This is a genomic window from Micromonospora sp. CA-263727 (assembly GCF_050942455.1).
Lineage (GTDB): Bacteria > Actinomycetota > Actinomycetes > Mycobacteriales > Micromonosporaceae > Micromonospora.
Window position 1 is genome coordinate 7,070,002 of record NZ_CP192031.1, and the last position, 51,546, is coordinate 7,121,547.

The 51,546-nt window shown below is 70.5% G+C and carries 43 protein-coding genes (1 of these 43 only partly in view); 18 read left to right on the plus strand and 25 right to left on the minus strand.

Annotated features, from left to right (window positions below):
• From ACQPYA_RS31205 to ACQPYA_RS31220, 4 genes are all read right to left on the minus strand, one after another.
• Positions 1–480, minus strand: partial view of a molybdopterin molybdotransferase MoeA gene (locus tag ACQPYA_RS31205; RefSeq protein ID WP_433530549.1) — the 5' portion only. It extends 780 nt beyond the left edge of the window; only the first 480 of its 1,260 coding nucleotides appear in the window; the start codon lies at positions 478–480; the stop codon falls past the left edge of the window.
• 81 nt (positions 481–561) lie between these two features.
• Positions 562–1,032 carry a MogA/MoaB family molybdenum cofactor biosynthesis protein gene (locus tag ACQPYA_RS31210; protein ID WP_433530550.1) on the minus strand — a complete coding sequence of 157 codons (471 nt, stop codon included), beginning with the start codon at positions 1,030–1,032 and terminating at the stop codon, positions 562–564.
• The gene (moaC, locus tag ACQPYA_RS31215; protein ID WP_433530551.1) at positions 1,029–1,520 is read right to left on the minus strand and encodes a cyclic pyranopterin monophosphate synthase MoaC; all 492 of its coding nucleotides are present in this window, start codon (positions 1,518–1,520) and stop codon (positions 1,029–1,031) included. Before moaC ends, ACQPYA_RS31210 begins: the two co-directional genes overlap by 4 nt.
• Positions 1,521–1,792: 272 nt before the next feature.
• Entirely contained in the window at positions 1,793–4,765 is a 2,973-nt protein-coding gene (locus ACQPYA_RS31220) for a BTAD domain-containing putative transcriptional regulator (protein ID WP_433530552.1), read from the minus strand.
• A gap of 567 nt (positions 4,766–5,332) precedes the next feature.
• Between ACQPYA_RS31220 and ACQPYA_RS31225 the strand changes: the two genes are divergently transcribed.
• The 4 genes from ACQPYA_RS31225 to ACQPYA_RS31240 all read left to right on the plus strand — a co-directional run bounded on the left by ACQPYA_RS31225 (position 5,333) and on the right by ACQPYA_RS31240 (position 10,270).
• Entirely contained in the window at positions 5,333–7,843 is a 2,511-nt protein-coding gene (locus tag ACQPYA_RS31225; protein WP_433530553.1) for a putative bifunctional diguanylate cyclase/phosphodiesterase, read from the plus strand.
• 81 nt (positions 7,844–7,924) lie between these two features.
• Entirely contained in the window at positions 7,925–9,250 is a 1,326-nt protein-coding gene (locus tag ACQPYA_RS31230; RefSeq protein WP_433530554.1) for a glycosyltransferase family 87 protein, read from the plus strand.
• Entirely contained in the window at positions 9,247–9,879 is a 633-nt protein-coding gene (locus ACQPYA_RS31235; protein WP_433530555.1) for a phosphoribosyltransferase, read from the plus strand. The genes ACQPYA_RS31230 and ACQPYA_RS31235 overlap by 4 nt, the downstream gene beginning before the upstream one ends.
• A 19-nt stretch (positions 9,880–9,898) precedes the next feature.
• Positions 9,899–10,270, plus strand: coding sequence for a zf-TFIIB domain-containing protein (locus tag ACQPYA_RS31240; protein WP_433530556.1), 372 nt, complete (start codon positions 9,899–9,901; stop codon positions 10,268–10,270).
• A 91-nt stretch (positions 10,271–10,361) separates the two neighbouring features.
• On the opposite strand, the gene dnaB is transcribed toward ACQPYA_RS31240, so the two are convergent.
• Entirely contained in the window at positions 10,362–11,753 is a 1,392-nt protein-coding gene (gene dnaB / locus ACQPYA_RS31245; protein ID WP_433533707.1) for a replicative DNA helicase, read from the minus strand.
• 413 nt (positions 11,754–12,166) lie between these two features.
• Between dnaB and ACQPYA_RS31250 the strand changes: the two genes are divergently transcribed.
• Positions 12,167–13,870 (plus strand): hypothetical protein, encoded by a 1,704-nt coding sequence (locus ACQPYA_RS31250; RefSeq protein WP_433530557.1) that lies wholly within the window; start codon positions 12,167–12,169, stop codon positions 13,868–13,870.
• Between the two features lie 167 nt (positions 13,871–14,037).
• Here the strand turns inward: ACQPYA_RS31250 and rplI are convergent, their stop codons facing one another.
• The 4 genes from rplI to rpsF form a co-directional block, all read right to left on the minus strand.
• Positions 14,038–14,484: a 50S ribosomal protein L9 gene (gene rplI / locus ACQPYA_RS31255; RefSeq protein WP_433530558.1), complete on the minus strand. Its 447-nt coding sequence runs from the start codon at positions 14,482–14,484 to the stop codon at positions 14,038–14,040.
• Between the two features lie 14 nt (positions 14,485–14,498).
• Positions 14,499–14,738, minus strand: a complete 240-nt coding sequence (gene rpsR / locus ACQPYA_RS31260) for a 30S ribosomal protein S18 (protein WP_007073789.1) — start codon at positions 14,736–14,738, stop codon at positions 14,499–14,501.
• 41 nt (positions 14,739–14,779) lie between these two features.
• On the minus strand, positions 14,780–15,316 hold the full coding sequence (locus ACQPYA_RS31265; protein WP_433530559.1) for a single-stranded DNA-binding protein: 537 nt from the start codon (positions 15,314–15,316) through the stop codon (positions 14,780–14,782).
• Positions 15,317–15,397: 81 nt separating this feature from the next.
• Positions 15,398–15,688 (minus strand): 30S ribosomal protein S6, encoded by a 291-nt coding sequence (rpsF, locus tag ACQPYA_RS31270; RefSeq protein WP_013736576.1) that lies wholly within the window; start codon positions 15,686–15,688, stop codon positions 15,398–15,400.
• Positions 15,689–16,192: 504 nt separating this feature from the next.
• On the opposite strand from rpsF, the gene ACQPYA_RS31275 reads away from it, so the two are divergent.
• Positions 16,193–16,984 (plus strand): deoxyribonuclease IV, encoded by a 792-nt coding sequence (locus ACQPYA_RS31275; RefSeq protein ID WP_433530560.1) that lies wholly within the window; start codon positions 16,193–16,195, stop codon positions 16,982–16,984.
• On the plus strand, positions 16,981–18,909 hold the full coding sequence (locus ACQPYA_RS31280) for a hypothetical protein (protein ID WP_433530561.1): 1,929 nt from the start codon (positions 16,981–16,983) through the stop codon (positions 18,907–18,909). The genes ACQPYA_RS31275 and ACQPYA_RS31280 overlap by 4 nt, the downstream gene beginning before the upstream one ends.
• A 15-nt stretch (positions 18,910–18,924) precedes the next feature.
• Here the strand turns inward: ACQPYA_RS31280 and ACQPYA_RS31285 are convergent, their stop codons facing one another.
• The 3 genes from ACQPYA_RS31285 to ACQPYA_RS31295 form a co-directional block, all read right to left on the minus strand.
• The gene (locus ACQPYA_RS31285; RefSeq protein ID WP_433530562.1) at positions 18,925–20,433 is read right to left on the minus strand and encodes a glycosyltransferase family 87 protein; all 1,509 of its coding nucleotides are present in this window, start codon (positions 20,431–20,433) and stop codon (positions 18,925–18,927) included.
• 114 nt (positions 20,434–20,547) lie between these two features.
• Positions 20,548–23,367 carry a transglycosylase domain-containing protein gene (locus ACQPYA_RS31290; RefSeq protein ID WP_433530563.1) on the minus strand — a complete coding sequence of 940 codons (2,820 nt, stop codon included), beginning with the start codon at positions 23,365–23,367 and terminating at the stop codon, positions 20,548–20,550.
• Positions 23,368–23,564: 197 nt separating this feature from the next.
• Entirely contained in the window at positions 23,565–24,029 is a 465-nt protein-coding gene (locus ACQPYA_RS31295) for a DUF5318 domain-containing protein (RefSeq protein WP_433530564.1), read from the minus strand.
• 178 nt (positions 24,030–24,207) lie between these two features.
• On the opposite strand from ACQPYA_RS31295, the gene ACQPYA_RS31300 reads away from it, so the two are divergent.
• Positions 24,208–24,846 (plus strand): PadR family transcriptional regulator, encoded by a 639-nt coding sequence (locus ACQPYA_RS31300; protein ID WP_433530565.1) that lies wholly within the window; start codon positions 24,208–24,210, stop codon positions 24,844–24,846.
• A gap of 23 nt (positions 24,847–24,869) precedes the next feature.
• Positions 24,870–25,949: an inositol-3-phosphate synthase gene (locus ACQPYA_RS31305; RefSeq protein WP_433533708.1), complete on the plus strand. Its 1,080-nt coding sequence runs from the start codon at positions 24,870–24,872 to the stop codon at positions 25,947–25,949.
• A 208-nt stretch (positions 25,950–26,157) separates the two neighbouring features.
• Here ACQPYA_RS31305 and ACQPYA_RS31310 read toward each other — a convergent pair whose 3' ends face one another.
• The 3 genes from ACQPYA_RS31310 to ACQPYA_RS31320 all read right to left on the minus strand — a co-directional run bounded on the left by ACQPYA_RS31310 (position 26,158) and on the right by ACQPYA_RS31320 (position 30,716).
• Positions 26,158–26,637, minus strand: a complete 480-nt coding sequence (locus ACQPYA_RS31310) for a methylated-DNA--[protein]-cysteine S-methyltransferase (protein ID WP_433530566.1) — start codon at positions 26,635–26,637, stop codon at positions 26,158–26,160.
• Between the two features lie 199 nt (positions 26,638–26,836).
• Complete coding sequence (locus ACQPYA_RS31315; RefSeq protein WP_433530567.1) at positions 26,837–29,038, minus strand: S8 family serine peptidase; 2,202 nt, start codon at positions 29,036–29,038, stop codon at positions 26,837–26,839.
• A 217-nt stretch (positions 29,039–29,255) separates the two neighbouring features.
• Positions 29,256–30,716: a CCA tRNA nucleotidyltransferase gene (locus tag ACQPYA_RS31320; RefSeq protein WP_433530568.1), complete on the minus strand. Its 1,461-nt coding sequence runs from the start codon at positions 30,714–30,716 to the stop codon at positions 29,256–29,258.
• Between the two features lie 125 nt (positions 30,717–30,841).
• Between ACQPYA_RS31320 and murJ the strand changes: the two genes are divergently transcribed.
• From murJ to ACQPYA_RS31355, 7 genes are all read left to right on the plus strand, one after another.
• A complete protein-coding gene (gene murJ, locus ACQPYA_RS31325) occupies positions 30,842–32,587 on the plus strand; it encodes a murein biosynthesis integral membrane protein MurJ (RefSeq protein WP_433530569.1) in 1,746 nt (581 codons plus the stop codon).
• Positions 32,588–33,025: 438 nt separating this feature from the next.
• Positions 33,026–34,624: a protein kinase family protein gene (locus ACQPYA_RS31330; protein ID WP_433530570.1), complete on the plus strand. Its 1,599-nt coding sequence runs from the start codon at positions 33,026–33,028 to the stop codon at positions 34,622–34,624.
• Positions 34,625–34,664: 40 nt separating this feature from the next.
• Positions 34,665–35,411 carry an RNA polymerase sigma factor SigM gene (gene sigM / locus ACQPYA_RS31335; protein ID WP_433530571.1) on the plus strand — a complete coding sequence of 249 codons (747 nt, stop codon included), beginning with the start codon at positions 34,665–34,667 and terminating at the stop codon, positions 35,409–35,411.
• A complete protein-coding gene (locus ACQPYA_RS31340) occupies positions 35,408–36,517 on the plus strand; it encodes a hypothetical protein (protein WP_433530572.1) in 1,110 nt (369 codons plus the stop codon). The genes sigM and ACQPYA_RS31340 overlap by 4 nt, the downstream gene beginning before the upstream one ends.
• A 175-nt stretch (positions 36,518–36,692) precedes the next feature.
• Positions 36,693–37,637 (plus strand): thioredoxin-disulfide reductase, encoded by a 945-nt coding sequence (gene trxB / locus ACQPYA_RS31345; RefSeq protein ID WP_433533709.1) that lies wholly within the window; start codon positions 36,693–36,695, stop codon positions 37,635–37,637.
• A gap of 35 nt (positions 37,638–37,672) precedes the next feature.
• Positions 37,673–37,996, plus strand: a complete 324-nt coding sequence (gene trxA / locus ACQPYA_RS31350) for a thioredoxin (RefSeq protein ID WP_111212458.1) — start codon at positions 37,673–37,675, stop codon at positions 37,994–37,996.
• Positions 37,997–38,201: 205 nt separating this feature from the next.
• Complete coding sequence (locus ACQPYA_RS31355) at positions 38,202–39,368, plus strand: N-acetylmuramoyl-L-alanine amidase (protein ID WP_433530573.1); 1,167 nt, start codon at positions 38,202–38,204, stop codon at positions 39,366–39,368.
• Between the two features lie 12 nt (positions 39,369–39,380).
• Here ACQPYA_RS31355 and ACQPYA_RS31360 read toward each other — a convergent pair whose 3' ends face one another.
• Complete coding sequence (locus ACQPYA_RS31360; RefSeq protein ID WP_433530574.1) at positions 39,381–40,046, minus strand: GNAT family N-acetyltransferase; 666 nt, start codon at positions 40,044–40,046, stop codon at positions 39,381–39,383.
• 292 nt (positions 40,047–40,338) lie between these two features.
• Between ACQPYA_RS31360 and ACQPYA_RS31365 the strand changes: the two genes are divergently transcribed.
• Complete coding sequence (locus ACQPYA_RS31365) at positions 40,339–41,652, plus strand: PLP-dependent aminotransferase family protein (RefSeq protein ID WP_433530575.1); 1,314 nt, start codon at positions 40,339–40,341, stop codon at positions 41,650–41,652.
• 8 nt (positions 41,653–41,660) lie between these two features.
• Complete coding sequence (locus ACQPYA_RS31370) at positions 41,661–42,650, plus strand: D-alanine--D-alanine ligase family protein (RefSeq protein ID WP_433530576.1); 990 nt, start codon at positions 41,661–41,663, stop codon at positions 42,648–42,650.
• Between the two features lie 192 nt (positions 42,651–42,842).
• Here ACQPYA_RS31370 and ACQPYA_RS31375 read toward each other — a convergent pair whose 3' ends face one another.
• The 9 genes from ACQPYA_RS31375 to rpmH all read right to left on the minus strand — a co-directional run bounded on the left by ACQPYA_RS31375 (position 42,843) and on the right by rpmH (position 50,919).
• Entirely contained in the window at positions 42,843–43,919 is a 1,077-nt protein-coding gene (locus tag ACQPYA_RS31375) for a hypothetical protein (RefSeq protein ID WP_433530577.1), read from the minus strand.
• A gap of 772 nt (positions 43,920–44,691) precedes the next feature.
• On the minus strand, positions 44,692–45,708 hold the full coding sequence (locus ACQPYA_RS31380) for a ParB/RepB/Spo0J family partition protein (RefSeq protein ID WP_433530578.1): 1,017 nt from the start codon (positions 45,706–45,708) through the stop codon (positions 44,692–44,694).
• A gap of 27 nt (positions 45,709–45,735) precedes the next feature.
• Positions 45,736–47,040: an AAA family ATPase gene (locus ACQPYA_RS31385; RefSeq protein WP_433530579.1), complete on the minus strand. Its 1,305-nt coding sequence runs from the start codon at positions 47,038–47,040 to the stop codon at positions 45,736–45,738.
• A gap of 339 nt (positions 47,041–47,379) precedes the next feature.
• Positions 47,380–48,084: a 16S rRNA (guanine(527)-N(7))-methyltransferase RsmG gene (gene rsmG, locus ACQPYA_RS31390; protein WP_433530580.1), complete on the minus strand. Its 705-nt coding sequence runs from the start codon at positions 48,082–48,084 to the stop codon at positions 47,380–47,382.
• Between the two features lie 181 nt (positions 48,085–48,265).
• Positions 48,266–48,793 (minus strand): protein jag, encoded by a 528-nt coding sequence (locus ACQPYA_RS31395; RefSeq protein ID WP_433533710.1) that lies wholly within the window; start codon positions 48,791–48,793, stop codon positions 48,266–48,268.
• Positions 48,794–49,059: 266 nt separating this feature from the next.
• A complete protein-coding gene (gene yidC / locus ACQPYA_RS31400) occupies positions 49,060–50,046 on the minus strand; it encodes a membrane protein insertase YidC (protein ID WP_433530581.1) in 987 nt (328 codons plus the stop codon).
• 3 nt (positions 50,047–50,049) lie between these two features.
• A complete protein-coding gene (yidD, locus tag ACQPYA_RS31405) occupies positions 50,050–50,289 on the minus strand; it encodes a membrane protein insertion efficiency factor YidD (protein ID WP_433530582.1) in 240 nt (79 codons plus the stop codon).
• A 44-nt stretch (positions 50,290–50,333) separates the two neighbouring features.
• The gene (gene rnpA / locus ACQPYA_RS31410) at positions 50,334–50,747 is read right to left on the minus strand and encodes a ribonuclease P protein component (RefSeq protein ID WP_433530583.1); all 414 of its coding nucleotides are present in this window, start codon (positions 50,745–50,747) and stop codon (positions 50,334–50,336) included.
• A 34-nt stretch (positions 50,748–50,781) separates the two neighbouring features.
• Complete coding sequence (gene rpmH / locus ACQPYA_RS31415; RefSeq protein ID WP_007073824.1) at positions 50,782–50,919, minus strand: 50S ribosomal protein L34; 138 nt, start codon at positions 50,917–50,919, stop codon at positions 50,782–50,784.
• Positions 50,920–51,546 lie beyond the last annotated feature (627 nt).

Below are 51,546 nucleotides of genomic sequence, written 5' to 3' on the forward strand. Positions count from 1 at the left end.
CGGCGTCCCGGCCGGGAGCAGTTCCTCACCGGCGGACGCCTCCTCGCCGGGCCGCCGCCACTCGGGCACGGTCCGCGGCACACCGTCGACCAACCCGTCCGCCGTACGCGTCGACTCCTCCACCCGGAGCACGGCCGAGGCGCCCTCCGGCACCATCGCCCCGGTGGCGATCTCGACGGTCGTCCCGTCCTCGGTCAACGGGGCTGCTGCGGCACCGGCCAGCACCCGGCCGACCACCCGCCACGGGCCGTCGCCACGCAGCGCCCAGCCGTCCACGCTGGAGGTCGGGAACGCCGGTAGGTCGGTCCGGGTGGTGAGCGCTTCGGCGAGGGTGTGCCCGTCGGCCTCGGCGAGCGGACGCTCGACGGCGGGCAGCGCGGCGGCCAGGCCGGCCGCGTACACCCGGGAGCGCGCCTCCTCCCAATCGGCCGGCGGCGGCGCGACGGCCTGATCGGCTGCGGATGCGGTTTCCGTTCTCACTCGCCGAGCCTATCGGGTTCTCTGGTGAACCTTCCTCGACCTCGCGTTACGGCCCCTGGAGCCCGGCCGCTCGGCGAGAGTTCAGTGGTCGCCGCCGCGCAGTTGGTCCACGGTGTGGGCCAGGATCGGCCCCAGCACGGCGAGCCCGTCGCGCGCCCCGCCGGTCGAGCCGGGCAGGTTCACCACCAGCGTGCGGCCGGCCACCCCGGCCACGGCCCGGGACAGCGCCGCGGTCGGCACCTTGTCGCGGCTGTGCGCGCGGATCGCCTCGGCGATGCCGGGAATCTCGTAGTCGAGCAGGGCCCTGGTCACGTCGGGAGTGCGGTCGGTCGGGGTGATCCCGGTGCCGCCGCTGGTCAACACGACGTCGACGGCGTCCGCCACGGCCGCGGCCACCGCCCGGCCGACCGGCTCGCCGTCGGGCACCACCACCGGCTCGTCCACCGCGCAGCCCAGCTCGCGCAGGCCCGCGACGAGCAGCGGGCCACTGGTGTCGGCGTAGACGCCGGCAGCGGCCCGGTTGGAGGCCACCACCACCCGGGCGCGGATCACGGTCGGTGCTCCGGGCGCTCCCAGGTGCCCGTCTTTCCGCCTTCCTTGCGCAGCACCCGGACCGCGTCGACGCTGGCCGCCGGGTCCACCGCCTTGACCATGTCGACCAGGGCCAGGCCGGCGACCGCAACCGCGGTCAACGCCTCCATCTCGACTCCGGTGCGGTCGGCCGTGCGGGCGGTCGCGGTGATCTCGACGGTGTCGGCGGTCAACGCCAGGTCGACCGTGACGCCGTGCAGGGCGATCGGATGGCAGAGCGGGATCAGGTCGGGGGTGCGCTTGGCGCCCATGATCCCGGCCAGCCGCCCGACCGCGAGCGCATCGCCCTTGGGCAGCCCGTCGCGGCGCAGCAGCTCGATCACCTCGCCGGTGGTGCGCAGCCGGCCGGCCGCGACAGCCGAGCGGCCGGTGACCTGTTTGGCGGAGACATCGACCATGCGCGCCGCGCCGGCCGTGTCGACGTGGGTGAGCTGGGCGGGTTCGGTCACGATCGCGAGCCTATCCCGCCGTTACGACCCGGCCGTCCAAGCTGCCCGTCGAGGCTGCCCGTCCAGAGTGCCCGGAAGGGGCGACGCGCTCGCGCCACCCCTTCCGCAGCGGCCTGCCGCAAGGTAGCTGGGTACCTGCCGGCAGGTGCCGCGACGAGACCCTGCCCCTGGCGGATCTCCCCCCGTCGACGAACACGGCGACGCTACCGAGCCCGGCGATAAGAAATCGATAAGAAGGTTCCCGGCTGCCGCCAGCAGGGCCGATCGCGTCATCAGGGCCGGTCGCCCGGCGCGGTCTCGGCCAGCCGGCGTTCGACCTCGAATCGTTCGGGCACACCCATCCGCCGGAAGATCGCCGACGCCCGCGCCCAGTGTCTGCGCGCCTGCTCCGGATCGGCGGCGAAAAGCTGCTCGGCCAGCCCGGCCAGTGCCCGCCCCTGCTCGTACGGGCTGTCGATCTGGATCGCCCGGTCGAGCGCTCGTTGATGTGCCTGCATCGAGGAGTTCGTGTCGCCACCGGCAGCCAGGGTCAGGCCGAGTTCGTTCAGCACGCCACATTCCGCCTGCCGTTCGGCGGAGTCGTCGATGAGTTCCAGGGCGAGTTCATGCTGCTGCCGCGCCTGCTCCAGCCGGCCGGCATTGCGGTACGCGATACCCATGACGTTGCGCGTGTCGACCTCGCCGTAGCGGTGGCCGGTCCGGTCGTACAGGACCATGGCGGATCTCAACAACCGCAGCGCGTGTTGATGCTCACCGGTACGCACCCGTACGGCGGCGATGTGACTGAACGCGTTGGCGATCTGGTAACGGTCGCCCTCCAGCCGGGCCCAGAAGAGATGGAGTCGATGTGCCCGCAACGCCTCGTGGTAACGGCCGAGCGAGGCCAGGGCGAGTCCGAGGTTCGGCAGGTTTATCCGGACTCTGCTGATGTGCTTCACCGGAAGGTCACGCAATGCCTCCGCGCCCAGCGTCGCGGCCTGCTCCAGATCTCCCTTCGCCCAGTAGACCACGCTGAGGTTCCCTTGAATTTTTGCCACTGCCAGCTTGTCGTTCGATTCCTGTGCGATAACCAGAGCCGCATCGAGGCACTTGATCGCACGGCGATATGAACCGGTCTTGGTCAGGGCGGAGGCAAGATAGTTGTTCATCGAGCACATCGCGGGCCGATTTCCGGATCGCTCTGCGGCAACGAGACCCAACTCGTGGGTCCGCAAAATGTCCTCGAAGTAACCACGGACGTAAAAGAAGCGCCACAGCACCCGGGCCATTCGCCAGGTGTACGCGTGCAGGCCGTTCTCCGCCGCCATCTCGATGAGCAGACCGAGGTTGCTCCGCTCCCGTTCCAGCCAGTCGACGTCGACCGCGTCGGGTCCGAGCACCAGATCCGGGCGCTCCGGCTCCACGGTGCCGATGTCCTCCCGGACGTCCACGATCTGATTCAGCGTCTCCGCGGCCCGGATCGAAAGGTGCAGCACGATATCGAACAGGCTGGCCAGGGCGGCCTGACGCAGCTCGAACGAGTCGGTTTCGTGGCACTTCTCCCGGGCGTACTGGCGGACCAGATCGTGCATCCGGTAGCGACCGTCCGCCGACTCCTCCACCAGGTGCCGATCGATCAGGTCGTCGAGAACCTGTCCGGCCTTCGCGTGGGACAGTCCGGCCATCGCGGCGACCATCGCCACGTCGTAGTGGCCGGTGTGCAGGCCGAGCAGTCGGAACACGCGCTTGGTCAGGTCGCTCAGCGGCTCGTAGGAGGCGCCGAAGGCCGAGGCGACGCTCTGGCCCCCCATGCCGAAGGTCGCCAGACCCGAGTCCGCCACGGCCAACCGCTGGGCCAGGTCGGCCAGCCGACGGTTGCGCCGATGGGCCAGGCGCGACCCGACCAACCGGATCGCCAGCGGCAGGTGGCCGCAGCGGCGGACGATCTCCGCCGCTGATTCGGGTTCGGCGTGTACCCGCTCCGCTCCGGCGCTGGCAGCCAGCAGCCGCAGCCCCTCCTCGGCGGAGAGCACGGAGAGCGACTCGGGCGGTCCCACGTCCAGGTCGACGAGCCGCCGCCGGGAGGTGACCAGCACGACCGAGCAGGAGGCGACCGGCAGCAGGGGGATCACCTGCCGGCTGTCTGCCGCGTTGTCGAGCACGATGACGACCCGACGGGACGACAGCTCACGTCGCCACAGCCCGCGACGTTCCTCCATGTCGATCGGGATGCGGGCGGCCGGAACCCCGAGTTGGCGCAGCAGGACCACAAGTGCGCTGGCCGGCTCGACCAGGTTGCCGTCCTCGTGTCCCCGCAGGTCGATGAAGAGCTGGCCGTCGGGATGCCGCGGCATCAGACGTCGCGCCACGTGCACGGCGAGGGTGGTCTTGCCGCTTCCGGCCATCCCGTCGATCAGGTGGACCACTGGCTGCGAGCCGTCGGCGGAGCGGGACTTGGCGATCAGCCGTTCGACCACGTCGTCCCGGCCCACGAAGTCCGCCACCGGCCGGGGTAACCAATCCCACTCCCGCCGGGCGGCAGCGGTCGCGCCGGCCGGCGGAGGCCCGGCTTCCGACCCCGGCTCCGAACCGGCGTACCGCCGGGGCAGAGTGGGTTTGTGCTCGACCATCAACCGGTACAGCTGCCGAAGGTCTCTGCTCGGTTCGACGCCGAGTTCTGCGCCGATGGCCTGGGACGCCGAGCGGTAGACGGAGATCCCGCCGGCGAAGTCACCGCGCTGGTGCAGCGCCCGCATCAGCAGGAGCAACGCCGGTTCACGGGTCGGATGGGCCGCCACGGTGCTGCGCAGCAGCGGGATCGTCTCGTCGACCCGGCCCGTCTCGATGGCGAGGCCGGCGAGCAGTTCCACGGCCAGCAACTGCTGCTCCTGGACGGCGGCCACCTGGGCGGTCAGGGATGGCCCGAGCGGCATCCCGGCCAGTGGCGGCCCGAGCCACCGGGACATCGCCTGACTCAGCATCGACCGGGCCGGCTCCAGCTGACCACCGGAAGCCAGCAGGCGGGCCTGGTCAAGCTGGTCGAGGACGCAGAACAGGTCCACCTCGGCCGCGGCGACACCCAGGCGGTAGCCGCTGCTCTGCCGGACGAGCAGGCCCTTCCCGGATTCGTGGGCCTCGAATGCTCGCCTCAGGTTGGCGGCATATGTCCGGACATTCGGCACCGCGGAGCGAGGTGGACCGTCCGGCCAGATCTCGTCGATCAGCTCGTCCATGGCCACCAACCGCCCCGGCCGCATCGCCAGCATGGCCAGAACGGTTCGCTGCTTGGGCGTCCCCAGCTCCACCCTCGATGCATCGGACGACACTCGAAGGCCGCCAAGCATCTCAATCTTCACATTCCCCGGACCCCTCGTGGCGTGAGGCATTCGCGTGGTCGCACCTTAACAGTGAGCAGCCGACCGGCCGGCCCGCAACAAGCACTCCACCGGCGGTGGCGGGACCCGGCTTTACGGTATGAGAATCCAAAGTGGCGATGAACATGCGCCACGAATTACGCAAACCGGGTTATCGCCAACAGGGAAGACATCGTGCGACCACATCTGTCGATGCGCTCCGCATAACTCTTATGACAGAACGTCATGAATGGTAACGCAATTGACTAATCTTGCATATTGTAACATTTATTCTGGCATGGCCGGTCTGCCACGACTTAGCCTCACTTTCGTCATCGAACGAGATCTCCTCGGAGATCTGGGGCATGGATCTAAGGAGGCCTGGCATGCGCGGCAATGACTGGACGTGAGCTGTTCCCCGGGACTTCGGACTGCCGACGGTAGGCTGTCACCACGGTGGAGACAGCCGTCAGGAGTGGCATGATCCATCCCCCGAGACGAGACAATGAGACCGATCGGCGGCTCCGGCTGCTAGTCGGTCTCGTCGTCGTGGGTGCCACTGTGGCGGTGGTGGCCTCGGCCCTGGCCGCATCCGCCGCCCCCCTGACCACCCCCCTCAACGACCTGTCCGCACTGACGATGTTGATCTTCATGAGTGCGGTCGGGACCCTCGTCAAGACGGACATCCGGATCAGGTCGACGGGGCACTCGATCAGCTGGAACGAGACCGCGCTGGTCATCGCCCTGGCGCTGGCGCCGACATCGTGGGTGGTGTTGTGCACCGCCGCCGGCGTGGCCCTGGCCTCCCTGCAACTGCCGCCGATCAAGCTCGCCTTCGGCGTGGGAAAGAACGTCCTGATGGCCGTCGGCGCGGGCGCCGCTCTCGACGCCGCCGGGTGGGACGGTCTCAACGGTCAGCCGTGGCAGCTGATCCCGCCACTCGCGGTGGCCTACCTGGTCGCCGTCCTGCTCGACGAGTTCCTGGCAATACCCGTGATCGCCCTGGCCTCGGGCACCCCCGTCGCCACCCGCTTCCGCAACAACCTCGACCTGAGAATCGCGGGCTACGTCGTACGCTTCTGCGTCGCCGTCGGCAGCCTGCTCATCCTTGAGGCCGACCCCCGACTCCTGCTCGCCGTGCCGCCGCTCGTGCTCAGCCTGCACCTCGCCTACTCGACCAGGGTCCGCGGTCGCACCGAACACCAGGCGTGGCAACGGCTCGCCCAGACCACCGACGCGCTCAACGTCGTCGAACTGGACGAGGTCCTCACCACCGCGGTCACCCGGGCCGCCGAACTGTTCTCCGCCGACGAGGTGGAGATCGAGCTACGCGACGCCGCTCGCCTCGTACGCGGCAACTCCGACGGCATCACCTACGACGGGCCGACCGGCGAGCCCACCACCGTGCAGGGCGCGGTGGAACCTGTCCGCCTCGAAGGGCACGACAAGTCGGTCGACGTGGGCATGCTGCGGCTGCGCTTCCAGGGGCCGGTGCGGCTCTCCGAACGGGAGCGGTACACCCTGCACACCTTCGCGTCGGCGCTCTGCACGGCCGTCCGCAACGCCCAGGCGTACGCCGAACTCGCCCGGGTGGCGCAGGCCAACGCACACGCCGCGGCGCACGACGCGCTGACCGGGCTGGCGAACCGGCGACACCTGCTCGACCAGGGCAACGAGCAACTACAGAACCGGCACGCCGACGGGGTCACCGCACTGGTGCTGATCGACCTGAACCACTTCAAGGAGGTCAACGACACCCTCGGCCACGCCGCCGGTGACCAGATGCTGGTAAAGGTCGCCGATCGGCTGCGCGCCGCCGCCCGCGCCGACGACCTGGTCGCCCGGCTCGGCGGCGACGAGTTCGCCGTACTCCTGCGGGCCCTGCCCGCCCCCGCGGTGGCCGCCCACCGGGCCGAGACACTGCTGGCCGCGCTCTACGAGCCGTTCGACCTCGACGGCATGCAGATCAGCGTCGAGGCCAGCGGCGGCATCGCCGCCGCGCCGGCCACCGGCGGCATCGCCGAACTGCTGCGCCGGGCGGATGTCGCCATGTACCAGGCCAAACGGGCCGGGCAGCGAATCGCCACGTACGCACCGACCCGGGACACCGCCGACCTCGGCCGCCTCACCCTCGGCGGCGAACTGCCCCGCGCGGTCGCCGACCAGGAGTTCACTGTCAACTTCCAGCCGATCGTCGACCTCGGCACCGGCGAGGTCATCGCCGCCGAGGCGCTGGCCCGCTGGCACCACCCCACCCACGGCATGATCGATCCGCTGCGCTTCCTGGAGGCGGTCGAGCGCTCCGGGCTGCTGCCCGCATTCGCCGAGGCGATCCTCAACCAGGCGTTGATCGCCGCCGGCACGTGGCGCGACGCCGGCTTCGACGTCCCGGTGGCGGTCAACGTCTCCCCACGCAGCCTGCTCGACGCCCGGTTCCCCGGCTCGGTGCTGGCCCGCCTGCGCGCCCACGACCTGCCCCCCGACCGGCTCGTGCTGGAGCTGACCGAAACCCTCACACTCAGCCAACTCGACGTGGTCGACCAGACGCTCACCCGACTGCGCGACTCCGGTGTCCGGCTCGCGCTGGACGACTTCGGCACCGGCTACTCCTCGCTGTCCCTGCTCTCCCGGATCCCGGTACACGAGCTGAAGATCGACCGCAGCTTCGTGACCGCCATGGAGTCCTCCGCCGAAGCCGCCGCCATCATCCGCTCCACCCTGGATCTCGGTCGCAGCCTCGACCTCGCGGTGGTGGCCGAAGGGGTCGAGCAGGAGGCCCAACGCCTCGCCCTCTGGGAACTCGGCTGCACCGCCGGCCAGGGCCATCTCTTCGCCCGCCCGCTCGCCGCCGGGGCGCTGCTCGCCACGCTCCAGCGCGGCACCGGGGGCCGACCCGGCGCCCTCGCCGTCCCGCTGCACGACGCCGGCGCAGTGGTCCGACTGCCGCAGGGCCGCCGGCAGGGGGGCCGTGGCCGGCACCAGCCAGCCTGAGCTGTCGAGAATGCCCGGAGCGAGCGAGGCGGAGCCGCAGCCGCCGCGCGGTTTCTCGACCGTCTCTGGAACACTGCCCCGATGAGCACCGCCGCCCCGACCGACCACCGCCCCCGGTGGTGGCGCCGGCTCGACCACGCCGCCGGCGGTCTCACCCTTGACCTCGGCCTCTACACCGTCTCGGCCGCCTTCGCCGCGGTCACCGCCGCCACCTCGACCCTCGTGCCGCACCGCGCCTGGGGCGGAATCGCAGCCCTGGGCTACCTCGCCGCCGCGACCCTTGCCGCAGGTCAACTCCTCGTCCGGCACAGACGACCGACGTCCCCGCTGGCCGGGACGGCCGCCCGCGGGCTGGTGACCGCCCTCGCCGTGGCCGGCACCGTCCTGCTGCCCCTGCTCTGGCAGAGCGTGCAACGCGCGTCCGGGCGGACCGACCGGGCGCAGGAGGAGGTGCTGGTCGTCGAGGGATCCGGCCGGCGCCTGCTGGAAACCGGCACGCCGTACCTGGGACCGGACGCCATCGCCGCGCTACCCCCCGATCACCAACTGCTCGGCTACACCCCGTACCAGCCGGGGATGGCCCTGTTCGGGCTGCCCCGCGCAGCCGTCGACGCCTGGTGGACCGACGCCCGGATCTGGTTCGCCGTCGGCACCGCGCTGGCCCTCGTCCTCGCCCTGCGCCTCCTGCGGCAGCCCATCGCCGGAGCCGGCTCGCCCCGCCACGACGCCGCCCTGCTGCGCGCGGTGCAGGCCGCCACCGTCCTGCCGATCTGCGCGTTGACCCTGGCCACCGGCGGAGACGACCTGCCCGTACTCGCGCTCTGCCTGCTCTCGCTCGCGTTCGCCGCGACCGGACGTCCCGGTCGGGCCGGCCTCGCCGTCGGGCTGGCCGGCGCATTGAAGCTCTTCGCCTGGCCGATCGCCGCGGTACTGATCATCTGGGGGCTCACCCGGCGGGCCGGCCGGCGGGTCACCGCGGGCGCGCTGGGGCTGCCCGCCGCCGCGCTGCTGCCCACCCTGCTGGTCGACCACGACGCACTGGTGGAGAACGTGCTGCGGTTCCCCCTCGGGCACGGGCTGGTCTCCAGCCCGGCGCAGTCACCCTTCCCCGGACAACTGATCGCCACCGCGCTGCCGGCCGGTCGAGCCGTCGCCGCCGTGCTGCTGATCGCGGCCGGGCTGGCCATCGCCCTCCGGCTCACCCGCCGCCCACCCCGCACCGCCCCGGCCGCCGCGTTGGTCTGCGCGTACGGGCTGCTCGCGGCGATCCTGCTGATGCCCACCACCCGGTTCGGCTACCTGCTGTACCCGATCGCGTTCCTGCTCTGGGTACCCGCGCTCGACGTTCCCGGGATCCGGCAACCGGCGAGCGAAGACCGCCCGCAGGGCGTAGACCTGAGGGCATGACCGCGTACCGCGACCGCACCGAGGCGGGCCGGGTGCTCGCCGACCGACTGACCGCCCTGATCGGCGAACCGGATGTCGTCGTGCTCGGCCTGGTACGCGGTGGCGTGCCGGTGGCCCGGGTCATCGCCGAACGCCTCGGCGCGCCGCTGGATGTGCTGGTCGTTCGCAAGCTCGGCATGCCGTGGGCTCCCGAGGTCGCCTTCGGGGCGCTCGGTCCCGCCGGGGTACGCGTGCTCAACGACGCGGTCGCCAGCCAGCTCGACCCGGGCGACATCGCCGGCGTCCAGCACCGGGAGCAGGAGGAGTTGGACCGGCGCGAGCAGTGCTACCGGGCCGGGCGCGCCCCGCTGGACCTGACCGGCCGCATCGCGGTGATCGTCGATGACGGGCTGGCCACCGGGGCGAGCGCCCGTGCGGCCGTCCAGGTGGCCCGCCACCTCGGTGCCCGCCGCGTCGTGGTCGCCGTCCCGGTCGGCTCGCAGGAGGCGTACGAGATGCTGGCCGTCGAGGCCGATCAGGTGATCTGCGTCCAGCGACCGCCCACCTTCGCAGCGGTCGGGGCGTACTACGACGACTTCCACGAGGTCTCCGATGACGAGGTCACGGAGGCGCTGACCGCTACCGCGTGAGCCGACCAGGTACCGTCGGGTGATGAGCCTGACCTGTCCCAAGTGCCACGGAGAAATGCGCCAGTACGAGCGCAGCGGAGTCGTCATCGACCAGTGTGGCGAGTGCCGGGGGATCTTCCTCGACCGCGGCGAGTTGGAGAAGCTGTTCGAGGCCGAGGCCAACTGGAGCGCGCGACAGGCCCCGGGTGCTCCCCAGCCCACTGCTCCTCAGGGCGGCTACCCGCCACCGCCCGCTGCTCCCGCGCCGCACCAGCCGGGCTACGGCGCGGTGCCGCCAGCGCACGGCTACCCGGCGCCGGCACCCGCCTACGGCAGCCCCCAGCACTACGGCTACCACGGGCACTACCGGCGCAAGAAGCGGAAGAGCTTCCTCGACGACATGTTCGGCTGAGCCTCCGCGACGACCGGGCCGCTCTTCGGTCCGGTCGCCCACCACACCCGTCCGTTGGATCGGGCCAGCCCGGCTCAGTCCTGCGGATAACTCATCCGATCGCCATGTCCACGAAGCGCGACAGGTGCAGTTGGGCGGCGACCGTCACAGTGTCGGTCGGGCCATTTCTGTGCTTGGCGATTATGAAATCCGCTTCCCCAGCACGAGGAGATTCCTTGTCGTAATAGTCGTCGCGATGCAGAAGTATCACAACGTCAGCATCTTGCTCAATTGACCCACTTTCCCGCAAATCAGACAGTTGGGGTCGCTTGTCGGTGCGTTGCTCCGGGCCACGGTTCAGCTGACTGACCGCGATCACCGGACACTCGACCTCCTTGGCGAGCAGCTTGAGGCCCCGGGACAGGTCCGCGACTTCCTGTTGCCGGCTCTCGGTGCGCTTTGGTGAGGTCATCAGCTGGAGGTAGTCGACCACGATCAGCTTGAGGTCGTGCCGCTGCTTGAGCCGGCGGGCCTTGGCCCGGATCTCCATCAGGTTCATGCTCGGCGTGTCGTCGACGAAGAGCGGCGCCTCGCTGATCTCACCCATGCAGCGGGCCAGCTTCGTCCAGTCGTCGTCGGAAAGCTGCCCGCTGCGCAGCACATGCAGCGGCACCCGCGCCTCGGCCGAGAGCAGCCGCATGACGATCTCGACCTTGCTCATTTCCAGCGAGAAGATCGCCGCCGCTTGGTTTGTCCGAATAGCCGCATTCCTAGCGAAGTCCATGCTTGCGGTCGATTTGCCGAGACCAGGGCGGCCGGCCACGATGATCAACTGGCCCGCGTGCAGGCCGTTGAGCAGGCGGTCCAGGTCGGTGAAGCCGGTGGGCACGCCGGTCATCACGCCGCCCTGGGCGCCGACCGCCTCGATCTCGTCCAGAGTTGGCTGGAGCATGTCGGCGAGGATGGCGAAATCCTCGCTGACCCGCCGCTCGGTCACGTCGTAGACGGCCTGCTGGGCCAGGTCGACGATGTCGTCGACGTCGCGGCTACCGCCGCTCGCGGTGCCGTACCCGAGCTGGACGATCCTGGTGCCGGCCTCGACCAGTCGTCGCAGCACCGCCCGCTCACTGACGATGCGCGCGTAGTAGGCGGCGTTCGCCGCGGTCGGCACGCTGGCGATGAGCGTGTGAAGGTACGGAGCGCCGCCCACCCGGGCCAGGTCGCCGGAGTCGGCCAGGGCCGCCGCGACGGTGATCGCGTCGGCCGGTTCGCCCCGGCCGTAGATCTCCAGGATGGTGTCGAAGATGGTGGCGTGCACCGGCCGATAGAAGTCGTTGGTCTTGAGGATCTCGACAACGTCGGCGATGGCGTCCTTGGACAGCAACATGCCACCCAGGACGCACTGCTCGGCGGCCACGTCCTGGGGTGGCGTCTTGTCGAACTGACCATCGCGCGGCGCCGGGCCGGATGGCTGCCCGCCGCCGGGAAACGACTCCGTCCGCATGTCGTCGGTGACCGACACCGGGCCCCCCTCCACTGCGTCGGATCGGTCCAGGCTTACCGCCCGGGTGCGACAAACATCGACCGTCCGCGTCGATCGGGGGCCATCGGGGCGGCTGGTCGGGGGCTAACGATACGGAACCCGAGGTCAGCCACTCAACCGCAGCGGTGGACGAGCCTCGGGACAACCTGTGGACACGGGTACGCAAGCATGTGCGCAGGGTGTGCACAGGGTTGTGGATAACAGGTGGGGATTTCTCCACAGCACGACTGTGAACTGGGCAAAAGCCATCCCCAGCCTGTGGACGAGAATTTCCGGCTAGGGCTTTGTCCCGATCGTCGGGGTAGGATCGGTGGCCTACGGCTACACCTGGACAGCGGATTGCGCTTTCGGTTGAGAAGGGTCACGCTCCGGCCGTGAGTTACCGGGACTGGGCACGCGGGGAGGACGGCCCGCGCGAGCGACGGTCGGCCGCTTCGTGGGCTGATCCCGTCGACAGCCCTCCGGCTGATCGTTACGACTCCGCCGTCGAGCGCTATCGCACCCCGAGCCGTCGACGCGCCATCGAGCGTGGGCAGGAGGAGCCGGCAGAGCCGTACCTGCCTCGTTGGGCGCTGGAGTCGGGCGTCGAGACTGTGGACGGTGGTGGCCGGCACGCCGCGCCGGACGAAGACGACGATGGCGACGGGCCGCGCTACGGCGGCAGTTGGCGCTCGTCCGCGCCCGTCCGGAGCCAGCGGGCCATCGAGTCGAGCTGGCGCGAAACCCCGCCTCCCGCCGCCGCAGAGGCCGACCACACCCGGGAGTGGACCTTCGAGCGTCCACAGGAGGAGGGATACGTCGGCAGCCGTCGGGCCGAGGAGGACGACCCGGTGTCGGGCGTGACGCCGCAGAGCCGTCCCCGCCGGGCGCAGTCCCGCCGCCGCCAGGTGACCTGGTCGGCGCTGGAGGAGGAAGACAAGCAGGCCGCCGATTCGGAGCCGGCCGCTCCGCCGGCCCAGCGACGCCGGCGGCGGGCGCTGGAATCTGCCGAACCGTCCCCGGAGCCCCGGGCGCGGTCGACCGAGCCGAGGGCACGGTCAACGGAGCCCCGGGCACGGTCGGCCGAGCCTCGGGGACGGTCGGCGGAGCCCCGGGAGCGGAGGGCGGAGTCGGCGGGTCGCCGGCCGGAGGTCGATCCGTGGGATGCCTCCGGCCTGCACGCGTGGCAGCAGCCGACCGGCACCGACCGTCGTACGGCAGAGCCGACCGATCCCTGGGACGCCGACAGCACGAGCCAGTGGCTCCAGACGGCCGCCACGGACCAGTGGCTCGAACCGGACAGCACCGGCCAGTGGCTTCAGCCCGACACCACCGGCCAGTGGGACCGCGACCCGGAGGCCGATCGGCGGGAACGGCAGCCGCCCCCCAACCGGTGGGACGGCTACTCGGACCCGGATCGTTGGGACCGTACGGCACCGCCGCGCTCGGGTGCCGCGTCCGGTGCCGAGCAGTGGTCCTCGGCTGGCCGGCCGGAGCCGGCGCAGGACGGCTTCTGGCCTGGGACCCGGTTGGCGGGCGACGATCCCCGCTGGGTCGACGCGAGTGCGGCGGCGCCGCGGTCGCCGGTAGTCGGCTACACCGCGCCCCGGCCGCGCCCGGCACCGCGACGACGTCCCTCTCCGGCCCCGGCCGCGCGGCCGGTCGGGATAGCCGCCGTACGGCGAGGGATCGAGGCGGTCAGCACCGGTAGCTGGAACCGTCGCCTGGAAGACGATCTGCTCGATCCGGATCCTGGCGGTCCATGGCTGCCACTGCTCTACACCGCCGCCTGCTATCTCCTGCCGGCGGTGGTGATCTTCATCTGGTTGCTGACGCTCGATGGCGCGCCACCGCTCGGCTGCGTGACCGACATCAGCGGCGGCGGGTGCGAATCGCCGCGGGCACGCGCCTTCGGGTCGATGGTCGCCGGCATACCGAGGTTCGGGCTGGCCCTGGCCAGCAGCCTGGCGGTCGCGATGCTGTTGCGTCGGGTAGGCACCACGTGGCGGCCGACCACTGTGGCGCTCGCCGCCGCGGTGGTCGGCGGTGGCCTGTCCACGGTGATGATCAGCGCGGTGACCGGCCAGCCCATCGGGTGACCGCCGCCGCCACAGCGCGCGGCCCGACCCGGTGCGACGGTCCCGTCACGCGGCCCACCCGGATTGACGCAGACGGGTCGGTGTCGGCGGCAGCTGGGGACGTACGGATGCGACAGGGCCCGCACCAAATAAACGGTGCGGGCCCTGTCGGATGCGTGCCGCGGGGCTCAGCCCTGCAGGACGTTGAGGTTGAACGTGGCGGTCACCTCGGGGTGCAGCTTGATCCGCACCGGGTGCGACCCGATCGACTTGATGTGACCGGAGAGCTCCAGCCGGCGGCGGTCGAGCGCGGGACCGCCGGCCGCCTTGACGGCGTCGACGATCTCGGCCGAGGTGACCGAGCCGAAGAGCCGACCACCGTCGCCGGCACGGGCCTTCAGGTTGACCTTGAGGCCCTCAAGCTGGCTCTTCACCTCGTTGGCGTGGCCGAGGTCGCGGATCTCGCGGGCCGAGCGGGCCCGCTTGATGAGCGTGACCTGCTTTTCCGCGCCCTTGGTCCAGGCGATCGCGAAGCCCTGCGGGAGCAGGTAGTTACGGCCGTAGCCGTTCTTGACCTCCACGATGTCGCCCGGGGCACCGAGCCCGGACACCTCCTGAGTCAGGATGATCTTCATGTCGGCACCTCCTCTCAGCGGGCCGTCGCGGTGTACGGCAGGAGCGCCATCTCACGGGCGTTCTTGACCGCACGGGCGATCTGCCGCTGCTGCTGCGAGGTCACGCCGGTCACCCGCCGAGCGCGGATCTTGCCGCGGTCGGAGATGAACTTGCGCAGCAGCGCGGTGTCCTTGTAATCGATGTAGGTGATCCCGTCCTTGTCGAGCGGGTTCACCTTCTTCTTCGGCTTGCGCAGTGCCGCAGCCTTCGCCATTGCTCTTGCTCCTGGTTTACGATCACGGGCGCTCGGCGCCATTAGAACGGAGGCTCCTCGTCGAAGTTGCCGCCACCCGAACGCGAGGGGGCTGGTGCGGCCGAAGCCCAGGGGTCGTCGAAGTTGCCTCCGCCGCCGCCCTGGCCACCACCACCGCCACCACCGCCACCGAAGCCGCCGCCACCGCCACCGGAGCGGGACATCTTCTGCACCTTCGCCGTGGCGTAGCGCAGCGACGGGCCGATCTCGTCGACCTCCAGTTCGATGACGGTGCGCTTCTCACCCTCGCGGGTCTCGTACGACCGCTGACGCAGCCGGCCCGAGACGATCACGCGGGCGCCGCGTTGCAGCGACTCCGCCACATGCTCCGCGGCCTGCCGCCAGACGGTGCACGAGAGGAACAGCGGCTCGCCGTCCTTCCACTCGTTGGTCTGCCGGTCCATGAACCGGGGCGTCGAAGCGACCCGGAACTTGGCGACCGCGGCACCGGAGGGGGTGAACCGCAACTCGGGGTCATCGGTCAGGTTGCCGATGACCGTGATGGTGGTGTCTCCTGCCATGACCATCTCCTCGCGCACTCATCCGTTCCCGCCGTACAGGTTCTCAGAACCCTCCGACAGCACCGATGAGGCTGATCCGGGTGGGGCTGGGTGGAATGCTCAGCGCATTTCGGGACGGATGACCTTGGTGCGCAGCACCGACTCGTTGAGTCGCAGCTGACGATCCAGCTCTGCCACCGCCTCCGGCGTTGCCTGGAGGTCGACGACGGCGTAGATGCCCTCGGCCTTCTTGTTGATCTCGTACGCGAGGCGCCGGCGGCCCCACACGTCGGTCTTCTCCACCGAGCCACCCGCGGTCCTGATCACGTTCAGGTACGTGTCGAGCGACGGGGCGACGGTGCGCTCCTCGAGGCTGGGGTCGAGGATCACCATGATCTCGTAATGACGCAAGACGTGCTCACCTCCTGTGGGCTAAGCGGCCACGGTCCTTCCGTGGCAGGAGGTCGTGCGTCGTCGCCGTCCCGATCCGGGGGAACCCGGCCCGGGAGCGGACAACCGGACCAGGATACCCGGCCCTGACGATCACCATCACCGAGGTGACGGGCACAGCGAACCGGGGGTCCGTGGCCGACGTCGCTGTCGGCACGGACCCCCGGTCACGTGACCGCGGGGCGCCTCGTCCGCATTCCTTGGGTGGGACCTGGGGAGGAACGACCACACCGATGAGGTTGGACCGGAGACGCCCCGCGGAGCTTTATCACGTTGTTACCTGACGTTATCGCGGAAGCCAGTGCTTCATGGGGCAAATCCCAGAATTACCGACAATATTCCCAACCGGCCAGATCGGCTGGTCAACGGATCCACCAGGATCAACGACCTCCGGAGTACGCGGTGACGCGACCGGCGCGGTGGGCGTCACCCCAGCTGTCAGGCGCTCGACGTAGGCTCCCCTGCATGCGTATCGGAGCCCACGTCGATCCGACCGACCCACTGGCGGAGGCGACCGCCCGAGCGGCCGACGCCGTGCAGTTCTTCCTCTCCGACCCGCAGGGTTGGAAGTCGCCACCGCCCCGAGAGGACGCGGAGCGGCTGCGGGCGGCCGGCGTCGACCTCTACGTGCACGCGCCATACGTGGTAAACGTGGCCACCGGCAACAACCGCATCCGGATCCCCAGCCGCAAGCTGCTCCTCGCCCACGCGAAGGCGGCCGCGGCGATCGGCGCCAAGGGGCTGGTGGTGCACGGCGGGCACGTCAACGCCGGCGACGATCCCGCCACCGGGTTCGACAACTGGCGCAAGGCCCTGGCCTACGCGGCGGAATCGGGCGGCTTCGGGTTGCCCGTGCTGATCGAGAACACCGCCGGCGGTGAGAACGCCTGCGCCCGACGGCTCGACGCGCTCGCCCGACTGTGGGATGCCATCGGTGACCACGAGGTCGGCTTCTGTCTCGACACCTGCCACGCACATGCCGGCGGTGAGGAGCTTCTCGGCCTGGTGGACCGGGTGAAGGCGATCACCGGACGGATCGACCTGGTGCACGCCAACAACTCCAAGGACGGGTTCGGGTCGGGACGGGACCGCCACGACAACCTGCGCGACGGCACCATCGACCCCGATCTCGTGGTGGCGGTGATCCGGGCGGCCGGCGCACCGGCCATCGTGGAGACGCCGGGCGGAGCCGAGGGGCAGAGCGGCGACATCGCCTTCCTGCGCGGGCAACTCGGTGGGGAGACGTCGGCGGCATGACCACGGAGAGGACCGACCCGGACAAGGCCAGCGGTAGCGGCGGCCACGACGAGGCGAGCGCCAAGGACGGGGACGAGGCCAGCACGAAGGACGGAGACGGGGGCGGCAGCAGCAAGGACCAGGCCGGTGCCCCGGCCAGCGCCGGTAGCAAGCCGGATCGGTGGGCCGCCTTCGGGCCGGCACCCGAGCCGGTACCCACCTGGTACGGGCGGCTCGGCCGCCGGCTCGGCCGGCTCCTGATCCACGAGTGGACCCTGGCCGCCCTCGGTTCGCTGGCGCTGGCCGTGCTGATGACCTGGCCAACGCTGTGGTACGCCCGGCACACGCTGCCGCAGGACTACTGGGACCCGAGCCTGCAAGCCTGGCAGATGGCCTGGTCCGGGCACATCCTGCTGACCGATCCGACCCAGCTGTGGCACGCCAACGCGTTCTACCCGGAACGGTGGAGCTTCGCCTTCTCCGACACGCTGCTCGGGTACGCGCCGGCCGGGATGATCGGTACCGGCCCGGAGGCCGCCCTCATCCGCTACAACATCATGTTCGTGCTGGCGCACGCGCTCGCCACCTTCGGCGCGTACGTGCTGGCCCGGCAGTTGGGCGCGGGGCGGATCGGTGCCGCGGTGGCCGGCGTCAGCTACACCTACGCGCCGTGGCTGCTGGCCCAGGCCGGGCACCTGCACGTGGTCTCCAACGGGGGTATCCCGCTGGCGCTGGCCATGCTCGCCCGGGGGCACGGCTGGTCACTGCGGCACGGCTACCGTCCCGAGCGCCGGCACGACGGCTGGGTGTACGCAGGCTGGCTGGTGGCGGCCTGGCAGCTGAGTCTCGGCTTCGGCATCGGCCTGGTGTTCGCGTACGTCCTGGCCGGCGCGGTGGTCGTGGCCGCGGTCATCTGGTACGCGAAGCGGATCTTCTGGCGGTTGAAGCGACCCTTCGGTCAGCGCCTCTTCGTCGCCGACCTGATCGGTGGGCTGATCTTCGCCGGGGTGGGTGTCCTGATGGCCATCCCGTACTTCACCGTCACGCAACTGCATCCGAACGCGGAACGGACCATCGGTGACATCGCCGTCTTCTCACCCCCGGCGAGCGGCTTCGTCACCGCCCCCGCCGAGTCCCGACTGTGGGGCGGGTTGCACGAGGGTGCCCGCGCGCTCCTGCCCTGGCACCCGGAGATGACGCTGCTGCCCGGCTTCGTGCTCTACGCGCTGGCCATCGGTGGCCTGTTCTTCTCGATCTGGACGGTTCGCCAACGCTTGCTGCTGCTCGCCGGGGTGCTGGTGACGATGGCCCTGTCGATGGGCACCGAATTTTTCGGCGGGCACTTCACCTACGCACCGCTCTTCGATCACCTGCCCGGCTGGAGCGGCATCCGTACGCCGGGCCGGCTGATGCTCTGGGCCACTTTGCTGCTCGGGCTGCTCGCGGCGGGCGCGGTCAGTGCGTTCGCCAGGCGGGTCCGGGAGATCTCCGCCGAACGGATCCCTTCCTGGCCGAGCCCGTGGCTGCGCCTGGCCACGCTGGTGCCGCTGCTCCTGGTCGTCGCCGAAGGAACGAACACCACGCCGCATCCGGTGGTGCCACCGCAGCCGGCCGCCATGCGGGCGGTCGACGGCCCACTGCTGGTGCTGCCGAGCGGGCAGAACCACGACCAGCCGATCATGCTCTGGTCGACCACCCGGTTCCAGCAGATCGTCAACGGAGGCAGCGGCTTCACCCCGCGGCAACTGGACGACGTACGCCGGGTCACGATGACCTTCCCCGACCAGACCAGCGTCGACTACCTGCGCACCCTCGGCGTACGCAACGTCCTGGTGATGCGCGACCAGATCGTCGGCACGCCGTGGGAGATCAGCGTCGACGCACCGCTGGACGGGCTGGGCGTCACCCGCGAGGAGATGGGCTCGACCGTGGTCTTCCGACTCTGAGCTTCATCCGCCGGATCACGTGACGGCAGGAACAGGGGCCGGGGAGGGGTCGGTGCCGCTCCGGCGCTGCCGTAGGCGGTCGAGCCAGGGCACGTCCGGGGCGCCGTCGAGCACGCCGCCGTCCGGGTCGTCCGGGTAGGTGCGGCGTACCGCGTCCCGCTCGGGGTGCAGGATCTCCCGCACGACCAGGACGACCAGCGCCACCACCGTGACCAGGCGCAGGCTCGCGGCCAGCACGAAGACGCCCTCCGGGAAGACGGGCCGGCCGGTCGACGCGCCGAGCAGTTCGCCGTAGAAGGCGACGAAGTAGCAGACCTCGGCCACCTGCCAGACCAGGAAGGCTCCCCACTTGGGCCGGGCGAGCACCACCAGCGGCAGCAGCCAGAGCACGAACTGCTGCGACCAGACCTTGCTGAAGATCAGGAACACGGCGACCACGAGGAAGGCGAGCTGACCGAGCCGGGGCCGGCGCGGTGCGAGCAACGCGAGCGCGCCGATGCCGAGGCAGGCCAGCCCGAAGAGCGCGTACGACAGGTAGTTGAGGGTGGGGATGTTGGCGTCGAGCCACTGGAACGGTCCCTGGCTGCCGGGGTCACCGAACTTGCCGTCCAGGTAACGCCCGATGTACCAGAAGGTCCCCCAGTCGATCGGCCGGTCGGTGTTCAGCTCGAAGAACCTGTTCCAGTTCTCCCGGTAGGGGATCGCCACCGGAAGGTTCACCGCCACCACCGCCACCACCGCGGTGCCGATCGCGGTCAGCGCGGCACGGAGGCGGCCGGCGCGCAATGCGAGCACCAGGATCGGCCCGAGGATGAACAGTGGCCACATCTTCGCCGCACCGGCGAGCCCGATCAGCACGCCGGCCAGCGCGGGACGGCTGCGGGCCCAGGCCAGCAAGCCGAGCGCGGCCAGCCCGATGGCGAGGAAGTCCCAGTTGACGGTGGCGGTGAGCAGCAACGCGGGGGCGAGCGCGAAGAGGGCGGCGTCCCAGGGCCGTCGGCGACGCAACGCCAGGAGCACCGCCACCGTGGCCACTGCCAGCGCACCGAGCACGAGTGCGTTGAGGTTGTAGAACCACTGCCCCTGGTTGATCGCGGGGTTACCCTCGCCGACCGCGTGTACCGGCAGCCCGAGCGCCCCCATGAAGTATCCGGTCAGCACCGGGTACTCGACGGGGTGGTCGCGGTACGGCACGGCGCCGTGGTTGAGGTTCTCGGCGTAGTAGAGCGCCAGCACGTCGGTGTAGCAGAACCGGGTGTACTGCTCGTTGTCCGCCCACGCGCCGTCCTGGCAGGGCGACTTCTGCACCCAGTGCAGGGCGAGCGTGAGGCAGGTCAGCGCCAGGACGATCCGGACGGCCGTCCAGAACCGACGCTCCCCGCCGCTTCGCCGGTCACGCGCCACCGCGTGGTCACCGAGTGGCCCGCCGATCAGCCCGGAGAGCCCCCGGACGAAGCCGTCGGAGCGGGACGGGTGGTCGGGGACACCGGGTTCATCGATGCCTGGCGTCGACTGGGTGCTCATGACCGTGCATCCTGCCGTATCAGTTGACCGCGTAGAAGTCGAAACTCGGCTGCTTCCCGGAATAACGCCGAGGGCGACCGGACAGCTCTCCGGTCGCCCTCGGCCTTCACGGGATCACTCCCGGTTCGTCGTTCTCGGTGGCAGCAGCCCGCCACCGCCACCGCCCTGTCCCGGATCACCGGGGAGGGGATCGGTCGGGGTGTTGCCCCCGCCGTTGTTACCTCCGCCGTTGTTACCCCGGCCGTTGCCGCGGTCACCGCCGTTGTTCCCGCCATTGATCACGCAGAAGATGTCCTGCGGCTCGCACTGGGGCTGGTCGGGCGTGGCCGGCGGGGCGGGCGGCACGCCGTTACCGGCTTCCTGGTCACCGATCCCGCTGATGTTCGGCAGCTCGGACGGGTCGTAGCCCTTGAGCGCCTCGTCCATGTACCGCTTCCACAGCTGCGCCGGCAAACTTCCACCGCCGATGTTGCTGTTGTTCCGGTCGACGATGGCCCGTTTCTTCGTATCGCGGCTACCGATCCACACCGCCGTGGCGACGTTCTTGTCGTAGCCGACCATCCAGGCGTCCTGGTTCTTGTCGGTGCCGTTGAGTTCCCAGGTACCGGTCTTGCCGGCCGCCTGCCGGCCGGCCAGGCTGGCGTTGTTCTTGCCTGGGATCTCCTTGAGCACCGCGGTCACCTCGTCGGCGACCTCTGGGCGGATCACCTGCTTCGGATCGAGCTTCTCACCCGTGCCGGCGACCTTGTCCCACTTGCCGGTGGACTTGTTCTGCCGCTCCACGGTACGCACGAAGTGCGCCTTGTTGTACCGACCGCTGTTGGCGAGCGTGGCCAGGCCGTTGGCATGGTCGAGCACGGTGATCGGGTACTGGCCGTAGGCGGCCACCCGGTCGAACTTGCTCGGCGCGAGATCCTTCGGCTTGTTCTTGATCAGGTCGTACGCCTTCACCGGTTCGACGGTCCACATGGTGCGCACGCCGGCCCGCCGGGCCATGTCGACCACCTTGTCGGTGCCAATCTCCTCGGCGATGTGGAAGAACGGCACGTTGTACGAGAGGATCGTCGACTCTTCGAGCGAACAGTAGTTGTTGCAGCGCCCCCGCAGGTCACGGCCGGCGTTGACGATTTCGTTCGCGAAGCCCTCCGGCTTGAACGGGGTCGCGTCCCAGTGCGACTTCACCGAGATGCCGGCGTCGATTGCCGCGGCGAGGGTGTAGACCTTGAACGACGATCCCGGCGGGTGTCCACCGACGAGGGCGCCATTGCTGTCGGTGTTGATGCCCGCGTAGTCGAAGTCCGCGCCGCTGTTACCGCCGTAGTAGGCCAGCACCCGACCGGTCTTCGCCTCGACGGAGACCACCGCCGGCATCAGGTTCTTCGGTTGGTCCGCCAGGAACGACCCCTTGCGGCCTACCTGAGCGATCTCCTCCAGCGCCTTCTGCATCTTGGGGTCGATGGTGGTGGTGATCCGGTAGCCGCCCTCACGCAGCTCGGTGACGCAGCTGGGCTTGTCCGCTGCGCCGGAGTTGGAGCAGAGGCCCCACTCCTCCATCTCCTTGCGGACGTAGTTGATCACGTTGCCGCGCGGGGAGGCGACGCCGAAGCCGTTGTCCTTCTTGGCCTTCTGGACCTTCGGGTACTCGGTGGGGCGCGGCTCCCGCCCCGGCGCGTCCAGCCAGCCCTCCTCGACCATGCCGCTGATCACGTATTCCCAACGGGACTTGGCGTCGGTCGGGTTGACCTCCGGGTCGTACCCCTGGTGGGTGTCGCTGGCGACCGGCTGCTTGATCAGGGCGGCGAGCACCGCGCCCTGCGCGACGGTGAGCTTGTTGGCCCTGACGCCGAAGTACGTCTGCGCCGCCGCCTCGACCCCGTACGCGCCCCGGCCGAAGTAGATCACGTTGAGGTAGTTCTCCATGATCTGGTTCTTGGTGAAGTTGTCGTTCAGCTTGGAGGCGAGGATCGCCTCCTTCACCTTCCGGGCGTAGCTGTCGTCCTGGAGGTTCTCGTAGGCGTTGCGGGCGTACTGCTGGGTGATGGTCGAGGCGCCCTGCTTGTCGCCGCCGGAGAGGTTGTTCCAGGCTGCCCGCGCGATGCCCTTGTAGTCCACGCCCGAGTGCCGGTAGAAGTTGCGGTCCTCGGCGGCGGCGACGGCGTCCTGCACATGCTGCGGGATGTCGTTGATGGTGACGAAGGTGCGGTTCTCGTTGCCGAGCTTGGCCACCAGGGTCTTGCCGTCCTTGGCGTAGACGGTGGTGGAGAGCGGCAGCGGGATTTCCTTGGGCAGCACCACGTTGGTCGAGTAGTAGGTGAACCCGACGACGCCGACGCCGGCCAGCATGATGAAGACCGCGAAGCCCGCGATGAACATGTTCATCCGCTTGCGCTTGCGGGACCGGGCCGCCGCGCCCGGGTCACGGCCGCCACGACCGGGACTGGTGGGGCCGCCCGGCCCGCCGGGACCACCTGGCCCGCCGACACTCGCCCGGGCCACCGCGGCCCGGCCGCCCACGGAGGCGGAGCCGACACTTGCCCGACCGCCCGCCGCGCCGACCGAGGCTCGGCCGGGAGCTGGCGAGACCGGCACGGACGCACGCCCGCCCTGGCCCGGGGCCGGCGAGACCGGCACCGAGGCCCGACCGGGAGCCGGGGAGACCGGCACCGAGGCGCGGCCGGGGCCGGCGCGGCCGACGGAGGCCGAGCCGGCGGCGGATCCGCCACGCGGCGGCACGCTCGCCGAGCCGCCGACCGAGGCCCGCCCGCCGACCGCGGCACGGGCCGACGGGCCGGCACCGTCCGGTCCGGCTGACCAGTTGACTCCGCGCGGATCACCACCCGGGCGGCGGTACCCGTCGTCCGCCTGCCCCGGGTCGTCCTGGCCCGGAATCCGGGCCCGGCCGCGCGAGGAGCTGGGATCACCGTACGAGTTCATTCCTCACACCCTGCCGTCGCGGTGGAGCACGGTCGCGCCGCCACCGGTTTGCCGTGAGTTTCGACACCAGCGAGCACGGCACGGGGGGTGCCGTGAAACCAGCGTCAGATCCGAATCATTCGGACTATTCAGACTTGCGAGCTGTCGGTCGCCCCGGCCGTTCACGTCGCGGCCGGGGCCGGCCGATCGAGCTCGATTCACCGTTGGGCCTCTCGCCTTCGCCGGGCACTCATCCCACCAGCAGCGGCCACGCCACTTTGCGTTTCGTGCTCCGGCGCGCTCTCCGCGCCACCGGTCAACCCGTCCCGCCCGAGCAGGTACTGCTCGACGAGATGGTTCCAGTTACAGCCGAGACACACCTCCACCACGAAAACCTGGAACTCACGCAGCGTCATCGCCAGCACGGACAACTCGGCCACCGTACGGGCCTGGCCGGCAGACTGCTTGAGCTCGTCCCCGTAAATGTAGTGGACGTGGGTCAGGTTCTCGCTCCGGCAAATCGGACACCGTTGGTCGGTGGGCTCGCCGTGGAATCGAGCGGCATTCTTCAGGTACGGAGACGCGTCACACAGGTCATAGGTGCCGACACGTCCGGCGAGGAGTTCGCGCAGCGCCACTCGCTTCCGGAGCGAGTAGTCGACGACCTGGCGCTGCGTACGCATGCGGCAAAGGGTACGCGGTCTCGTCTGGCGAGGCGACCACCGTGACGATCTGTGACCGAGGCACGCCGGAACACGGAGGGGTTTGCCGCGGCCGGAGGAAGACGCTACGGTGCGATGTATCGGTCCGATACATCGCGGCGGTTACCGCTCTGCGTACAGGGTAAAGGGAGGATGGCCGATGCTCGAACTCGCCATCCTCGGCCTGTTGCAGGAGGCCCCGATGCACGGCTACGAGCTGCGTAAGGAGCTCACCGCCAAGCTCGGGGCGATCCGGGCTGCGATCAGCTACGGCTCGCTCTACCCGACCCTGCGCCGGTTGCAGGCGGCGGGCTGGATCGCCGAGGCCGCCGAGACACCCGCGACCGCCGAGGAGATTCCCGCGCTGACCAGCCGGCGAGGACGGGTGGTCTACACCATCACCGCGGAGGGCAAGGAACGCTTCGCCCAGCTCATCGCACAGACCGGGCCGGAGACGTACGGCGACACCGGTTTCGGAGTGCACTTCGCGTTCTTTTCCCGCACCGACCAGGCGACCCGACTTCGGATCCTGGAAGGTCGCCGTCGCACGATCGAGGAACGTCGCGAGGGGCTTCGCGACATGCTGGGCCGGGCGGCCGAGCGCCTCGACGCGTACACGCTGGAGCTGCAGCGCCACGGCCTGGAGGCCTGTGAGCGTGAGGTCCGCTGGCTGGAGGAGCTCATCGCCAACGAGCGCTCCGGCCGTGCCCCGACGGTCCCGCACGACGGGACGGCCGGCGGCCGACGAGAAGACAACAGCCCGCCTCCACCTGGAGAGACCAGGAAAGAGCGGCCGTGACAAAGAAGAAGGAGGCATACGCGATGGGCTCCGTCCGCGTCGCCATCGTCGGTGTGGGTAACTGCGCCTCGTCCCTCGTGCAGGGCGTCGAGTACTACCGGAACGCCGACCCGAACGACCGCGTCCCGGGTCTCATGCACGTCACCTTCGGCGACTACCACGTCTCGGACGTGCAGTTCGTCGCGGCGTTCGACGTCGACGCCAAGAAGGTGGGCATGGACCTCGCGGAGGCGATCGTCGCCAGCGAGAACAACACCATCAAGCTCTGCGACGTACCGCCGACCGGTGTCAGCGTGCAGCGCGGTCCGACCTTCGACGGGCTCGGCCAGTACTACCGCGAGATCGTCGAGGAGTCGGACGCCGAGCCGGTCGACGTGGCCAGGGCGCTGCGTGACGCGCAGGTCGACGTCGTCGTCTCCTACCTGCCCGTGGGCTCGGAGCAGGCTGACAAGTTCTACGCCCAGGCCGCCATCGACGCCGGCTGCGCGTTCGTCAACGCCCTGCCGGTCTTCATCGCCTCCGACCCGGTCTGGGCGCAGAAGTTCACCGACGCCGGCCTGCCGATCGTCGGCGACGACATCAAGAGCCAGGTCGGCGCGACCATCGTGCACCGGGCCCTCGCCAAGCTCTTCGAGGACCGGGGCGTCGAGCTGCTGCGCACGTACCAGCTCAACTTCGGCGGCAACATGGACTTCATGAACATGCTGGAGCGCAACCGGCTGGTCTCGAAGAAGATCTCGAAGACCCAGTCGGTGACCTCCCAGGTGCCGCACGAGATGGCCAAGAGCGACGTGCACATCGGCCCCTCCGACCACGTGCCGTGGCTGGACGACCGCAAGTGGGCGTACATCCGCCTGGAGGGCCGCTCGTTCGGCGACACCCCGCTCAACGCCGAACTCAAGCTCGAAGTGTGGGACTCTCCCAACTCGGCCGGCGTCATCATCGACGCGGTCCGGGCCGCGAAGATCGCCCTGGACCGCAAGATCGGCGGCCCGATCCTGTCGGCCTCGTCGTACTTCATGAAGTCCCCGCCGGTCCAGTACGCCGACCACGACGCACACGCCGCCGTCGAGGCGTTCATCGCCGGCGAGGTCGAGCGCTGACCCGCTGACCACCAGCACCGCCGAGGGCCGGGTCCACACGGACCCGGCCCTCGCGTCGTCCTCCATCGAACGACCGACGCAGTTTCGGGGAAGTTGCCGTGTCAGCCGGTCCGTGAGGCAGCAACTTCCCCGAAACTGCGTGGACGACCCGGAAGGCTGGGGCGATGGCGGCGACCCGGCCGAGACCAGTCGCCTCGCCGCAAGCTGGTCAGGACCAGGCGCGTCGCAGGGCGACCGCGGCCTCCAACTCAAGAAGCTTCACCTTGCGGTCCAGGCCGCCGCCGAAACCGACCAGCTTGCCGCCGGCCCCGATGATGCGGTGGCACGGCACGATGACCGGGATCGGGTTGCGGTTGCACGCCACCCCGACCGCGCGGGCCGCGCCCGGATCGCCCACCCGCCGGGCCACCTCGCCGTAGGTCAAGGTCTCGCCGTACGGGATGCGGGTCATCTCCCGCCACACCGCCCGCTCGAACTCCGAGCCACGCGGCACCGTGACCGGCACGGCGAACTCGGTCAACTCCCCGGCGAAGTACGCCCGCAGCTCCGCCACGGCCCGCCGGGAGGTCTCGTCGGCAGGCTCGGTCGACCCGTTCCCGACCGGGCCGAAGTGCGTCCCACACACACTGCCGGCATCGGTGGCCACGGAGAACTCCCCGATCGGTGAGTCGAGCACCGTCCAACGCATTTCACTATTGTCGCCCGGGGCCACGACAGGCCGGCGGCGGCCCACGTGCTCGATCAATCCTGGATCAGGTGGCCCCGCAGGCCGCACAGAGCCATTCGACACCGGACCAAGCACGATCTTGCCGAACGGGCGACGCCCGCCGGAGCGTCCCGACAATGCGGGGGCTCCGGCGGGCGCCGGGTAGGTCCGTGCTGAGTTGTCAGGCGGCAGACACGGTGAACTTCTCGCCCTTGCCCAGGCCCAACTCGGGGGCCGTCCACCTGATGTTCTTGTTCGAGATGAGCTTGCTGGTGCCGGACGCCCCGGCGGAGACCGCCTGGTTGTCGCTGGCCCGAAGGAAGATCGTGCCATCGGCGTTGTAGTCAACGAAGTCGAAGGTCTCCCAGAGACCGAGACTCTTGCTGCTGGCGATCAGCGGCTTGGTGCCCTTGCTCGCCGCGATCACGTACCGGCCGTTGGAAAGCGCCTTCAGGCCGAAGAAGCCGTCGCCCCGGTTGACGATCTGGAACTTCGCCGCCGTGGTGACCGTCTTGCTGCTGGCGACCAGCGGCTTGGTGCTGCTGGCAGCCACGACGTACTTGTTGTTTGCCTTCGACCGGATGCTGATCACCGGTGCCGGAGCATCGATGGTGAACTTCTCGTTGGTGCCGATGGTGGTCTTGCTCGCCTTCAGCGTCGACTTGCCGGTCGTCGACGCCGTGACGTACTTACCGTTGATCTTGGCCTTGAGGCTGACCCGCCCGTCGGTGTGGTTCACGATCGTGAACTTGGCCGACGTGACAATCGTCTTGTGGCTGGCGATCAGTGGCTTGGTGCCCTTGCTCGGTGCCACCACGTACCGGCCGGTGCTCTTGGAACGCAGCGCGACCAGGCCGCTGCCAGCGTTGACGATGTCGAACCGCTGCGCGGTACCCAGGCTCGTACCGTTGTTGACCAGCGCTTTCTTGGTGCTGGCGGCGGTGATGAACCTGCCGTTGGAGCTGGCTTTGAAGCCGTATGAGCTGCGAGCGGGAGTCACCGAACCGACCGTCAACAGTCGGTCGATCGAGCCCTTCGGGTCGTAGACCGCGCCGGCGACGCCGGTGGTGACGATCCGGTCGCGGACCTGCTTCGGCGTCCAGGACGGGTTGCTGTGCAGCAGCAGAGCCGCAGCCCCAGCGACGTGCGGAGCGGCCATCGAGGTGCCGCTGAACCCCACGCTGCCGGTGTTGTTGTCGTGCCGCGCCGAGACGATGCTCACCCCGGGGGCGAACACGTCGAGGCACTTTCCGTAGTTGGAGAACCAGGCGCGCATGTCGACCCGGTCCGTCGCACCCACGGTGATCGCGTCCGGCACCCGTGCTGGCGACGCCTTGCAGGCGTCCATCAGGCTGTTGCCGGCGGCGATGGCGTAGGTGATGCCGGATTTGATGGACCGCTTGACCGCCTCGTCCAGTGACGGGATGGCCTTCACGTCACCCAGGCTCATGTTGACCACGGCCGGCTTCTTGGCGTTCTTGGTCACCCAGTCGACGCCGGCGATGACCTGTTCGGTAGTGCCGCTGCCGTCGCAGTCGAGCACCCGAACGCCGACCAGCTTGACCCCCTTGGCCACGCCGTACTTGGCGCCGCCGACGGTGCCGGCCACGTGCGTGCCGTGGCCGTGGCAGTCCCCGCTGGCGGCGGTGGCCTGGATGGCGCCAGGATCGCTGGGCTCAGTGGGATCGGGGTCGACCGTCGGATCCGGCGTCGGATCCACCGTGGGGTCCGGCGTCGGTGACACGGTCGGGGTGGGCGACGCAGTGGGGGTGGGCGACGCAGTCGGGGTGGGGGTGGGGGTGGGGTTCGGCGCGGGGTTGATGGCGTCGTAACCGATGCTGGCCCGACCACCGAAGTCCTGGTGCGCTGTGTTGATGCCGGTGTCCAGGATGTAGGCGGTGACCTTGCTGCCGGTGTTCGGATACTTGTAGCTACCGTTCAGCTTCGCGGATGCCTGGTCGATCCGGTCGAGCCCCCAGGACGGCGGGCTGCTCTGGGTGCCATTGACCGAGACCCGCCGGACCTGCTCGACATAGGCCACCGCCGGGTTCGACGCCAACTTCTCGGCCTGACGCTGGCTCATGGCGGCCGAGTAGCCGTTGAGCGCGTTGCCGAACACCTTTTCGACCGAACCGCCGTTCACTCTGGCCAGCGCCGCAGCGACGGTCCGGATCTTGCTCTGGCTGGCACCCTGGTCCTTGAGGACGACGATGTAGCGGTCCGGCACGGTGTCGGAGGCGTCGGTGCCACGCACCTTGGCGCGCGGCTCGTCGGCCGGAGCGGCCGTCACAGCCGCGCCGGTGGCAACCGTGAAGATGGACGAGACGGTGGCGAGGGCGAGCCCCGCCGCCGCCGAGCGGCGCAGTACGCCACGGCGTTTCACTAGATGATCTCCCCGTTTGTTCGTCGACTGTGCCCTGTGGCCGGTCGGACGGATGGTGGGACGCCCCGCTCTGGCGAAGATTCGACTGCGAGCGAAGGAACGCACCGACATTCTGAACGACGGGTGAAGCGACCCGCGTCAACCTTTCGGTCGAGACGCTAGCGTTTCGTCGTAGCGGCCTCAGTGGAGCCGGGGCTGCTGGCGCGCCGGCGCTCGATCAGTCGCGCAGGCCCTCGTCGCGCGCCCAGCGCAGCAGTTCGGCCTCGGCGGTGTCGCGGTCCAGCGGCCCGCGCTCCAGCCGTAGGTCCTTCAGGTGCTTCCAGGCCCGTCCCACGATCGGCCCCGGCGGTACGCCGAGCAGCTCCATGATCGCGTTGCCGTCGAGATCGGGCCGGACCCGGGCCAGGTCCTCCTCGGCGGCGATCCGGGCGATCCGCTCCTCCAGGGCGTCGTAGTCGGCCGCCAGCTGGGCCGCCTTGCGCCGGTTACGGGTGGTGCAGTCCGACCGGGTCAGCTTGTGCAGCCGGGGCAGCAGGTCGCCGGCGTCCGTCACGTACCGGCGCACCGCCGAGTCGGTCCACTCGCCCCGGCCGTACCCGTAGAAGCGCAGGTGCAACGCGACCAGCGTGGTGACCTTGGCGATCACGTCCTTCGGGTACCGCAGCGCCTTCATCCGCGCCTTGGTCAGCCGGGCGCCGACCACCTCGTGGTGGTGGAAGCTGACCCGCCCGTCCGGGCCGGTCGCCTTGGTGGCCGGCTTACCGATGTCGTGCATCAGGGCGGCCATCCGGAGGATGAAGTCCGGCCCGTCCTCCTCGTAGGAGATCGCGTTGCGTACCACCGTAAGGGTGTGCTCGTAGACGTCCTTGTGCTGGGCGTGCTCGTCGATCTCCAGCTTGAGCCCGGTGAGCTCGGGCAGGAAGCGTTCGGCCAGACCGGTGTCGACCAGCAGCCGGAGGCCGGTGATCGGGTCGGCGCCGGTGAGCAGCTTGGTGAACTCGTCGCGGATCCGCTCGGCGGTGATCCGGTCCAGATCGGCCGCCATCCGGGACATCGCCGTGTGCACGTCCGGATGCACCGCGAAACGCAGCTGCGCGGCGAAGCGGGCGGCCCGCAGCATCCGCAGCGGATCGTCGCCGAACGACTCGGCCGGCGTGCCCGGGGTGCGCACCATCTTCGCGGCCAGGTCGGACAGGCCGCCGTACGGGTCGGTGAACCGGTGCTCGGGCAGGCTCACCGCCATCGCGTTGATCGTGAAGTCCCGCCGCCGCAGGTCCTCGGTCAGGCTGGTGCCGTACTCGACCACCGGGTTGCGGGTGACCTGGTCGTACGACTCCGCGCGGAAGGTGGTGATCTCCAGCCGCAGCCCGTCGCGCTGGCAGCCGATGGTGCCGAACTCCCGGCCGGTCTCCCAGATCGCCTCGGCCCAGCCGCGCACGATGTCCAGCGTCTGGTCGGGATGCGCATCGGTGCAGAAGTCGAGGTCCTCGCCGAGCCGGCCGAGCAGGGCGTCGCGTACCGAACCGCCCACCAGGTGCAGTTCGTGACCGGCGGCGGCGAACCGGCGGCCCAGCTCGTCGGCGACCGGGGAGACCCGGAGCAGTTCGGCGACGGCGTTGCGTTGCGCGGCGGTGAGTTCGCGGCGTTCGGTGGCATGGGATGCGGCGGCTTCGGACATGGGATCAGCAGCCTATCGGTCCTGAACGGCATCTCCTCCGCCGGGCGCGGGTATCGGGTCGAGGTTGACTAAGGTCTGTGGCGTGCGGGCCGTTGCCGGCTCCGGCGTACCCCTTGGAGGCACAGATGAGCGGCGGGCTCTACCGCAGCGCGAACGCCCAGCCGGGCGGCGTGCCCGGCGGCGGGCTGGACGACGGCGCCACGTTCATCTCCGCCGAACCGCTGAACCAGCCGGCCGCCGAGTCGGTCGCGCCGCCTCCGGAGCAGGTCGCCGAGAGCAGCGTCGCCGCCAACAGCGCGATCATGGCGGTCGGCAGCCTGGTCAGTCGGGGTACGGGCTTCCTCCGCAACCTCATGATCGGCGCGGCCCTCGGCAACCTGATCGGCAACGTCTTCACCACCGCCATGTTCCTGCCCCAGCAGGTGTACGAGTTCCTGCTCGGCGGCATCCTGACGAGCGTGCTCATCCCGGTGCTGGTCCGCCGGAGCAAGCTGGACTCGGACCGGGGCCAGGCGTACGCGCAGCGGCTGTTGACCCTGGCGGTGGTCGCGCTCGCCGTGACTGTGCTGATCGCGGTGAGCGGGGCATCGGTGCTCACCAGCCTCTACGCCAGCGGCAAGGACCCCGAGTACACCGGCCTGGTCACCCGGCTGTCGTACCTGATGCTGCCGATGCTCTTCTTCACCGGCATCAGCGCGCTGATCGCGGCGATCCTGAACACCCGGGGCCATTTCGCGGCACCGATGTGGGCGCCCATCCTGAACAATCTGGTCGCCATCGCCACCTTCGGCACGTACATCGTCATCTTCGGCGCCCAGGCCCGGCAGCCCGCCGACGTGGGGCTGAACCAGGTCCTCCTGATCGGTGGGGGGACGCTGCTCGGCGTGGCGGTGCAGGCCGCCGGCCTGCTCCCGGCGCTGCGCAAGGTCGGCTTTCGGTGGAAGCTGCGGTTCGATTTCCGGGAACTCGGGCTACGCGAGTTGGCTCGGCTCGGCGGCTGGATGTTCTGCTACGTGGCGGTCAACCAGCTCGGCCTCTTCGTGGTGGTCAACCTCCTCACCCGCGCGGCGGGCGAGCAGAACGCCGGCCTGCTGATCTACAACAACGTCTTCCTGCTGCTGATGATGGCGCACGGCATCATCGCCGTCTCGATCATCACGGCGCTGATGCCCCGGATGAGCGCCGCCGCGGCCGACGGTCGATTCCGCGACTTCACCAGCGACCTGAGCCGCGGTACCCGGACGGTCAGCGCAGTGCTCGCACCGATCGCGGTCTGCTACGCCGTGCTGGCCGCACCGATCTCGGTGGTGGTCTTCCGCTACGGCGCCTTCACCGCGGACAACGCGCTGGCCACGTCGACCGTGCTGGTGGTCGCCGCGATCGGGCTGGTCCCGTTCGCGATCAGCCAGCTGTTCACCTTCGCCTTCTACGCGCTGCCCGACACCCGCACCCCGGCTCTGATCAACATTCCGGTGGTGGCCCTCCGGGTCGGCGTACAGGTCGCGCTCTTCCTGGCCTTCTCGGCGAGCTTCGCCGGTGCCGGGATGATGGTCGGCAACACCGTCTCGTACCTGGCCGCGGCCATCGCCTCCGCCTGGTTGCTGCGGCCCCGCGTCGGCCGGATCGGGCTGGGCGCGATCCTGCGTACCCTGGGCCGGGTGGCGGTTGCCGCGCTCGGCGCGGCGCTGGTCGGCCTGCTGGTGGTCGCCCTGCTTCCGGGCGGTGACACGCCGACGCGGGCGCAGGCGATCCTGCAGCTGGTGGTGGGCGGCGCGGTGATCGGCGGCACGTACCTCGGCCTGGCCACCGTGCTGCGGATCTCCGAGATCACCGAGGTGATCGGCATGGTGCGCCGTCGACTCGGCCGCTGATCATCGATGACGGCAAGGGTGCACCCAAAGTGACCGAGGATCACCAGGTTGGGGATTCGCCTGTGGATAACTGCGCGCGTCGCCGCTCACCTGCCGGACCGGCCTGTGGATAACCAACCGGAAGGCCGAGTATGGTCAGCCGATCGACGGGAACACCGCCGACGTCCCACCCGGTCGTCACAGCCTGCTCCGCCCCGGCGGGCGCTGGTTGTGGGCAGCCTCTAGATTGGCTAGTACATGTGCCAGCAACATGGCCGACAACGGTCGTAACCGGACGAGTCCGTCCGACGGCGGACTCCTTCGCCGGTCACGGCGGGAAGATGACATGTCGGGGAGACGGCCAACCCAGGTAAGGTCGCTCTCGAGGGGTACGGCAGGAACCGGCGCCTCGTCGGGGCCGGTCGACCGGTGCCAGACGAAGGCGGAGCGGGAAGTCACATGCCCAGCAGCGCGGGTCCATCGATCGACACGATCACCGAGGGAGGACGGGTGACCCAGGTCGGCGAGGGTCAGGACGCGGACGAGACCACTCCGCCGGTCATGACCTTCGGTGCTCCGACGGCCGGTGAGATCCTCGCCGAACGTTACGAGCTGGTCGAGCACATCAACAACGACAGCGCGGGCCGGTTGGTCTGGCGCGGGGTCGATGTCGTGCTGCGCCGGCCCGTCGCGGTGGTGATGCGCTACCCGGGCGGCGAATCCGCCACCGAGATGCTCCAGGCCGCCGTCGCGGCCAGCCGGGTCATCCACCCCAACCTGGTCGGCGTCTACGACGCTATCGACGAGGCCGAGCGGGCCTACGTGGTACGCGAGTGGGTCGACGGGCGGTCGCTGCGGGAGCTGGTCGCGGACGGGCCGATGGACGCCGGCCGGGCCACCGCGGTCGGCAACTCGGTCGCCAGCGCGCTGGCCGCCGTGCACGCCACCGGCATGGTGCACGGCAACGTGCACCCGGGCACCGTGATGATCAGTGACGACGGCCGGGTGGTGCTGGCGGACGCCCGTACCGACGGTGCCGACACCCAGGAGAGCGACGTCCGGGCGGTCGGCGGCATCCTCTACTTCGCGTTGACCGGCTACTGGCCGCACGCCGAGGCGCCGCTTCGAGGCGCGACCGCCGGGCACGGCCGGGCGGCCATCCCCGACGCGGTGCGGGACGCCAATGGCGCGGTGGCGGCTCCGCGTCAGGTCCGGGCCGGGGTGCCGGCCTATCTCGACGATCTCACGATGGACCTGCTCGACGGCGAGATCGCACCGCCGTCGTCGGACGTCCTCGCCGCGGAGCTGGCCCGGCTCGACGTGCCCGACGACGACTACCTCGACAACAGCGGTCCGTTGCGTTTTGCCGCCGAGACCGGCGAGGAGCCCTCCCCGCTGGCCGCCGCGGGTGGCCGCAAGGTCGCCCTGGGCATCGCCGGCCTGCTGGCGGTGGCCCTGATCGGCCTGATCATCGGCATCAGCACGCTCGGCGACGACGAGGATCCGCAGAAGAGCCCGGTCGCCGCGCCCAGCACCAGCACACCGACGAGCGAGGAGCCAGCGGCGCCGACCGTCCGCAACCTGAAGATCAACACGGCCCGGATCATCGACCCGGACAGCCGGGACCGGGCCGAGGTACGCGACGCCGAGAAGGTCTTCGACGGTGACCGCGACGCCGGCTGGTCGACGCAGACGTACCGCGGGAGCAGCAACTTCGGCAACCTCAAGCGGGGCATGGGTGTCTGGATCGACCTCGGTGGCGAGCACAGCGTCAGGTCGGTACAGGTGAACCTCTCCGACCAGGGTGCCTCCGCAGAGCTTCTCACCGGCACGATCGATGCCCCCTCCACCAGTGCCGGCGACGACCAGCTCCTCAAGGCGTACCAGAAGACCAGGATCGGTCAGCCTTTCGAGGAGCACGACGGCACCACGATGGCCTTCGACGGCTTCGACGCCGACCAGAAGTACCGGTACCTGCTGTTCTGGATCACCGACCTGCCCCCGAGCGGGAGCGGCTTCAAGCTCGGTGTCCAGGAGATCACGGTCCAGGGGTCATGATCTGGTCGCCACCGGAGCGGCACACCCACCGGACCTGGTGATGGAGGTACGCGGCGGACCCGCGGCCGGCCGGGACCGGGCCGCCGGAGCACCGGTTGACGACCCGGTGAGCGACCTCGACCTGCTGCACGCCCACGTGGCCGGCGACCGGGACGCGTTCGCCGTGCTGTTCCACCGGCACCGGGACCGGCTCTGGGCGGTGGCGCTGCGTACGCTCGGCGACCGCGAGGAGGCCGCCGACGCGCTCCAGGACGCGCTGCTCTCCGCCCACCGCGCCGCGGCCCGGTTCCGGGGCGACTCCGCCGTCACCACCTGGCTGCACCGGATCGTGGTGAACGCCTGCCTCGACCGGATCCGCCGCCGGCAGGCCCATCCCACGGTGCCGCTACCCGACGGGACCCACGGGCCGGGCGACGGCTCCGGCACCGGCGGGGTCGAGCCGGCCGCACCGGTGCACGACCACGACACCGCGCTGGTCGTTCGCGAGGCCCTGGCCGCGCTCCCGGTCGAGCAGCGGGCCGCTCTCATCCTCGTGGATGTGCAGGGATACCCGGTCGCGGAGGTCGCGCGGATCCTCGGCGTGGCCGAAGGCACGGTCAAGAGTCGGTGCGCCCGGGGCCGGGCCCGGCTGGCTGTCCTCCTCGGCCACCTGCGCTCCGGTGGTGAGCAGCCACCTTCCGCCGCGTCGAACGTGCCGGGGGTCACTCGGGGGAACCCGAGAGCACCGCAAAGCGTCCGATCGGGGTCGGGACGGTCCCGACCGGATGCCAACCAGGAGGACGCGTGAGTACCGGGGAGTTCAGCGGGGTCGACCACGACCTGCTCGCCGACTACCTCGGCGGCGCGCTGGACGGCACCCCGGAGGAGGCCGAGGTCGCGCGGCTCGTCGCGCAGGATCCGGCCTGGGCGCAGGCACACGCGCTGCTGGCCCCGGCCGTCGACGGCGTCCGCGCCGAGCTGGCCGCTTGGGGCAGCCCGGCACCGGAGATGCCGGCAGCGCTCGCCGACCGGATTCTCGCCGCGCTGGACGCCGGTTTCCCGACGGCCGAGAACGCCGCGTCCGCCGGGGCTGGTTCGGGCGACCACGACCTGGCCGGGGTGGGCAGTCCGGCCGTACCGGTAACCGGGTCGGCCGACGATCCGGTATCGCCCGCCGACGCTTCCGACCCGGTCCCGGTCGGCGCGGTATCGACCGTCGTGCCGGCCCAGCCTCTCGGTGGCCCCCGGCGTTCCACCGGCACGACGAGGCCGGGCCAGGAGCGCCCCGCCCCGACCCGGCCGGGACGACGCCGGCGCCGTTGGGTCCGGGTGGCCGGTCCGGTCGCGCTCGCCACCGTGGCGGTCTTCGGGCTGGGCGCCCTCCAGTTGGCCCGTCCGAACCAGGGTGCCGACACCACCGCCGGCACCGCCCTGAGCGATCCGGGCCCGGCCGCACCCCATGCGTACGGCTCCGACGAGTCCGGCGAGCGGGCAGCGACCGAGCCGGACCGAGCCATGGCGAGCGCCACGCCCTTCCGGATCGCCAGCCCGCCACAGAGCACCGGCACCGACTACACCGCGGAGACGTTGGCGGCCGCGACCGCCACCCAGCCCTTCGCCACCAAGGTGGAGCCGGAGATCAGCGTGCAGAGTGAGCGCCTCGCCGTTCCCGGTGACCTGGAACGGCTCGGCGACCAGGCGGCGTTGAGCGCCTGCCTGGCCGAGATCGGCACCGAGCACGGCTTCAGGCCCCTGGTCTTCGACGTCGTCGACTACGCCCGCTTCGAGGGACACCCGGCGCTGGTGGTCCGCTTCACGGACGGCACCGGCGCGCACTGGGCGTGGGTCAGTGGGCCCGAGTGCGGCATCCCCGGGTCCGGCTCGGACACCCGCTACCGTACGCGGGTAGGGTGAATCGACAGTCACCGTACGTTTGGCCGTCCACGTGACGTGACCCACCGGATGACCGGCTCGGGAATCCCCGGTTCGTACGATGACGTTCTGCAGATCAGTCGCCGCCGCGTCGGCACTCGGATCGGCATCGGCGGTCAACGCCGGTGGCGGCAGTCAACACGATTGGGAGATGGCAGTGGACGAGGTCCGCAACCTGGTCATCATCGGCTCCGGGCCGGCCGGCTACACCGCGGCGGTCTACGCGGCACGCGCCAACCTCAAGCCCTTGATCATCGAAGGCGTACAGTCCGGTGGCGCGCTGATGACCACCACCGAGGTGGAGAACTTTCCCGGTTTCGCGGACGGCATCCTCGGGCCCGAGCTGATGGACAACATGCGTAAGCAGGCCGAGCGGTTCGGTGCCGAGTTCCTGACCGACGACGTCACCCGGGTCGAGCTGGCCGATACCGGCCATCCCGGCGCGCTGAGCACCGTCTGGGTCGGCGAGACCGCCTACCAGGCCCGGGCGGTCATCCTGGCCACCGGCTCCGCCTGGCGTCCGCTCGGCGTCCCCGGTGAGCAGGAGTACCTCGGCCACGGCGTCTCCTCCTGTGCCACCTGCGACGGCTTCTTCTTCCGCAACCAGCGCATCGTGGTGGTCGGAGGTGGCGACTCGGCGATGGAGGAGGCCAGCTTCCTGACCCGCTTCGCCGAGTCGGTCACCATCATCCACCGCCGCGACTCGTTCCGGGCGAGCAAGATCATGGCTGAGCGGGCGCTGGGCAACGACAAGATCAAGGTCGAGTGGAACACCGTGGTCGAGGAGGTCCTCGGCGCGGACGGCAAGGTCTCCGGCGTACGGGTGCGAAACGTGCACACCGGCGAGGCCAAGGTGCTCGACGTCACCGGCGTGTTCGTGGCGATCGGCCACGACCCGCGCAGTGAGCTGTTCCGCGGGCAGGTGGAGCTGGACGACGAGGGGTACGTGAAGGTCGAGTCGCCCAGCACCCGGACCAGCATCCCCGGTGTCTTCGCCGCCGGAGACCTGGTCGACCACACGTACCGGCAGGCCATCACCGCGGCCGGCACCGGCTGTGCGGCCGCCCTGGACGCGGAACGCTTCATCGCCACGCAGCCCTAGAGCTGAACAGACACATCCCGGAGGAGGGGTCAAGAGTGGGAGCAACCAAGTCGGTCACCGACGCGAGTTTCGCCGCCGACGTGCTCAAGTCCGACAAGCCGGTCCTGGTGGATTTCTGGGCTGAATGGTGCGGGCCGTGCCGCAAGGTGTCGCCGCTGCTGGAGGAGATCGCCGGTGAGATGGGCGACCAGGTCAGCATCGTCAAGCTCAACATCGACGAGAACCCGGAGACGGCCCGCACCTACCGCGTGATGTCGGTGCCGACCCTCACCGTGTTCAAGAACGGCGAACCGGTGCAGTCGATCGCGGGTGCCAAACCCAAGGGCGAACTGGTCAAGCTGATCCAGTCGGCGCTCTGATCCCTCGGCGACCACCGACCACCGTCGACCCCGTACCGGGCCCACCGGTACGGGGTCGAGGCGTTTCTCCACCCCTGCGCATCGCCACCGCATAACCTCGAATCCAAGGGCCGCCGGACGCCGGTGACCACCTGGTCCCCGTCGCGGTGCCGACACGCGCCGCCGACGGGCCGGCCAGCCACCGAGGTTGCAGAGGGGGTCGTGCGTGCGTCCGATCCGTTCCGGTGACCGGGGGCCGGCAGTGGCCGAGATCCGCTCGGTGCTGACCGGTCTCGACCTGCTCTCCAAGGCGACCGGCCCGTACCACGACGAGTTCGACGCGGCCACGGAACGAGCCGTGCGGGCGTTCCAGCAGTCCCGGGGGCTCAGCGTCGACGGCCGGGTCGGCGCCGAGACCTGGCGCGCGCTCGACGCGGCACGCTGGCGGCTCGGTGCCCGGACCCTCTACCACGCGGTGCCGGTGCCGCTCACCGGCGAGGATGTCCGGTCGTTGCAGGAACGGCTGCTGGAAATGGGGTACGACGCCGGCCGGGCCGACGCCATCTACGGCATCCGCACCTCCCGCGCGGTGGCCCAGTTCCAGCGGGAGGTGGGGTTGACCCCGGACGGCACCTGCGGCCCGCACACCACGGGCGCGCTACGCCGGCTCGGCCGCAAGGTGGTCGGCGGCCGGCCGCAGTGGCTGCGCGAGTCCGACGCCATCCGCCAGTCCGGGCCGACGCTGGTCGGCCGGACGGTGGTCATCGACCCGGGGCACGGCGGCACCGACCCGGGCGTGGTGGTGCCCGACGGTCCGCTGCGCTGGACCGAGGCGGACCTGGTGCACGATCTGGCCAACCGGCTGGAGGGGCGACTCGCCGCGTCGGGCGTACGGGTGCAGCTCACCCGCGGGCCGGCACCGGAGACCTGCCTGCCCGACATCGACCGGGCGCAGCTGGCCAACTCGCTCGGTGCCGACGTCTTCATCTCGCTGCACACCGACGGGCACGCCAACCCCGCCGCCGAGGGGGTCGCCACGTACCACTACGGCACCGACAACGGGGTGACCTCGGCGACCGGGGAGCGGCTCGCCGGGCTGGTCCAGCGGGAGATCGTGGCGCGTACCGGGCTGCGCGACTGCCGTACCCACGCCAAGGCGTGGGACCTGCTCCGGCTCACCCGGATGCCGGCGGTACGCGTCGAAGTCGGCTACCTCACCTCGCCGGCGGACCGGCAGCGGCTGGTCGACCCGCGCTTCCGGGACAAGCTGGTCGAGGCGATCGTGGCGGCGGTGCAGCGGATGTACCTGCCGATCGAGCGCGACGTGCCGACCGGTTCGATCGACGTGAGCGAGCTGCGGGCCGCGGTGGCCGCCGGCACCGTGGTCGACTGACCGCCCGTTGCCTCAGCCGGCGGTGGAGCGGGTGGCCGGGGTGGGCCGGACCGGGCGCAGCAGCGACTCCGGGCTCATCGAGCCGAGCAACTTCTCCAGCGCGTACTCGACGTCCGATTTCCAGCTCAACGCCGTGCGCAGCTCCAGCCGTAGCCGGGGGAAGCGGGGGTGCGGTCGGACGGTCTTGAAGCCCACCGAGAGGAAGAAGTCGGCGGGCGCGACGCAGGCGCCGGCCGGATCGGCCGCGTCGCCGAACTTGGCATCGCCGAACGCCTCGATCGCCTTGATGCCACGCTTGGTCAGATCGCGGGCGACCCCCTGCACCAGCATCCGGCCGAGTCCGCCGCCGGTGAAGGCAGGCACCACGTTCGCGGTCATCAGCAGTGCCGCGTCGGCCGAGACCGGCGAGGTGGGAAACGCCATCGAGCGGGGCACGTAGGCCGGCGGGGCGTACATGACGAAGCCGGCCGGCATCCCGTCGACGTAGACCAGCTTGCCGCAGGAACCCCACTCCAGCAGGGTCTGCGAGACCCACGCCTCCTTCTCCAGCCCCGGGTCACCGGCGGCGCAGGCGCGGTCGGCGGAAACCGGATCAAGCTCCCAGTAGACGCACTGCCGGCATGGACGGGGCAGATCCTCCAGGGTGTCCAGGGTCAGGCTGACCAGGCGTCGCGACATCGGCGCATCCCCACACTAGGCTCGGCAGTGGGACCGGCCCCAGACGGCACCGCCGCATTCCTGCCCCCGACGAGCGATCGTACGCCGTTGATCCGCAGCGCGGGAGAGGACGCGCGAAAGCGCACCTCGGGTGCGCCGCCGCCGGTCCGGCATGTGGACGCGCAGGTAATTCAAGAGGCCATCAGCGCTCCACGGCGGCTACGATCGACACTCGGCGTGCCGTGCCGCCATGGTCGCCGGTGTCCCGGGTATCCGGGACGGGAGCCGCCCGAGCCGCCATCGAGGTGATGTCATGACCGGCACGACACTCGACGACTACACCGACCGGTACGCCCGCCGGGTGCGGGGGATGACCGCCTCGGAGATCCGGGCGCTCTTCGCGGTCGCCAGTCGACCGGAGGTCGTCTCGCTCGCCGGTGGCGCGCCGTACATCGCCGCCCTCCCGCTGGACGCCGTCGGCGAGATGCTCGGCCGGCTCGGCGCCGAACACGGGACCACCACCCTCCAGTACGGCATCGGCCAGGGCACCCTGGAGCTGCGGGAGCGGATCTGCGAGGTGATGTCCCTCTCCGGCATCGACGCCGCCTGCGGCGCCTCTCCCGAGGACGTGGTGGTGACCGTCGGCGGGCAACAGGCGCTCGACCTGGTGGCCCGGCTCTTCCTCGACCCGGGTGACGTGGTGCTCGCCGAGGGTCCGACCTACGTCGGCGCGCTCGGGGTGTTCCAGGCCGCCCAGGCGCAGGTCGCGCATGTGCCGATGGACGACGACGGGCTGATTCCCGAGGCGCTGGAGATCGCCATTGCCGATCAGGCCCGCGCCGGTCGGCGGGTCAAGTTCCTCTACACGATCCCGACCTACCAGAATCCGGCCGGCGTGACGCTGACCGAGGAGCGGCGGGAGCGGGTCCTCGACATCTGCGAGCGCGCCGGGCTGCTCGTGGTCGAGGACGACCCGTACGGCCAGTTGGGCTTCGAGAACGAGGCGCCGGCGCCGTTGCGGGCCCGGCGTCGCGAGGGCGTCTTCTACCTCAGCACCTTTTCCAAGACCTTCGCCCCGGGGCTGCGGGTCGGCTGGATCCTCGCGCCGCACGCCGTACGCGACAAGCTGGTGATCGCCAGCGAGGCGCAGATCCTCTGCCCCAGCGCGTACGCGCAGTCCGCCGTCACCACGTACCTCAGCACCATGCCCTGGCGCGAGCAGCTGAAGGTCTACCGGGAGGTCTACCGGGAGCGGCGGGATGCGATGCTCACCGCCCTGGAGGATCTGATGCCGGCCGGGACCAGGTGGACCTCCCCCGGCGGCGGCCTTTTCGTCTGGGCGACCCTGCCCGACGGGCTGGACTCGAAGGCGATGATGCCCCGGGCCATCGCCGCCCGGGTGGCGTATGTGCCCGGCACCGGCTTCTACGCCGACGGCACGGGCAACAGCCACATCCGGCTCAACTTCTCCTTCCCGTCACCGGAGCGGATCCGGGAGGGCGTCCGCCGGTTGGCCAGCGTCATGGAGCAGGACATCGCCATGCGGCGGGTCTTCGGCGCGGTCGGCGGGCCGGGTTCCCGGCGCGGCCAGGCCGGCTCGGACGCCCCGGGTCCCGACTTGGCATGATGCCCGGCATGGGTGCCACCGCTGCTGAAGAACCCGTCGAGTCCGGTTCCGCCACCGCCGACCTGCACGTGCTCGTGCTCGCCGGCGGCCTGTCGTACGAGCGGGACGTGTCGCTGCGTTCCGGCCGTCGGGTGCTCGACGCGCTACGTGCCGTCGGGATGGAGGCCGAGCTGCGCGACGCCGATGTCGCCCTGCTGCCGGCGCTGGCCGCCGATCCGCCGGACGCCGTGATGATCGCTCTGCACGGTGCCACCGGCGAGGACGGATCGCTACGCGGAGTCCTCGACCTCTGTGGTGTCCCGTACGTCGGGTGTGACGCGCGGGCATCGCGGCTCGCCTGGGACAAGCCGTCGGCGAAGGCGGTGCTCCGGGAGGCCGGCATCGCCACTCCCGACTGGGTCGCGCTGCCACACGACCGGTTCAGCGAACTGGGCGCGGTCGCGGTGCTGGACCGCATCGTCGACCGGCTGGGGCTGCCGCTGATGGTGAAGCCCGCCCAGGGCGGTTCCGGCCTCGGCGCCGCCGTGGTCCGGGACGCGGCGTCGCTGCCGGCCGCCATGGTCGGTTGTTTCGCGTACGACCCCACTGCGCTGGTGGAACGCTACGTGCCCGGCATGGACGTGGCGGTCTCCGTCATCGACCTGGGCGACGGACCGCAGGCGCTACCGCCGGTCGAGATCGTGCCGCGCAACGGGGTGTACGACTACGCCGCCCGCTACACCGCCGGCCGGACCACCTGGCACACGCCGGCCCGGTTGGAGCCGGCGGTGACCGAGTCGGTGGCCCAGGTCGCGTTGGCCGCCCACACCGCCCTCGGGCTCCGTGACCTCAGTCGCGTCGACCTGATCGTCGACGCGGCCGGCCAGCCGCACGTGCTGGAAGTCAACGTCTCCCCGGGGATGACCGAGACGTCGCTGCTGCCACTCGCGGTGCAGGCGGCCGGACTCGACTTCGGGCGCGTGATCAGCGGCCTGGTCGCCCGCGCCGCCGCCCGCTGACGCACCCCCTCCGGCCACCGATCGACCCTGCCCACCACCTTGGTCCCAGGACCGTCTACGGACGGTCCTGGGACAGTTGAGTGGCCCGGCGGCCCCGGTCTACGTCTCCGCCCCGTTCTCGCCAAACCTTCATCCCTGCCGCCCAGGACCTCGGCTCCTGCTCGGCCCGCCGGTCGGGACTCGGCCCTGCCTTCAGGACGTGCTCGGCCCGCCGGTCGGGGTGGCCGGGCCGCCGGGTTTTGTCTCGCCGGCTCGGTCGGCGGGCGTCGTCTCCAGACTCGTTGCCGATGCGCTCGCCTCGACTCCGTCGCCCGGCGACTCCGTGCCCGCGGCGGCGGCGGTTGTGGTTCCGGTCTCCGGGTCCGTCGCCTCGGAGGTCGCCCGCTGCCGTGACACGGGGACCGAGGCCGGACCGTCCGCCCCGGGCTCCTGCTCCGGCGTTACCCCCTCTGCTGCCGGAGCCAGCCCGGCCTCCGCCGGCCCGGCCTCCGCCGTCGCCGCGTCGCTGGCGGTTCCGTCCGGCTCGGCCGTGTCGGCTGCGGCGGGTTCCTCCTGACCACCCTGGGCCGTGAGTTCCTCGGGCGGATCGGGCGGCTCGGCCGTCTCCCCGATCACGTCCAGCAACGAGCCGCCGCCGGTCGACGTCTGCCCCTCAGACGGGGCCGACTGCGCGGCGAGGCTGGACGGAGCCTGCCATTGGATGCGGGGTGGCTCGGCCAGCGGGCGTCCGCCGAACTCGGCGAGCCACGCGGCCACGAGCGCGAGATTCTCCCGCCACTTCTCCTCGGAGATGGGCGGCAGGATCGAGTCCCAGAGGGAGAGGAAGGTCCCGCGGAGCTGGAGCCGTCCGTACGGGCGGGCAAGGAACCACATGTGGAGATGGGCCGACCCGTCACCCCAACGGTTGACGTGTACCCGGGCCACCCCGTCGAGCGAGCGGATGGCCCGTTCGAGCCGTACCGTCATCACGCCCAACTCGGCGGCGAGCAGGTTGGGCAGGTCGCCAAGATCGAGGTGCGACCGAGATTCCAGGATGAGAACCATCGGCAGACCGGTGGGGCGGTCCATCGCGCGTACGCGCCACCGCTCACCGACCCAGATGTAGGCGTCGTCGGGTGCCTGGCAGGCGGTGCATTCCCGGTGCGCCTCGCCCTTGCGGGGCGGTTCGACCGGGACCGGGTCGTCGAGTCGTTTGACCCGCAGGTCACCCTCGAAGGGGAAGGACGGCCACTGGGTGAAGTCCGGGACTGAGGGAGGGGTGTCGTGCACGACGCTGACCCTAACCGAGTCCGGGACCGCTGTCCCTACCTGAATCACCCTCCGTTTCGCGGAGGCTCGGACGGCTGGCCGTCGGCCACCCAGCCACCGTCCCCAAAGTTATCCACAGGATGCCGGGGTGCTCGATGACGGTCATCATCCCCGGCCCGACAAGGGATTTCAGCCTTCGTTTCACGTGAAACGCCGACGGCCTGTGGAAAACCGGTGTGGATAACATCGGGCACTCAATCCGCCGCTCCGGCGGACGGCGTCGACAGTTGCCCCCGGCTTCCTCGTTTCACGTGAAACAAGACCTGCGGACGCCGGCCACCCAACGCCCTGGCCGCCCGACACTGGATACGGGCAGGGGTCGGCTCCGGCGCGAACGGCAGCAGCCGATAATCAGGAGCCACGTTCGCCTCGGATGCCAGCCACGTCGCCTCCCCGAAGGGCAGCCACGTGGCGCGACCACGGCACGTACCCGTTGCGTCGGTTGAGGCAGAGCAACGGACCCGAGCGGACAACGTCACCGGTCGAAGGAAACAGCACCAGCAGTGACAGGGGTTCCACCGCCGAGCTTGGGGCCGGCCCTGCCCGGCTCCGACCAAGGCCACGGAGGACATCCCCCAGATCTCGATCCGCCCGTCCCGGGAGGCTCGAAAAGGCCGGCCCGTTTCACGTGAAACGCGGCCGGAGCGGCGGCTCGCGTGGACAGGAAAAAGCCCCTACCGACAGAACGGCCGCGCGCTCGCGATGCGAGGGCGCGGCCGTCGGTGCCGTCAGGTCAGTGTTCCGGCTCCTCCTGCTCGACACCGATGATGCCGACGATTCGCTCCAGGTCGTCGACCGTGGCGAACTCAATCGTGATCTTGCCCTTGCTCCGTCCGATGTCCACCTTCACCCGGGTGTCGAAACGGTCGGAGAGCCGGTCGGCGAGATCGTTCAGCGCGGGGGCGTGCGGCTTCGGCCGACGCTTGGCCGACTCCTTCTTGCTCGGGCCCTCGCTCAGGGCGAGCGCGACGATCTCCTCGGTCGCCCGGACCGAGAGGCCCTCGGCGACGATCCGCAACGCGAGCTGTTCCTGCGTTTCCGGATCCTCCAGGCTCAGCAGCGCCCGAGCGTGCCCTGCCGAGAGCACCCCGGCCGCCACCCGCCGCTGCACCTGGGCGGGCAGGTTCAGGAGCCGGATGGTGTTCGAGATCTGCGGCCGGCTGCGGCCGATCCGGCGCGCCAGTTCCTCATGGGTGGCACCGAACTCCTCCAGCAGCTGCTGGTAGGCGGCGGCCTCTTCCAGGGGGTTCAGGTTCGCCCGATGGATGTTCTCCAACAGCGCGTCCCGCAGCATGGCGTCGTCGCGGGTGTCGCGCACGATCGCCGGGATGTTGTCGCGGCCGACCGCCTGCGCCGCCCGCCACCGCCGCTCGCCCATGACGAGTTCGAACTTCTCGTCATCGAGCTGCCGCACCACGATCGGCTGAAGAAAGCCGACCTCCTGGATGGAGGTCTTCAGTTCCTCCAGCGCCTCCTCGTCGAATACCTGCCGCGGCTGCTTGGGATTGGGCACGATCGAGTCGACCGGAATCTCGGCGAAGCGTGCGCCGGGCACGGGGCTGAGGATCGGCTCGGGCGCACTCGCCGGTGCCGGTGTCGGCACCGCGGGCGGTACGACGACGCCGGGTGCCCCGTTCGCTCCGGCCGGGATCGCCTCGGCGCCGGCGACTGCGCCAGCATCCGGAGCCGGTCCGGTCGGGATGAGCGCCCCCAGGCCCCGTCCCAGACCACCCCGAGGACGGTTCTTCATGCCACGCCTCCCAGCGCCTCGTCCGCACTACGCATTCCGGATCACCGGCTCCTTGACGCCCCGCTCGGCGATCTCCTGGGCGGCCTCGAAGTAGCTCGTTGCCCCCCGCGATCCGGGATCGTAGGTCATCACCGATTGACCGTAACTGGGTGCCTCGGAGACGCGCACGTTGCGCGGGATGACCGCCTGGAGCACCTTGTCGCCGAAGTGGTTCCGGACATCCTGCTCGACCGCGTCCGCGAGCCGGGTACGCCGGTCGTACATGGTGAGCAGGATCGTGGATACTTCGAGCCGCGGGTTGAGGTGCTGGCGTACCAGGTTGATGTTGTTGATGAGCTGGTTCAGCCCCTCAAGCGCGTAGTACTCGCACTGGATGGGGATGAGCACTTCCTCGGCGGCCACCAACGCATTCACCGTCAACAGGCCGAGCGACGGCGGGCAGTCGATGAAGACGTAGTCGAAGTGCCCGGGGTAGGCGTCGATGGCCCGGTTCAGCCGCGATTCGCGGGCCACCACGGAGACCAGCTCGATCTCCGCACCGGCCAGGTCGATAGTGGCCGGTACGCACCAGAGATTGGGGATGCCCTCGACCGCCTGGGTCACATCCTCCAGCGGAACGCTGTTGATCAGGCAGTCGTAGACGTCCGGCACACCGGTGTGGTGCGGGACGTTCAGCCCGGTGGAGGCGTTGCCCTGCGGGTCGAGATCGACCACGAGCACCCGGTTACCGTGCAGGGCAAGCGCCACCGCCAGGTTCACCGTGGTCGTGGTCTTGCCCACGCCACCCTTCTGGTTCGCGACGCACATGACCCGGGTCCGCTCGGGCCGAGGCATGGTCACCTCGCCACTTGGATTCAGGATATGCACGGCGCGCATCGCCTCCATAGCCAACGGTGGGTCATCCTCTTCGCGCGTCGAAGTTTCACGTGAAACGTACGCGGTCTCGGCAGCGGCCGGCTCGTAGGGCCCGGCCGGCGGTGCGGGCGTGTCAGACGCCGGATGGGGATCCGGCACCACCCCGGCCCCCGGCTGGTCCGACGACTCCGCAGCCTCGAACCGGGCGACAGCAGCGGCGTTCCGCCGGATCGGGATCACGCGTGCGTCGGGGACGGCGTTGCCGGGTCGACCGACCAGCTCCGAAGCAGCCCACTCGGCAGACGGATCGGAGCCCGGCGGCCACGAAACACCCGGCGCGGATGTGTCCCGGCCGGACTTCGGCGGGCTCTGCGATGCCTCGGGGGACCGCCAACTCGGGTAGTCGGTTTCACGTGAAACAGGGTCACCCGCTGACCCGGTCACGCGCGGATCGTCGTACCTGCCGTCGTCATGCACCTGTCATCCCTGCCCGCTTCGGATGGTCGGTCCGCATCCGTCGACCGGGGCCACTCGCGCTGTCCAGCAGAGTTGCCGCCCGGCGGGAGCGGTCGCGCCCCGGAGGACATCCATCACCGCCCGCTCCACACTATCGACGCGCGGATCAGCCTACGGCGCACGGGCGTTGCCGGTCCACGTCGGGTTCGCAACCCGCCGACCGAATCCCTGGAATGCGGCCACGAACCGGTCGGGCGGGCCGCCCAACGCCCGACCGAAAGGTGCCGACCGGGCCCGACATCGACGCGCCGGACCGCCCGCACCGGGGCTACCGGCGGACCGGACCCGGTCGGGATCGGCTCATCGTCGGCGAGCTCTGCCGGCCCGCGCCTTCTTGGGCGAGACTCCGGCAGCCCGGCCGATCACCCGCTCGCGGACGATCTCGACCACGGTGGTCGGGGGATCCACGATCCCTTCGCCGCATCGGTGCAGCACGGGACCCCCGCCACCGAGCCGCTGCACCGCCGGGGCGTGCTCGGTTATCTCCTCAGCCGCCGAGGCGCCCTTCAGGGCGAGCAGGCACCCGCCCGGTGCGGCCAGTGGCAGGCACCAGGCGGCGAGCCGGTCCAGTGGGGCGACCGCCCGGGCGGTGACCACGTCGCCGTGCACCGGGTCCGGCCCGGCGGCTGCCTCCTCGGCCCGCCCGCGGAACACCCGGACCGCCCCGTCCAGCGCCAGTGCGTCCACCGCCACCTCCAGGAAGGCGGTACGGCGGGCCAGCGGCTCGATCAGCGTCACCGTGAGGTCGGGCCGGGCGATGGCGAGCACCAGGCCGGGCAGGCCAGCTCCGGATCCCACGTCGAGCACGGTTGCGCCGGGCGGGATCAGCTCGCCGACCGCCGCGCAGTTGAGCAGGTGCCGGTCCCAGATCCGGGGCGCCTCACGGGGGCCGATCAGGCCCCGGACCACACCGTCGGTGGCCAGCAGTTCGGCGTACGCGGCGGCGAGGTGCAGGCGGTCACCGAAGAGCCGCTGGGCCGCCTCGGCCAGCTCGGGCGGCAGCACGGCGACGGCTGGCTGCGGCGACGCCGGCCCGGCCGACGCGGGTCGGGTCGGGTCGGAAGATCCGGGTGGCCGCGCCGATCCGGCCGGCTCGGGAGAGCCCGGGGGGACAGCCGACGGCCCGGGCGGCGTACCACCCGGGCCGGACGGGGCACCACCCGTGATGTCGTCTCGGGACACCCGATCAGTCCGCGGGGCGGACGACGATGCGCCGGTTGGGCTCGACACCCTCGGACTCGCTCTCCACCCCGTCGATCGCGTTGACCACGTCGTGAACGCACTTACGCTCGAAGGCCGACATCGGCTCCAGCCGCACCGGCTCGCCGTGCTCCTTGACCTTTTCGACCGCGTTCCGGGCGACCGCCGCGAGTTCCTTGCGGCGGTTGGCCCGGTAGCCGCCGACGTCGAGCAGCAGCCGACTCGGCGTGCCGGTCTGCCGGAAGACGGCGAGCCGGGCCAGTTCCTGGAGCGCTTCCAGGGTGGCACCGCGCTGGCCGACCAGGTTCTGGAGGCGGCCGCCGACCACCTCGACCACCGGCCGACCACCCGACACCAGTTCGTCGATGTCGCCGTCGTAGTCGAGGATGTCGAGCAGCCCTTCGACGTAGTCGGCCGCGATCTCGCTCTGCCGGAACAGGTCGCCCTCACCGGCCCTGCTCGGCGCCGATTCCGCTTCGGTCTCCTCCGGCTCGCCGTCGACCAGAGCCGCCACGGTCGGCTCGTCGCCGTCCAGGGGCTGGTCGGCGCGGGGGATGCTGGTGTCGGTCACGGTGTCATCTCCGTACTCGCTCGGCCGGACCTCGGGTCCGATGGTTTCCCGCGGCCGGCGGGACGTCGCCGGTGCCCACGGGCACGTCTGTAGGGCAGTCTCGCCCGTCCGCCACGTCACGCGCGGCGCTTCGCGCTCCGGCGCCGGCCTTTCGGCGGCTGCACGATGCAACGGGCCGCCGCCGGTCTCCCGGCGGCGGCCCGGACGATTCAGCCCTGCCGCTTGGCGGGGCGGCCCTTCTTCGGGTTGGCCGGCTTGGCCCCCGGCTTCGGCCCGGCGACCTTCGGTGCGGCCGGCTTGGGCGGCGCCACCGCGGGCTTGCTCCGGCCGAAGAGGCCACCGGTCTTCGCCGGCTGGGTCCCGTTCCGCCCGGAGGTGCCCGGCTTGCTGGTCGCCGTCACCGGCGGCGGGAACTTGCGCAGCACCCACTGCTGCTGACCGAGGGTGAAGAGGTTGTTGGTGACCCAGTAGATGATCACACCGATCGGGAAGATCGCGCCGGAGACCAGCAGCGAGAGCGGGATGCCGTAGAGCATCAGGCGCTGGATCATCCGCTGCTGCGGATCCTCCGCCCAGCCGGTCTTGAGGATCATCTGACGGCTGGTGAGGTACGTGGTGCCCATCATCACCAGCACCAGCACACCCGCCATGATCTTGACGGTCGTGCTGTTCGCCCCGAGCTGCGCCAGCTCTTCAGCGGTCGAGCCGAACTTGCTGGCGATCGGCGCGGTGAAGAGTCGGGCGTCCGAGGCGCTGTTGAACTGCTCGACGGTCCAGCCGTAGATGTCCTTGTTGCTCTTCGCCGGGTCCGGGTTGAGGCGCTTCAGCACGTGGAAGAGGCCGAGGAAGACCGGGATCTGGAGGAACATCGGAAGGCAGCCCATCAGCGGGTTGGCCTTTTCCTTCCGGTAGAGCTCCATCATCTCCTTCTGGAGCGTCTCCCGGTCACCCTTGTGCTTCTCCTGTAGGGCCTTCACCTGGGGCTGGAGCGCCTGCATCGCCCGCTGCGACTTGATCTGCTTGACGAAGATCGGGAACAGGATCACCCGGACGGTGACCACCAGGAAGATGATGGCGAGAATCCACGCCCAGGTGGTGCCGAGGACCGTGGTGTCCGGAATCCCAGTGGCGTTCCAGGCCGAATGCCAGGTCAGCAGGATCCACGAGATCGCGTAGTAGATCCAGTCGAGACTCAATTCTCAGGCTCCAGTCACGTCGGCGGATCGGCGGTTGCCCGGCTCCGGCACCGGGTCGTATCCACCAGGATGGAATGGGTGGCAGCGCGACAGCCGCCGGACCGTCAGGCCGGTTCCCCGGAGCGCGCCGTGCCGGGCTATCGCCTCGACGGCGTACGCACTGCAGGACGGGTAGAACCGACAGCGGGCCGGCAGTGCCGGACTTATCCACCGACGGTACGCGATGATGGGCAGGGTCAGCACTCGGGCACCGGCGGTAGCCGGACGCGAGGGTGTCGGCTCGGTGCTCACCGTGACCGCCGTCCTCGCCCGGCCCGGGCGGCACCGAGCGCGGCGTCCAGGTCGACTCCGAGTCGTTGGTACGTGGCGTCGGCCGCGGCCGGCAGGGCGCGTACGACGAGGGTGCTTCCGGTCGGCAGGGCGGCGAGCCGTTCCCGGACCAGATGCCGCAACCGGCGACGGACCTTGTTCCGGACCACCGCGGACCCGACGGCCTTGGAAACCACAAAGCCGGCGCGGGACACCGGCGCGGAGTCTTCCTCCACACCGCCCCGCGCCGGCTTCGGCGCTACGTCTACGGCTTCGGGTGTGCCCGGCAGAGTCAGGTGGACGACCAGCGCGCCCCGCCCGGCCCGACGGCCACCGCGGACCGCTGCGGCGAAGTCGCTACTGCGCCGCAGTCGTTGCGCGGCTGCCAGCACGACTGCCTCGTCCCGCAGAGCGGACCCGTCGGCCTCAGGCCGACAGGCGGGCGCGGCCCTTGGCGCGGCGGGTCGAAAGGATGGCGCGGCCGGCCCGGGTGCGCATGCGCAGCCGGAAGCCGTGGGTCTTCGCGCGCCGGCGGTTGTTCGGCTGGTAGGTGCGCTTGCTCACGTCAGGCTCTCCGTTGTCGGACGGCCCGGGCGAGGGATCGCCAGGGTCGTGGTGGTCCGGGCCGCCGCTGCGGTGGCCTCGATCGGTGCTGCCCGGACGGGCGCGAAGCTTCAGCGGTGCGGGGAGCGACCGCGGGCAGCGAGCACCCATCACCCTAGCAGAGGGCGTGAGAGCAGCCCCTCCAGCCTAGGTCGGGGTGCAATCAGCGTCAAACCGGTCCACCTGGGCGGAGACCTGCGGCGCAGGCGACCGAAGCGGTGGTTTTCACTGATGCCGACAAGGGGGCAGGCGCGTCGACGGTTGATGATGCGGCGACAACGCTGTTACCGTGCCCGATTGCGGTCAGCGTAGGCCAAGCCCGGGATGTCGCCGGCAGGCAAGACCGGACACGGTAGTGAATCGTTCGGCACGGTGAACCCGCCTCAGCGCCCGGCTACGGCAGGGGGCAGGTCCGACCCGCGCCCGGCGGGCGGCCACAATCGGTCGGTACACAGGCTGTGGATAACTTGTGGAGGACGACCGGTAAGACGTCCGGGTGGGTGGCAGGTCAGGCCCGTTCGGCACGAAGCCTCCGGGCGGCCGGGGGACGGCGGCGTCCGGAAGCAGAGGCGAGGGGGTGGCACGACG

Bases quoted from the DNA above. Each gene is read 5' to 3' on its own strand.
- ACQPYA_RS31220 (WP_433530552.1), bottom strand. From the start codon at position 4,765: ATGCTGGCGATGCGGCCGGGGCGGTTGGTGGCCATGGACGAGCTGATC.
- ACQPYA_RS31225 (WP_433530553.1), top strand. From the start codon at position 5,333: ATGATCCATCCCCCGAGACGAGACAATGAGACCGATCGGCGGCTCCGG.
- ACQPYA_RS31230 (WP_433530554.1), top strand. From the start codon at position 7,925: ATGAGCACCGCCGCCCCGACCGACCACCGCCCCCGGTGGTGGCGCCGG.
- ACQPYA_RS31235 (WP_433530555.1), top strand. From the start codon at position 9,247: ATGACCGCGTACCGCGACCGCACCGAGGCGGGCCGGGTGCTCGCCGAC.
- dnaB (WP_433533707.1), bottom strand. From the start codon at position 11,753: ATGCGGACGGAGTCGTTTCCCGGCGGCGGGCAGCCATCCGGCCCGGCG.
- rplI (WP_433530558.1), bottom strand. From the start codon at position 14,484: ATGAAGATCATCCTGACTCAGGAGGTGTCCGGGCTCGGTGCCCCGGGC.
- rpsR (WP_007073789.1), bottom strand. From the start codon at position 14,738: ATGGCGAAGGCTGCGGCACTGCGCAAGCCGAAGAAGAAGGTGAACCCG.
- ACQPYA_RS31275 (WP_433530560.1), top strand. From the start codon at position 16,193: ATGCGTATCGGAGCCCACGTCGATCCGACCGACCCACTGGCGGAGGCG.
- ACQPYA_RS31280 (WP_433530561.1), top strand. From the start codon at position 16,981: ATGACCACGGAGAGGACCGACCCGGACAAGGCCAGCGGTAGCGGCGGC.
- ACQPYA_RS31285 (WP_433530562.1), bottom strand. From the start codon at position 20,433: ATGAGCACCCAGTCGACGCCAGGCATCGATGAACCCGGTGTCCCCGAC.
- ACQPYA_RS31290 (WP_433530563.1), bottom strand. From the start codon at position 23,367: ATGAACTCGTACGGTGATCCCAGCTCCTCGCGCGGCCGGGCCCGGATT.
- ACQPYA_RS31295 (WP_433530564.1), bottom strand. From the start codon at position 24,029: ATGCGTACGCAGCGCCAGGTCGTCGACTACTCGCTCCGGAAGCGAGTG.
- ACQPYA_RS31300 (WP_433530565.1), top strand. From the start codon at position 24,208: ATGCTCGAACTCGCCATCCTCGGCCTGTTGCAGGAGGCCCCGATGCAC.
- ACQPYA_RS31305 (WP_433533708.1), top strand. From the start codon at position 24,870: ATGGGCTCCGTCCGCGTCGCCATCGTCGGTGTGGGTAACTGCGCCTCG.
- ACQPYA_RS31310 (WP_433530566.1), bottom strand. From the start codon at position 26,637: ATGCGTTGGACGGTGCTCGACTCACCGATCGGGGAGTTCTCCGTGGCC.
- ACQPYA_RS31320 (WP_433530568.1), bottom strand. From the start codon at position 30,716: ATGTCCGAAGCCGCCGCATCCCATGCCACCGAACGCCGCGAACTCACC.
- murJ (WP_433530569.1), top strand. From the start codon at position 30,842: ATGAGCGGCGGGCTCTACCGCAGCGCGAACGCCCAGCCGGGCGGCGTG.
- ACQPYA_RS31330 (WP_433530570.1), top strand. From the start codon at position 33,026: ATGCCCAGCAGCGCGGGTCCATCGATCGACACGATCACCGAGGGAGGA.
- sigM (WP_433530571.1), top strand. From the start codon at position 34,665: ATGGAGGTACGCGGCGGACCCGCGGCCGGCCGGGACCGGGCCGCCGGA.
- ACQPYA_RS31360 (WP_433530574.1), bottom strand. From the start codon at position 40,046: ATGTCGCGACGCCTGGTCAGCCTGACCCTGGACACCCTGGAGGATCTG.
- ACQPYA_RS31365 (WP_433530575.1), top strand. From the start codon at position 40,339: ATGACCGGCACGACACTCGACGACTACACCGACCGGTACGCCCGCCGG.
- ACQPYA_RS31370 (WP_433530576.1), top strand. From the start codon at position 41,661: ATGGGTGCCACCGCTGCTGAAGAACCCGTCGAGTCCGGTTCCGCCACC.
- ACQPYA_RS31380 (WP_433530578.1), bottom strand. From the start codon at position 45,708: ATGAAGAACCGTCCTCGGGGTGGTCTGGGACGGGGCCTGGGGGCGCTC.